At 50.9% G+C, this 57671-nt stretch carries 43 protein-coding genes, 1 other RNA gene and 3 pseudogenes (1 of these 47 running past the window's edge); 33 read left to right on the top strand and 14 right to left on the bottom strand.

All coding sequences use genetic code 11. From position 1 onward, the window contains the following. From G445_RS0106020 to G445_RS11220, 3 genes and pseudogenes are all read left to right on the top strand, one after another. A protein-coding gene (locus G445_RS0106020) for a type I polyketide synthase (protein WP_022866646.1) crosses the window boundary here: on the top strand, positions 1-4653 show its 3' portion. 4353 nt of this gene lie to the left of the window's left edge; 4653 of the gene's 9006 nt are visible here — the last part of the coding sequence; the start codon falls outside the window, past its left edge; the stop codon is at positions 4651-4653. A gap of 249 nt (positions 4654-4902) precedes the next feature. Next, on the top strand, positions 4903-5415 hold the full coding sequence (locus G445_RS10030; protein ID WP_022866645.1) for a holo-ACP synthase: 513 nt from the start codon (positions 4903-4905) through the stop codon (positions 5413-5415). An 81-nt stretch (positions 5416-5496) separates the two neighbouring features. Continuing rightward, positions 5497-5670: pseudogene (locus G445_RS11220) on the top strand (gamma-glutamyl-gamma-aminobutyrate hydrolase family protein); the annotation flags it as partial. Between the two features lie 189 nt (positions 5671-5859). Here the strand turns inward: G445_RS11220 and G445_RS10025 are convergent. Then, a complete protein-coding gene (locus G445_RS10025) occupies positions 5860-7344 on the bottom strand; it encodes an MFS transporter (RefSeq protein ID WP_022866643.1) in 1485 nt (494 codons plus the stop codon). 400 nt (positions 7345-7744) lie between these two features. On the opposite strand from G445_RS10025, the gene G445_RS0105995 reads away from it, so the two are divergent. The 4 genes from G445_RS0105995 (at position 7745) to G445_RS0105980 (ending at position 12790) form a co-directional block, all read left to right on the top strand. Next, positions 7745-9034 (top strand): serine hydroxymethyltransferase, encoded by a 1290-nt coding sequence (locus G445_RS0105995; RefSeq protein ID WP_026420992.1) that lies wholly within the window; start codon positions 7745-7747, stop codon positions 9032-9034. Next, the gene (locus G445_RS0105990; RefSeq protein ID WP_022866641.1) at positions 9035-9973 is read left to right on the top strand and encodes a bifunctional methylenetetrahydrofolate dehydrogenase/methenyltetrahydrofolate cyclohydrolase; all 939 of its coding nucleotides are present in this window, start codon (positions 9035-9037) and stop codon (positions 9971-9973) included. A gap of 402 nt (positions 9974-10375) precedes the next feature. Further along, the gene (locus G445_RS0105985; RefSeq protein ID WP_022866640.1) at positions 10376-11587 is read left to right on the top strand and encodes an amidohydrolase; all 1212 of its coding nucleotides are present in this window, start codon (positions 10376-10378) and stop codon (positions 11585-11587) included. Between the two features lie 330 nt (positions 11588-11917). After that, positions 11918-12790, top strand: coding sequence for an exodeoxyribonuclease III (locus tag G445_RS0105980; RefSeq protein ID WP_026420990.1), 873 nt, complete (start codon positions 11918-11920; stop codon positions 12788-12790). A gap of 47 nt (positions 12791-12837) precedes the next feature. Here the strand turns inward: G445_RS0105980 and G445_RS0105975 are convergent, their stop codons facing one another. Continuing rightward, positions 12838-13569 carry a FadR/GntR family transcriptional regulator gene (locus G445_RS0105975; RefSeq protein WP_022866638.1) on the bottom strand — a complete coding sequence of 244 codons (732 nt, stop codon included), beginning with the start codon at positions 13567-13569 and terminating at the stop codon, positions 12838-12840. Positions 13570-13910: 341 nt separating this feature from the next. On the opposite strand from G445_RS0105975, the gene G445_RS0105970 reads away from it, so the two are divergent. The 3 genes from G445_RS0105970 to G445_RS10020 all read left to right on the top strand — a co-directional run bounded on the left by G445_RS0105970 (position 13911) and on the right by G445_RS10020 (position 17148). Continuing rightward, the gene (locus G445_RS0105970) at positions 13911-14447 is read left to right on the top strand and encodes a gluconokinase (protein ID WP_022866637.1); all 537 of its coding nucleotides are present in this window, start codon (positions 13911-13913) and stop codon (positions 14445-14447) included. Between the two features lie 264 nt (positions 14448-14711). Beyond that, positions 14712-16040: a GntP family permease gene (locus tag G445_RS0105965; RefSeq protein WP_022866636.1), complete on the top strand. Its 1329-nt coding sequence runs from the start codon at positions 14712-14714 to the stop codon at positions 16038-16040. A gap of 124 nt (positions 16041-16164) precedes the next feature. Continuing rightward, positions 16165-17148 (top strand): L-lactate dehydrogenase, encoded by a 984-nt coding sequence (locus tag G445_RS10020; RefSeq protein WP_022866635.1) that lies wholly within the window; start codon positions 16165-16167, stop codon positions 17146-17148. A gap of 311 nt (positions 17149-17459) precedes the next feature. Here G445_RS10020 and G445_RS0105955 read toward each other — a convergent pair whose 3' ends face one another. Beyond that, positions 17460-18236 carry an IclR family transcriptional regulator gene (locus tag G445_RS0105955; protein ID WP_022866634.1) on the bottom strand — a complete coding sequence of 259 codons (777 nt, stop codon included), beginning with the start codon at positions 18234-18236 and terminating at the stop codon, positions 17460-17462. Positions 18237-18652: 416 nt separating this feature from the next. Here G445_RS0105955 and G445_RS0105950 point away from each other — a divergent pair, with 416 nt between their 5' ends. The 7 genes from G445_RS0105950 to G445_RS10005 all read left to right on the top strand — a co-directional run bounded on the left by G445_RS0105950 (position 18653) and on the right by G445_RS10005 (position 26128). Then, positions 18653-19936 carry an enolase C-terminal domain-like protein gene (locus tag G445_RS0105950; RefSeq protein WP_022866633.1) on the top strand — a complete coding sequence of 428 codons (1284 nt, stop codon included), beginning with the start codon at positions 18653-18655 and terminating at the stop codon, positions 19934-19936. A gap of 109 nt (positions 19937-20045) precedes the next feature. After that, positions 20046-21404, top strand: a complete 1359-nt coding sequence (gene fucP, locus G445_RS0105945) for an L-fucose:H+ symporter permease (RefSeq protein WP_022866632.1) — start codon at positions 20046-20048, stop codon at positions 21402-21404. A 14-nt stretch (positions 21405-21418) separates the two neighbouring features. Next, positions 21419-21838, top strand: a complete 420-nt coding sequence (locus G445_RS0105940; protein WP_022866631.1) for an RbsD/FucU family protein — start codon at positions 21419-21421, stop codon at positions 21836-21838. Between the two features lie 367 nt (positions 21839-22205). Beyond that, a complete protein-coding gene (locus G445_RS0105935) occupies positions 22206-22994 on the top strand; it encodes an SDR family oxidoreductase (protein ID WP_022866630.1) in 789 nt (262 codons plus the stop codon). Positions 22995-23056: 62 nt separating this feature from the next. Next, the gene (locus G445_RS0105930; protein ID WP_026420988.1) at positions 23057-23845 is read left to right on the top strand and encodes an amidohydrolase family protein; all 789 of its coding nucleotides are present in this window, start codon (positions 23057-23059) and stop codon (positions 23843-23845) included. A 41-nt stretch (positions 23846-23886) separates the two neighbouring features. Then, positions 23887-24798, top strand: coding sequence for a dihydrodipicolinate synthase family protein (locus G445_RS10015; RefSeq protein ID WP_022866629.1), 912 nt, complete (start codon positions 23887-23889; stop codon positions 24796-24798). Positions 24799-25111: 313 nt separating this feature from the next. Further along, the gene (locus G445_RS10005) at positions 25112-26128 is read left to right on the top strand and encodes a LacI family DNA-binding transcriptional regulator (protein WP_022866627.1); all 1017 of its coding nucleotides are present in this window, start codon (positions 25112-25114) and stop codon (positions 26126-26128) included. Here G445_RS10005 and G445_RS11510 read toward each other — a convergent pair. From G445_RS11510 to G445_RS12080, 4 genes are all read right to left on the bottom strand, one after another. Beyond that, entirely contained in the window at positions 26125-26262 is a 138-nt protein-coding gene (locus G445_RS11510; protein WP_156825562.1) for a hypothetical protein, read from the bottom strand. The genes G445_RS10005 and G445_RS11510 overlap by 4 nt on opposite strands. 73 nt (positions 26263-26335) lie before the next feature. After that, positions 26336-26551 carry a hypothetical protein gene (locus tag G445_RS0105910; RefSeq protein ID WP_022866626.1) on the bottom strand — a complete coding sequence of 72 codons (216 nt, stop codon included), beginning with the start codon at positions 26549-26551 and terminating at the stop codon, positions 26336-26338. A gap of 39 nt (positions 26552-26590) precedes the next feature. Continuing rightward, positions 26591-26803, bottom strand: coding sequence for a hypothetical protein (locus G445_RS0105905; protein ID WP_022866625.1), 213 nt, complete (start codon positions 26801-26803; stop codon positions 26591-26593). A 565-nt stretch (positions 26804-27368) separates the two neighbouring features. Next, on the bottom strand, positions 27369-27455 hold the full coding sequence (locus tag G445_RS12080; protein ID WP_371926725.1) for a zinc-ribbon domain-containing protein: 87 nt from the start codon (positions 27453-27455) through the stop codon (positions 27369-27371). Positions 27456-28050: 595 nt separating this feature from the next. On the opposite strand from G445_RS12080, the gene G445_RS0105900 reads away from it, so the two are divergent. From G445_RS0105900 to G445_RS11210, 5 genes are all read left to right on the top strand, one after another. After that, positions 28051-29109: an NAD(P)-dependent alcohol dehydrogenase gene (locus G445_RS0105900; protein ID WP_022866624.1), complete on the top strand. Its 1059-nt coding sequence runs from the start codon at positions 28051-28053 to the stop codon at positions 29107-29109. Positions 29110-29661: 552 nt separating this feature from the next. Beyond that, positions 29662-30804 carry a YihY/virulence factor BrkB family protein gene (locus tag G445_RS10000; protein ID WP_022866623.1) on the top strand — a complete coding sequence of 381 codons (1143 nt, stop codon included), beginning with the start codon at positions 29662-29664 and terminating at the stop codon, positions 30802-30804. Between the two features lie 70 nt (positions 30805-30874). Then, a complete protein-coding gene (locus tag G445_RS10895) occupies positions 30875-32521 on the top strand; it encodes a mannose-1-phosphate guanylyltransferase (protein ID WP_022866622.1) in 1647 nt (548 codons plus the stop codon). A 7-nt stretch (positions 32522-32528) separates the two neighbouring features. Next, positions 32529-33260, top strand: a complete 732-nt coding sequence (locus tag G445_RS0105885; RefSeq protein ID WP_022866621.1) for an LOG family protein — start codon at positions 32529-32531, stop codon at positions 33258-33260. Between the two features lie 105 nt (positions 33261-33365). Next, the gene (locus G445_RS11210; RefSeq protein WP_022866620.1) at positions 33366-33533 is read left to right on the top strand and encodes a DUF3117 domain-containing protein; all 168 of its coding nucleotides are present in this window, start codon (positions 33366-33368) and stop codon (positions 33531-33533) included. 404 nt (positions 33534-33937) lie between these two features. Here G445_RS11210 and G445_RS09985 read toward each other — a convergent pair whose 3' ends face one another. The 3 genes from G445_RS09985 to G445_RS0105865 all read right to left on the bottom strand — a co-directional run bounded on the left by G445_RS09985 (position 33938) and on the right by G445_RS0105865 (position 37446). Continuing rightward, positions 33938-34645 carry an O-methyltransferase gene (locus G445_RS09985; RefSeq protein WP_022866619.1) on the bottom strand — a complete coding sequence of 236 codons (708 nt, stop codon included), beginning with the start codon at positions 34643-34645 and terminating at the stop codon, positions 33938-33940. A 25-nt stretch (positions 34646-34670) separates the two neighbouring features. Beyond that, on the bottom strand, positions 34671-35759 hold the full coding sequence (locus tag G445_RS09980) for an Mrp/NBP35 family ATP-binding protein (RefSeq protein WP_022866618.1): 1089 nt from the start codon (positions 35757-35759) through the stop codon (positions 34671-34673). Positions 35760-35928: 169 nt separating this feature from the next. Next, positions 35929-37446: an aminopeptidase P family protein gene (locus G445_RS0105865; protein ID WP_022866617.1), complete on the bottom strand. Its 1518-nt coding sequence runs from the start codon at positions 37444-37446 to the stop codon at positions 35929-35931. Positions 37447-37621: 175 nt separating this feature from the next. Here G445_RS0105865 and G445_RS0105860 point away from each other — a divergent pair, with 175 nt between their 5' ends. Continuing rightward, complete coding sequence (locus G445_RS0105860) at positions 37622-38464, top strand: PHP domain-containing protein (RefSeq protein ID WP_022866616.1); 843 nt, start codon at positions 37622-37624, stop codon at positions 38462-38464. A 173-nt stretch (positions 38465-38637) separates the two neighbouring features. Here G445_RS0105860 and G445_RS0105855 read toward each other — a convergent pair whose 3' ends face one another. Next, positions 38638-40257, bottom strand: coding sequence for a DEAD/DEAH box helicase (locus G445_RS0105855; protein ID WP_022866615.1), 1620 nt, complete (start codon positions 40255-40257; stop codon positions 38638-38640). A gap of 265 nt (positions 40258-40522) precedes the next feature. Continuing rightward, on the bottom strand, positions 40523-40744 hold the full coding sequence (locus G445_RS0105850) for a DUF3107 domain-containing protein (protein ID WP_022866614.1): 222 nt from the start codon (positions 40742-40744) through the stop codon (positions 40523-40525). A 343-nt stretch (positions 40745-41087) separates the two neighbouring features. Between G445_RS0105850 and G445_RS0105845 the strand changes: the two genes are divergently transcribed. After that, positions 41088-44954 carry a UrvD/REP family ATP-dependent DNA helicase gene (locus G445_RS0105845; protein WP_156825560.1) on the top strand — a complete coding sequence of 1289 codons (3867 nt, stop codon included), beginning with the start codon at positions 41088-41090 and terminating at the stop codon, positions 44952-44954. Then, complete coding sequence (locus tag G445_RS0105840) at positions 44951-48679, top strand: ATP-dependent DNA helicase (protein WP_022866612.1); 3729 nt, start codon at positions 44951-44953, stop codon at positions 48677-48679. The genes G445_RS0105845 and G445_RS0105840 overlap by 4 nt, the downstream gene beginning before the upstream one ends. 149 nt (positions 48680-48828) lie before the next feature. Here the strand turns inward: G445_RS0105840 and G445_RS09975 are convergent, their stop codons facing one another. Then, a complete protein-coding gene (locus G445_RS09975; RefSeq protein WP_022866611.1) occupies positions 48829-50118 on the bottom strand; it encodes a phosphotransferase in 1290 nt (429 codons plus the stop codon). Positions 50119-50555: 437 nt separating this feature from the next. Between G445_RS09975 and prfB the strand changes: the two genes are divergently transcribed. From prfB to smpB, 5 genes are all read left to right on the top strand, one after another. Continuing rightward, entirely contained in the window at positions 50556-51626 is a 1071-nt protein-coding gene (gene prfB, locus G445_RS0105830) for a peptide chain release factor 2 (protein WP_407636592.1), read from the top strand. A 217-nt stretch (positions 51627-51843) separates the two neighbouring features. Beyond that, a complete protein-coding gene (gene ftsE / locus G445_RS0105825) occupies positions 51844-52536 on the top strand; it encodes a cell division ATP-binding protein FtsE (RefSeq protein ID WP_022866609.1) in 693 nt (230 codons plus the stop codon). Beyond that, positions 52536-53450, top strand: coding sequence for a permease-like cell division protein FtsX (ftsX, locus tag G445_RS0105820; RefSeq protein WP_022866608.1), 915 nt, complete (start codon positions 52536-52538; stop codon positions 53448-53450). The genes ftsE and ftsX overlap by 1 nt, the downstream gene beginning before the upstream one ends. 77 nt (positions 53451-53527) lie before the next feature. After that, positions 53528-54829, top strand: a complete 1302-nt coding sequence (locus tag G445_RS0105815) for a murein hydrolase activator EnvC family protein (RefSeq protein ID WP_022866607.1) — start codon at positions 53528-53530, stop codon at positions 54827-54829. 193 nt (positions 54830-55022) lie between these two features. Beyond that, positions 55023-55553 (top strand): SsrA-binding protein SmpB, encoded by a 531-nt coding sequence (gene smpB / locus G445_RS0105810; protein WP_022866606.1) that lies wholly within the window; start codon positions 55023-55025, stop codon positions 55551-55553. Positions 55554-55675: 122 nt separating this feature from the next. Here smpB and G445_RS11935 read toward each other — a convergent pair. Further along, positions 55676-55822, bottom strand: a pseudogene (locus tag G445_RS11935) (isocitrate/isopropylmalate family dehydrogenase); the annotation flags it as partial. Between the two features lie 236 nt (positions 55823-56058). Between G445_RS11935 and ssrA the strand changes: the two are divergent. The 3 genes and pseudogenes from ssrA to G445_RS09970 all read left to right on the top strand — a co-directional run. After that, positions 56059-56434, top strand: a transfer-messenger RNA (tmRNA) gene (ssrA, locus tag G445_RS11200). A gap of 534 nt (positions 56435-56968) precedes the next feature. After that, on the top strand, positions 56969-57121 hold the full coding sequence (locus G445_RS11505; protein WP_156825559.1) for a hypothetical protein: 153 nt from the start codon (positions 56969-56971) through the stop codon (positions 57119-57121). A 12-nt stretch (positions 57122-57133) separates the two neighbouring features. Beyond that, positions 57134-57671: pseudogene (locus G445_RS09970) on the top strand (hypothetical protein); the annotation flags it as partial.

The raw sequence follows: 57671 nt of genomic DNA, 5'->3' as shown, positions 1-57671 counted from the left end.
CAGGACAGTGGCGAATTCCTGGAAATTGTCAACTACAACCTTGCCGGCCAACAGTACGCTGTGGCAGGTACAGTTGCAGGTCTGAACGCCCTGGCCAAGGATGCGGAAGCCCGCGCCGAAGCCGCTGGCGGAAAGCGCCCCTTCATGCTGGTTCCCGGCATTGATGTTCCCTTCCACTCCAGCCGTTTGCGTGATGGTGTACCCGAATTCGCTGAAACCCTTCGGGCCATCATTCCCTCAGATATTAAGCTGTCCGTCCTCAAGGATCGCTACATTCCGAACCTTGTGGCACGCCCCTTCGAACTCACCGTCGAATTCTGCGACGCCATCTTGGACGTTGTTCCATCTGATGTTGTCCGTGACATTCGCGATAACTTCGATGCTGCTGTGACCAAGGATAAGGAAGGCACCGCCCGCAAGATCTTCATCGAACTTCTTGCCTGGCAGTTCGCCAGCCCGGTCCGCTGGATTGAAACACAAGATCTGCTGATCTCCACAGGTGTGGAAGAAGTAGTGGAAGTTGGCCTTGCAGCCAGCCCAACACTTGCCAATATGATGGCCCGCACCCTGGCCCTGCCACGCCACGCCAACCGCGAAGTAACCGTCCTCAACGTACAACGCGATTCCAAGCGTGTTCTTCGAGAAGATGTGGCCGCTTCCCCCGCCAAGGCAGTGGAAGAAACCGTTGAAACGACGGCACCCGCAGCCCCGGCCGCAGCACCAGCAGCACCGGCACCTGCCGCGGAAGCACCCGTCGCCGCTACACCAGCCGCAGCACCTGCAGCACCCGTAGCAACCGGCGGTGAACCAGTAGCCGATGTTCCCTTCCGTGCAGGCGATGCCCTCAAGGTACTGCTTGCCTACGAAACCAAGATCCGCATGGATCAAATGGGTGACGCTGACACAGTAGAAACACTGACAAACGGTGTGTCCTCCAAGCGCAACCAGATCCTCATGGACATGACCAGCGAATTCGATTTGGCCTCCATGGATGGCGCCGCCGAAGCGCCCTTGAAGACACTCGTTTCCCAGGTGGATCAGGCAGCACACTCCTACAAACCATTCGGCGCGGTTCTCTCCGAAGCCATCACCGAACGCCTCCGTTCACTCACCGGCGCAGCCGGTGCACGCCCAGCCCGCATCGCGGACCGCGTGAAGAACACCTGGCAGCTAGGCGACGGCTGGGTATCCCATGTCACCGCTGAACTGTTGCTCGGCACTCGCGATGGCAAGTCCATGCGCGGTGATGATTTGGCAACATTGGGCGCTGCCAACCCAACATCCGCAGCTGAACTTGATGCACTCATTGATGCAGCAGTACAGGCTGTTGGCGCAGCACAGGGCGTAGCGGTTGCTATGCCAAGCGCCGGCGGAGCAAGTGGCGGGGTAGTGGATAGCGCAGCCCTGGATGCCTTCGCTGAAGAAATGACAACCACGCTGGCTGAAACAGCCCGTGATCTCATCAAGCGCCTCGGCAAGGAAGAAACCCGCGAAATTGTAGCCGGTGAAGATACCACGGCACTGCGTGAAGCTATGAACGCTGAACTCGGCTCCGGCTGGGAGAAGTTCGTCGCCACCGCTTTCGCTGAAGAACAGGCTGTTCGCCTCTGTGATCGCTGGGCAACCGCCCGCGAAGACGTCGCCAAGATTGCTTTCGGTAAGGACGTTAAGGGTAAGTTCACCGGTACAGGTGAAGAAGTAGCACGCCAGGCCGAATGGCAGGCAGCCCGCAACCCGAAGCTTGCCGATACCTTCAAGGCAATCGCTAAGGCTGCACGCGATAACACACCTGGCCAGTACGCTGGGAAGGTCGCCGTCGTTACCGGTATGACACCAAATTCCATTGCCGGCGCCGTTGTGGCAGGCCTGCTGGAAGGCGGAGCAACCGTGATCACCACGGCCTCCAACATTTCCTCCGCACGCCTGAACTTCGTCAAGAAGCTGTACCGCGAACACGCTATCGATGGCGCTGAACTGTGGCTGGTACCGGCAAACCTCGGTTCCTTCCGCGATATTGATGCCCTCATTTCCTGGATTGGCACGGAACAGCGTGAAACTGTTGGTGCGACGACGAAGCTCGTTAAGCCTGCCCTGTTGCCTAATCTTCTTGTGCCGTTCGCAGCGCCTCGCGTGTCCGGCTATATGACGGATGCCGGCCCTGAAACGGAAAACCAGGCACGTGTGATGCTGTGGGGCGTTGAACGTTTCATGGGTGGCTTGTCCGCTATCGGCACCGACAGCGCGGTTGACCACAAGATGCACGTTATTCTACCGGGTTCCCCGAACCGTGGAACCTTCGGAGGAGACGGCCCCTACGGTGAAGTGAAGGCAGCTTTCGATGCTATTGCGAACAAGTGGCATGTTGAACCATGGGGTAAGCGCACCACGTTGGCTCACGCCCGCATTGGTTGGGTACGTGGAACCGGTTTGATGGGCGGTAATGATCCGCTCGTTGCGGCCGCTGAAGCTGCGGGTATCCACACCTGGTCCACCGAGGAAGCCGGAGCTGAACTGCTGACGCTCTTCACGCCAGAAGCCTGCGAAAAGGCTTCTGTTGAACCCATCAATCACGATATGACGGGCGGTTTGGGCAATGTTGACATGAAGGCATTGCGTGATAGTGCCGATTTGTCCATGCCGGAAGCGCCAGTTCAGGAAAAGGTGGCGACGGTGAAGGCTCTCCCGTCGAACCTTGCCCCGACACAGGCAAGCGTTGACCGCGGTCTTTTCGCGACGGGTACAGCAAAGCCTGAAGATATGATTGTTATCGTTGGCCTGGGTGAAGTTGGCCCGTGGGGTAGTTCCCGTACCCGTTTCGAAGCCGAACTTGGTGTTACGGACGACGGCGATTTCGATCTCACCCCAGCAGGCGTGCTTGAACTTGCCTGGATGATGGGCTTGCTCACCTGGCACGATACCCCGCAACCCGGTTGGTATGATCAGGACGGCACCCTGGTGGATGAAGCTGATATCTTCCAGAAGTACCGTGATGAAGTTGTTGGCCGAAGCGGTGTTCGCGCTTTCGTTGATGATGGCCCGCTGGTAGATATTGGCACGGTTGATGTTGCCCCCGTTTACCTGGAGAAGGATATTTCCTTCACCGCGAAGGATGCGACGGAAGCACAAGATCACGTGGATGCTGATCCTCAGTTCACGACGGCTGAAGAAGTGGATGGCGAATGGCGCGTTACGCGTAAGGCTGGTGCCCTAAGCTACATGCCACGTCGTACCACGTTGACGCGCCGCGTCGGCGGGCAGTTCCCAACCGATTTCGATCCGGCTAAGTGGGGTATTCCAGCTTCCCTGACTGAAGCAGCGGATCGCATGGCGATCTACAACCTCATGACAACCGTGGATGCCTTCATTTCCGCCGGTTTCAGCCCAGCTGAACTGCTTGAATACATCCACCCGGTTGATGTCACGTCCACACAGGGCACCGGCTTTGGTGGCATGACGTCCATGCGCCGCCTGTACGTGGATCGCTTTATTGGCAAGGATTACCCGCAAGATATTCTGCAGGAAACATTGCCGAACGTGATTGCCGCGCACACCATGCAGGCCTACGTCGGTGGGTACGGTTCCATGATTCACCCGATTGGTGCATGTGCAACCGCAGCTGTTTCCGTGGAAGAAGGCGTGGACAAGATCGCTACAGGTAAGGCACAGTTCGTGGTTTCCGGTGCTATCGATGATGTCCAGGTTGAATCCTTGATCGGCTTCGGTGACATGAACGCGACGGCTGATTCCCAAGCCATGGCAGATAAGGGTATTAACCCCCGCTTCTTCTCCCGCGCTGGTGATTTGCGCCGCGGTGGGTTCGTTGAAGGCCAGGGTGGCGGTACCGTACTGTTGGCTCGTGGTGATTTGGCTGAAAAGATGGGCTTGCCCGTTCTCGGCGTAGTTGGCTACGTCCGTTCCTTCGCTGATGGTATCCAAACATCTATTCCAGCTCCGGGCCTTGGCGCTTTGGCTGCTGGTATGGGTGGTAAGGATTCCCAGTTGGTGAAGAACCTTGCAACTGCCGGTGTTTCCGTTGATGATGTTGCTGTACTGTCCAAGCACGATACATCCACCAACGCGAATGATCCGAACGAAGCAGAACTTCACCATCGCCTGTTCAAGGCTATTGGCCGTAGCGCAGGTAACCCGCTGTTCGTCGTTTCCCAAAAGACGCTCACCGGGCATGCGAAGGGTGGTGCCGCTCTGTTCCAGATGTCTGGCATCGCGCAAATGTTCGCATCCGGTAAGGTTCCGGGCAACAAGGCCCTGGATTGTTCCGATCCGGCCTTCCGCCAGCGCGAATACCTGGTGTGGCCACGCGAAGTGACCGAACTTGGTGATATCAAGGCAGCGATCCTCACGTCTCTTGGTTTCGGACACGTCTCCGCGTTGATGGTGATGGTTCACCCGACGGCCTTCGAAGCAGCAATCGCCCGTACCAGCGGTGATGCTGCTGCTGATGAATGGCGTGAAGCAGCCAATGTTCGCCTTGCCGAAGGTGCCCGTCACCTGAGTGCCGGCATGATTGGCCACGCTGATCTGTACGTTGAAACCGCGACGGATGAGCGCTTCGTAGGTGATCACCATGAAGATGAAGCCGCTTTGCTCCTGAACCCGGATGTCCGTATGGTCAACGGTAAGTATGTAATCTAACTCTAGGTTCATCTATCGGCGGTGGTAGGTTGCTTTCGCAGCCTACCACCGCCCTATGCACGGAGGCATTTTCGGGACACGTAAGCCCTCCTTGTTCCGCAAGCGACCACCCTCGTACGTATAGAGGTTATTTCTCGCCTTTAATTTAAAAATTTTTCGACGATTTTAATTTTTTAAGGTAAATCGAATATAGCTCGGCCCAATGGCGTAAAATAGTGTCGTAAGACACATGGTGAAGGAGGGGTTAACATGATTGCCGGCGTAGGCATCGACGTTGTCGATATTAAAGCCTTTTCGCAACAGTTGGAAACCCCGGGGTCTGTTTTTGCGAAGAAAGTTTTTACAGCCCGAGAAATGAGGTACGCAAGGCGTCGCGCTGAACGCATTACACGCGTAGAGGCTTCACCAGAATTTGCGTCAACCGGGTCAGAATATGACGAAGATTTCGCCACAACTCTAGATTTGGCACAACATCTTGCGGCTCGCTGGGCCGCAAAAGAAGCATTTATTAAAGCATGGTCGGGGGCACTATATGGTTCGGAACCGCCCCTTTCAGAAGAATACTGGGGATCCATTGAGGTCACAAACGATCGTTGGGGGCGCCCCGCCATTATTCTTGGCGCCCCGGTTGCCACTTCCGTCCACAAGACGCTAGGTAACATCAACACCCATGTTTCCCTGAGTCACGACGGAAACGTCGCCACCGCCGTCGTCATTATTGAATATCAGAAAGGAAACGAGCCTCGCCCGCTACTGCAATAACCAATTCTCGCCCAACATTTTTGTTCCCTAACGGCACATTTATTGTGAAGTTATTACAATACTTTTCATGACAACGAACCAGCACCACTCCTTCGCGAGGTTATGCATGAACGTGATCGTTGTGATTTCGCGATTCTGGAACGCGCCCAAAGTAAGGGTATCCCTGTTCTCGGGATTTGCCGTGGGCTTCAGGTGATGAATGCGTTATTCCGCGCTTTTATTCGCGAAGCCAGCATCGGGGCGAGTGGTTTGTAGTTCGCGTTGGGGTGAGTGGTTTGTAGTTCGCCTTCGTAACACTTCGCCAATGCGAAGAATGCGAAGGGTGCGTGTTTCATACGGAATCCACGCCGTAGGCGCCGGGCAATCAATTACTCATAAGGAAAACCGTCAATGGGTTGGCTCCCCGCATAATATATGCGGGGAGCCAACCCATGCTAAATATTTTTATTTCTTCGTCATATTCGTCTGTGTTTCCAGGTTGCGTATAAATACCCAGATGCACACAATGGCAAAGATGCAGAAGATAGCCTCAACGCCGAAGGCAATAGCTGCCGCATCACGCACGGCAATATTATCCTGACGTCCAGAGTACTTAATCACTCGACCGATAATGAATGTTCCGGTAGTCTGCATTGTCGCGAAAATGGTGGCAGCCAAGGCGATACCAATCGCGGAACCCAACGAGGACGCCATCTTAAACACACCTGAACCGGCACCCACCATATTGGGGGAGAGCGAAGTAAGCGCGGCCGTCGTCGATGGTGTCGCAAACATGGCTAAACCGAAACCGTAGAGTGCAAACGCAATGGCCACAATCACCATGTACTGGGAGGCAAGAACACCCGTGAACATCATGGAGATAATGGAGACGAGAACGATGAGCGTCCCAAGAATCATGGGGAAACGGAAGCCCTTCTTCTTCATCACCTTTTCGCCCACACGGATAAATGCGAGCAGGCAGAACGCGTATCCGAGGGTCAAATAACCAGACGTGGCAGGCGAAATGTTGGCACCGTTTTGAAGAACCCACAGGGCGACGGAGATAATGCCGGCCGTCGTCGTCATAAAGAAATTAGCGGAAACTGCGCCGGTGAATGTACGCGACTTAAACACGGAGAAATTGACGAGAGGCTGGGCAACTCGCTTTTCCGTAATGATGAAAATAATTCCCGCTACAAGGAAGAGACCCGCGAAACCAAGAATAATAGGTGAAGTCCACCCAATCTTCCCGCCCTGGGAAATGAAGAGTTGCAAGCCAATCATGGACAGAGCAAGGGAGGTGATACCAATAATATCCGGCTTGAACGCCTCGGTGCGCTCCGCCTTGTTTTCGGGGACGTTGCGCAGAAGGAGAATGGAAAGGACGGAGAATAAGGTGGAAATAATGAAGATGGAGCGCCAACCGAGTGGTGAGCTAGCAATCAGGCCACCCACTGAGGAGGAGAGCGCCAGTCCGCCGAAGGTGCCCATGGAGATGAAGGAGATGGCGCGGGCACGTTTGTCGCCCTTCCAGAATGTGTTACCGATGGCGAGAATGTTCGGGGTGATGGCGCCACCTGCAAGTCCGTGGAAAACACGCCCGGTGAGAATCATTGCGGTTGCTGCGGTTTCTCCGCCCATGGCGCAGGCAATGAGCACGGAGCCAATAATATTGCATATATTTCCAATGAAGAGGATTTTCATTCTGCCGATGGAGTCCGCTAGCCCGCCCCACATAACGATGAGCATCCCGCATACGAGGGAACCCATAGAGACTGCGATAGTGGTAACGGAGTTCGGCATTCCTACCTGTTTGCCAATCATGGGGCCGACGTTGAGGAATGTTTGCCCGAAAAGCCAGAACGTGACGGCTGCGCAAATCAGCCCGATAATGTCACGATCCGTGCCGCTGTAGGGCGCGGTCTTTGGTGAAGAGGGGGTGACTGTCATGGTCTGTCCTTATATTTATGTGTGCCGTCGCTTCCCTGTGACGGTCGTATGATTGTAGTGTACTATTTTCTGACCCGTATAACTTTGAGCAACTCAGAATTGGGCGTTTTTTCGACGAGGCTACATTGTGTCCGTAATGTTGGTGTACGACGAAGGTCCGGAACTGGCGTTAATTATTCGATTGAGTGGGTTCCGGCGGGCGTGTTGGCGCTTGGCGCGTGCGCGGGGAGCGTGGCGGGGTCGGTGTGACTAATCAAAGCGTGTGATTTTGTGGGAAAATGATGAATTTTTCGTCGTAAAAGGCTACGCTTGTTCTAATTCTTTGCTTTTTGTCGTGCAAAGAAGCTTAATTTTTATGGCAGAATTCCTTGCCGTTCTACTCGATACCCAAAGGAGCACCATGACATCGCGTTTTGACCTCCCGATTGCACAGGTCGATCCGGAAATTGCAGCGGTACTTAATGGCGAACTTTCTCGCCAACAAGATGGACTAGAAATGATCGCTTCCGAGAATGTCGTGCCTCGATCCGTGTTGCAGGCACAGGGCTCCGTTCTCACCAATAAATATGCTGAAGGATACCCAGGGCGTCGCTATTATGGCGGTTGCGAATGGGTGGATAAGGCAGAACAGCTCGCTATTGAACGCGCAAAGGCCCTCTTCGGAGCAGATTATGCTAATGTGCAACCCCATTCAGGCGCCACAGCCAATGCGGCCGTGTATCACGCAATGGTGAAGCCGGGTGCCAAGGTTATGGGTATGGCTCTCGATCAGGGTGGACACCTCACCCACGGCATGCGCTTGAACTTCTCGGGGCGCATTTATGACATGGTTGCGTATCATGTTGATCCTGTCAGCTACCTTTTGGATATGGATCAGGTGCGTGACGTCGCCTTGAAGGAACGTCCTGAAATGATTATTGCCGGCTGGTCCGCATATCCTCGTCATATTGATTTTGAAGCTTTCCGTTCCATTGCCGATGAAGTTGGTGCCGTTTTGTGGACGGATATGGCTCACTTTGCAGGTCTCGTTGCCGCCGGCTCGCACCCCAACCCGGTTCCGTTCTCAGATGTTGTAACGACGACGATCCACAAGACTTTGGGTGGCCCGCGTTCAGGTATGATTCTTTCTCGCGACGGCGAAAAGTGGGGCAAGAAGCTCAATTCTGCAGTGTTCCCCGGTCAGCAGGGTGGCCCGCTCATGCATGTTATTGCAGCGAAAGCTGTGGCGTTGGGCTTGGCCGCCACCGATGAATTCAAGGATCGCCAGAAGCGCACATTGGAAGGTGCGCAGATTCTTGCGGATCGCCTCACCCAGGATGACGTGAAGAACGCTGGAATCAGCCTCATTTCCGGTGGTACCGATGTTCACCTCGTTCTCGTCGATTTGCGCGATGCTGCAATTAACGGAAAAGAAGGCGAAGATTTGCTCTCTGCCGTCGGTATTACCGTGAACCGTAACGGTGTCCCGAACGATCCTCGCCCGCCGATGGTCACCTCCGGGCTTCGCATCGGCACCCCGGCACTCGCCACACGTGGTTTGCAAGCTGAAGATTTCGCTGAAGTTGCGGATATTATCGCTCAAACCCTTATTGCAGGTAAGAATGCGGACGTGGAGAAACTCCATGCACGCACAACGGCGATTGCCCGCAAGTTCCCGCTGTACGACGGTTTGAACCAGACGGGTGCCTAGATGGCTGACGATACGATAAAGGACACAACAGTGGGCGAAACAGCTCATACCGCTCAGCTTCTCGACGGTAAAGCAACCGCAGCGGCCATTAAAGACGAACTGCGTGAACGTGTGGAAGCATTGGCAGCTATCGGCAAGCGCCCCGGATTGGGAACCATTCTTGTTGGTGAAGATCCGGGAAGCCAGGCATATGTGGGTGGAAAACACCGCGATTGTGCCGAGGTCGGCATTGAATCTATCCGAGTGGAACTGCCGGAAACGGCAAGCGTGGAAGATGTAGAAGAGGCTATTGACGGGCTCAACAATGACCTGGCATGTACCGGCTATATTCTGCAACTTCCACTTCCCAAAGGTATGCCAACCAACGCATTGCTGGAACGAATTGATCCAGATAAGGACGCTGATGGTCTGCATCCCACAAGCATGGGACGCCTTGTTGCAAACGTATCCGGCCCTATTGAATCGTCCTTGCCTTGCACGCCCGCAGGTATCCTCGAACTTCTTACCCGCCACAATATTTCCGTTGCAGGTAAACACGTGGTTGTTCTAGGGCGCGGTATTACGGTCGGTAGAACGATTGGTTTGTTGTTAACGCGACGCGAAAACAACGCAACCGTCACGCTTTGCCACACCGGCACCGAGAATGTTGAGGACATCTGCAAAACTGCAGACGTTATTATCGCAGCTGTTGGGATTGCCCACTTCGTGAAAAAAGAATGGGTGAAACCGGGTGCCGTCGTCGTCGATGTTGGGGTAACACGAGTTCCCAATCCCGAAACGGGACGTTTTAAGACGCTTGGTGATGTGGATCCGGCTGTGCGTGAGGTTGCATCCTGGGTTTCCCCGAATCCCGGGGGCGTCGGGCCGATGACGCGCGTCATGTTGCTCAAAAACGTTGTGGAAACGGCGGAGCGCAACGCGGGGATCGGCGCGAAATAGACGCGGGGATTGGCGCGAAATAGACGCAGGCTTGTTGCGAAATAGACGCGGGGCTTGCATGAAATAAACAGTCTAAAATTTTCAAAATGTCGCGGAAAGTGTGATTGCTTTCCGCGACATTTTTTGACGCATACGCCAGGCGCATAATAGGGGTTAACACGAGGCGTGCATGGACTAAATCGGTGGTTTGCAATAGGGCTTAACGTGAAGCTCACAATGGGGAAAATTAGCCATTTCATAGGCCTTTGCACACCTGAGATACGTCTAAAAAAATAGCGTAACAAATAACTTGTGAAATTGCGTCAAAAATAGGTGTTCATAAATCGTTATAGTACTGGCATAGAGGGGAGTTTCAGCGTAGATTTAGAAGTACCTAGGCATTTAGAGAAAGGACTCTGAATTATGGCAGTAAGTGCATACGATCTTAGCGGACAGCTCGACTGGCAGTACGAACTGTACAAGGAGCTTCACCGCACCCCCGAAATTTCCATGGAAGAATACAAAACTTCCGAACGCATTGCCGAAGAATTGACGAAGCTCGGTGTGGAGCCCGTTAAGGTTGGCAAAACTGGTTTAGTTGGTATCGTCAAGAACGGTGAAGGCAAGGTTTATCTTGCTCGTGCGGACTTCGACGGTTTGCCTGTGAAGGAAGGAACAGGCCTTCCCTACGCTTCCGAAAACGAAGGCATAATGCATGCCTGCGGTCACGATATGCACGTGACAGGTTTGCTCGGCGCCACTCGCTGGTTGCTGGACAACAAGGATGCATGGGCCGGTACATTCATCGCACTCTTCCAGCCCGGTGAAGAAACTGCTGCTGGTGCGCGTGATATGGTTGCCGGTGGGTTGAAGGACAAGATTCCTGCTCCTGATTTCTGCTACGCACAGCATATTATGCCCACCCCGGCTGGCAAGGTATACATCAGCGAAGGCGCAAAGCTTTCCGCTGGTGATTCTGTGAAGGTCACCATTCACGGGCAGGGTGCACACGGCTCCATGCCGAACCTCTCCATCGATCCGGTTGTTATTGCAGCCAGCATCGTGGTTCGCCTCCAGTCCGTTGTTGCTCGCGTAGTTGCCCCCACCGAATTCTCCGTCGTTACCGTCGGTGCTGTTCACACGGGTACCAAGTCCAACATTATTCCGGACAAGGCAGAAATTCTCCTCAATATGCGCCACTACAACGATGAGGTCCGCAAGGATGTTATCGAAGCAGTTACCCGCATTATTAAGGCAGAATGCGAAGCCGGTGGATGCAGGCAGGAACCGGACATCGAATTCTACGATCAGTTCCCGCTCACCAACAACAAGAAGGAAGCTGTTGACCAGCTCGTACCGAAGTTCCAGGAAGTCTTTGGTGATGATTTCTTGCCAGAACCGCCGGCACCGGCATCTGAAGATTTCTCCATTATTCCTGCCCAATTTGGTGCAGATTACGTGTACGCCTTCATTGGCTCCATGGATCCCGAGGTCGTGAAGAAGGCAGCGGAAACAGGAGATCGTTCTCTCGTCCCCGCCAACCACTCGCCGTTCTTCGCACCCGTGATTGAGCCGACGACGACAACCGCAACCTCAGCGCACATTACCGCCGCTCTCGCCATTCTCGGCAAGTAGGTAACGCAATCTGTAACGGTTAGTGTTATTTAACCGCTGGGCGTCCCGCATGGGGCGCCCAGTTTTTGTGTCACCGCGCCACAATGGCGTGCTTTTGTTAGTGGGCACGTTGGCGTTTTTGTTGGTGGGTTAGTTAGTAGTTTCGTTAAGCAACACTTCGCATTTAAGGGCGTAGGTTGCGGTGGGTTTTGCGGCAAGGGTTTGAGTTGTTAACCGCGGGGTTTGAGAAACACTGCGGGAGTAAATGCAGAGCATCTGTGCCGGGAAATTGTGTTTGGCGCGGTATAGTAGGGGGGATTGATTTTTTTGGGCGGAGGATGTGGCATGTCAATTTCCATCACAACGGTGAATGTTAACGGTATTCGTGCGGCGTTCCGAAAGGGCATGGGGGAGTGGCTTGCCACCTCAACCCCGGACGTGCTCCTCATGCAGGAAGTGCGTGCCCCTCAGTCCATTATTGCTGAACTTTTCTCAGGTTTTCCCTACCGCGTGCTGGACAGTGTTTGCGATATTAAGGGCAGAGCCGGGGTCAGCGTCGCGGTACGTGAAGGAATCACAATTGGCGAAGTGCGCACACTTCTTCCCGAAACGGCAACAGATGCGGACACTTTTATCTCGCGCGCTATCAACGGCGAGGTTATCCGCAACGAATCCGAACCCGCGGTAGATACGGGACGTTGGCTCGAAGTCGAACTGCCTGATGTTGACGTGCGCGTGGTGAGCGCCTATCTCCACTCGGGAGATGCAAAAAATGAGGAGAAAATGGCGTCCAAATACGCGCATCTCGACCGCGTCTCGCTGAGGTTACAGGAGCTACGTGGGGAGGGGAACGTCGTCGTCGGCGGCGATTTTAATATTGTGCACACGCAACGGGACATTACGAATTGGAAACCCAACCACAACAAAACCGCGGGCGTTTTGGACGCGGAAATTCGGTATCTCGACGAGTGGTTCGGCGCGGGGTGGGTCGATGTTCAGCGCGCGTTGCTCGATCGCCAAGGAGCCCAGGATAACGGGCCGTACACGTGGTGGAGTCAGCGCGGGAAGGCTTTTGATAATAACGTCGGCTGGCGTATTGACTACCACATGGCGACGACGGACTTTGCGCACACCGCGCAGTCTTTTGCCATCGACCGCGCGGCCAGCTACGATACCCGCTGGTCTGATCATGCGCCACTGAACATTGTGTATGGTGGCGTGTAGCCGGGTTTGGTTTTAGGGCGCGAACGCGGTGCGGGTTCTTCTGTCTGCTACGCGTTCCTTCTGTCCGAAAAACCAATGGCTTCGCTCACTTCATCAACAATAGCCTGGGTGGCTTGCTGAGTGGCGCCCCCATTTCCTTCCCAAATTGCCGTGGCAACGGCATCGTGCAAATCCAAGGCAATAGGACGCGGACACGTTGGGTATAGATCTAGTTCAACTCGTCCACGCAGAACGGCGGAAATAATGTCGGAAAACGCGGCGAAAAGATCGTTTCCGCTGTGTTGGAGAATGAGGGAATGGAATATTGCGTCGAGTTTGTGGAACAGTTCGAGATTGCCCGATTCTCCTGCTTGACGCATTTTTGTTGCCAGGGGTGGGAATAGTCCGCGTTGGTCGATGGAGGCGCGTGTTGCGGTGAGAAATGATGCCGCGGGTTCAATAGCTACACGAAGTTCAGTGAGGGAACGCAGTTGGTCAAGGCGCCGGGAAGATTTGAGCTTCCAGCTAATCACATCGGGATTGAGTGACGTCCACTCTTCGACCGGCCTGGGGAGTAGGCCAATCCGCCGTCGTACATCTACGGCTCCAACGCTTTCTAGCTTTCCGGCGACCTCTCGCGCAACAGTACGTGAAATGGAAAAACGCTCCTGAATATTTTCCAGGGTGAGAGGAGTGCCGAGAGGCAAGATGCCGTCGAGCATTTCGACCGCGAGGGTCTCGGTAATGGGATGGCGGAGTGGCTTGTGTGAAAAATCTACCGACTGGTTGCCTATGTCCATCGCACCACCTTTCTTCAATGTCGCTAAGTAACTATTTTCCCATGAAACCGGTGTGGAAATACATATGTGTGAATATTTACCTGATTATTCGCGAAATACGTGTAACGTATCTGGTTTATGGAGATAGATAGGGACAGGTTACCTAAATTTGTAACTAAAAAACAATAGTGTTTCGACGACGGGTGCGGTGCCGTTTCTAATCTGTGCACATAAAATGTTTCGGATGGCATTTATTATCGTGTTCCGGCACACGTGTTTTACGTAGTATTTATTGCTTGACAAGTAGCATGATTACATAATATCTTCATACTATCCCAACAACGATGTTCAAGGGAGAGTAGATGCATACACATGTCATCATTATGGGTGTTGCGGGTTGCGGCAAAACAACGGTGGCAGAAGCTATCCGTAATCGTTTACGCTTCATTCTCGCAGAAGGGGACGAATTCCACCCCCAAGCAAATATTAACAAAATGTCAGCGGGTCATCCGCTCAATGACGAGGACCGTTGGCCTTGGCTTCGCCTTATCAATACCTGGATGCAGGAAGAAGAAGCTGGTGGGCGCAATACTGTCGTCTCATGTTCGGCACTTAAGCGCGTTTATCGCGATGTGTTGAAAGAAAATTTGGACGTGCTGTTCCTTCATTTGAAAGGTTCGCAGGAATTGTTGACGGCTCGGATGAGCGCACGCAAGGATCACTTTATGCCCGCTTCGCTTATGGATAGCCAGTTTGCAACGCTAGAGCCACTACAGCCAGATGAAAACTTTGTGGAAATCTCGGTGGATGCGCCAGTTGAAACTGTTGTAGAACAAGCCGTTGCCGCCGTCGAAAAATATATGCGCAACAAGGATGAAAGGGCAAAAGTTGAGGCGTAGCTGAAAAGCTAAAAGCTGAGGCGGAAAGGTTACGGGCAGTTGGCGTGTTCGCACGGACGAGCTAAAGATGTGAAGCGGGGCAGTATATAGAACCGCAACCTCTTTTCAGGTCCGCACTCTACGTAACACTTCACTCTACGCAACAACTTACTTCACGTATTAATTCAATCCACGTAATAATTCAACGCAGAATAAAGTGCGCAAAGTCCAAGGTTGGGGCGCACGCAAAAAATTTTGCACACATAAACGCAAAGGAGCGTATTCATGACGCAACTAATCCTCGCCACCGTTATAGGTATCGCATCTATTGTGGTATTTATTTCGGTGTTTAAACTCCATCCTTTCCTATCCCTCACGTTAGGTTCCTTCGTTTTGGCAGTCGCCGCCGGAGTTCCTTACGACAAAGCAATGGTAGGCTTTGCCAAAGGCGTGGGTGCCACCACGTCCGGGGTGGGCTTGCTGATCGCACTAGGAGCAATCGTTGGAACGCTACTCTTTTCCTCGGGTGGCGCGGACGTTATCGTCGATACGATTATGTCCAAAACAAAAATCCAGCTTCTGCCGTGGGCAATGGCGCTTGTTGCTTTTATCGTCGGTATTCCGATGTTCTTTGAAGTGGGCGTTGTTATCCTGATTCCCGTGGTGTTGTTCGCGGCGCGCCGAGCAAAAATGCCCGTTATCCTCATTGGTATTCCGGCGCTCGCGGGTCTGTCCGTACTTCACGCATTCGTGCCTCCGCACCCCGGCCCGCTTATCGCCATTAATTCCGTGAATGCGAACCTTGGTTTGACCCTCGGGCTTGGCCTTCTTGTGTCCATTCCCGTCGTTATTATTTGCGGTCCTATAGCCGGTAAGTTCATGGCAAAATGGGTGCCGATTGAAGCGCCGATTCAGGCAGGTACGGAAGATAGCGATTTGAGCGGGAAGCGCCCGAGCTTCTTCACTGCTATTACCGTGATTCTGCTACCCGTGTTCCTCATGCTTGGTGGCTCGATTGTGGAGATGTTGGGCTATTCCAAGACTCCCGTTGGGCGATTCCTCCACTTCTTAGGAACGCCACTTGAAGCACTTTTCATTACCGCCGTTTACGCGATGATTGTGTTGGGTTACGCACAGGGGCGGAGCCGTGAGTTTGTTAACGACGAAGTAGGGAAGTCCTTTGCCTCGATTGCAAGTATTCTCCTTATCGTTGCTGCCGGTGGCGGTTTGAAGCAAATCCTTGTGGATTCGGGTATCGATAAGGTGATTGCAAACGCGATTTCGGGTTCGAATATGAATTTGATGCTCGCCGGCTGGCTTGTTGCGGTGTTGATTCGTCTCGCCACTGGTTCTGCCACAGTTGCCACGATTACGTCGGGTGGAATTATGGCGCCACTTGCCGCCAACATGTCACAAACGCATTTGGCTCTGCTTGTGCTCGCAATTGGTGCGGGTTCAGTGTTCCTTTCGCATCTGAACGACGCCGGTTTCTGGCTGGTTAAGGAATACTTCGGTATGACCATCTCGCAAACATTCAAGACGTGGTCATTAATGGAAACACTTGTTTCTGTTGTCGGTTTGGTTGTTGTCTGGTCGCTCTCCCTTGTTATATGACCTAATTTAGGCGATAACCACAGGTGTGTGTGGCTGCGTAAATTCGCATGCCACGCACACCTGTTTTTGCTTGTTTAATCACGGAATATTGTGTGTATTAGTTGAGCTAACTAATGTTGGATATATGAGGAATTTAAGCAAACTGACTGTTGTTGGCGCCGGTGCTGTGGGTACCGCTGTCGCCTATGCCTCCATTATTCGCGGTTCTGCCCAGCAGGTCTGCCTGTACGATATTAACGAATCAAAGGTAAATGCCGAGGTTGCGGATTTGCGCCACGGCACGCAGTACACCCCGGTTACGGATGTGACGGGCGGGGCGGATCCTGCGGTGACAGCTAACTCTGACGTTATTGTGATTACGGCGGGCGCGAAGCAGAAACCAGGCCAGTCGCGCCTGGAGTTGGCAGGGAAGAACGCGAAAATCCTTGCCTCCATGTTGCCACTCTTGAAGGAATATTCCCCGAACGCCGTATGGGTTATTGTGACGAATCCTGTCGATGTTCTTACATATCAGGCAACAAAGATTTTAGATTTACCCTACGGGCGTGTGCTCGGTTCGGGAACAATGCTTGATACGTCCCGTTTGCGCATGATGCTTGCTGAAGAAGCCGGGGTTGCGCCCACAACTGTTCATGCCACCATGATGGGGGAGCATGGCGATACTGAGTTCCCCGTGTGGTCTAGCGCGACGATTGGTGCGGTTCCTTTGCGCGAGTGGGAAAATCACGGCGAGCTGGTGTTTAATGACGAGAAGTTGGAAAAGTTATCCACGTCGGTGATGCGCGCTGCCTATGAGGTTATTCAAGGTAAAGGGGCGACGAATTACGCTGTTGGTGTGGCCAGTGCCCGTATTGTTGAAGCGATTTTGAACGACGAACGTGGCATGTTCCCGGTTTCGTCGGTATTGAATGATTATCGCGGAATTAGTGATGTTGCGCTTTCGGTGCCATCCGTTGTGGGGAAGCGTGGCGTGGATGCCGTTTACGAAGTCCCGATGACTGCGCCGGAGCGGAAATTGTTGTTGCAGAGCGCGGAGGAAATTAAGCGTTCGATTGAAACGATTAGAGTCGATATTGAGGCCGATATTCCTGCGGAAAAAGAAAGCTAAAGCACAAGGCGAGGATAGGCGTAAATAGCCCGTATATTAATAATCCAGATGCTTGTAACCTAAGCGCTAATAACGCAAATAACGCGCATCATGTGACTGGGGTTGAAAACTGTAGGCTTAGTACTTTGAGCGTGTGCATGCCCTAGTATCGGCAAGTAAGTGTGGGGAAATATTAAGAGTTTCCCCACACTTTACACTTACGTTTGAATTGTGTGATTTTTAACTTTTTGCCAGCTTGTTAACACCTTTAACGCTCTTTTAGCTTTACGTATCCGGGTTTGTGCCCTTCGTAGAATCTAAACTTTGCCACCCTAATCTTCGCGTTCAACACCGAACTGCGCCGAAATCTTTGATGCGCAGTCGATAACAAGTGGTGCATATTTTTTTAACTCTTCGAGCGTTTTATCCATGGCGAGCGCCGTGATGGACACTCCGTGTTCGGCGCGTCCAAGGTGGTTAATGATGGGCGCGGCCACACACACGATTCCGGGAACGTTTTCTTCATTGTCCACTGAGTAGCCATATTCGCGAATACGGTCGAGTTCTTCGCGTAATTGTGTGGCAGACGTGATGGTGTGTGGTGTTTTGGGGTTGAGTCCAGGATCGTTGATATATGATTCGACGACGTTATCTGCCGAGTATGCGAGCATTGCTTTGCCCATGGATGTGCAGTGTAGTGGCATAATATCGCCAACGCGTGAAGCGATGCGGTAGGGGAGATCTGTCTCGCGGACCGCTATGTAGATTACTTCTTTCCAATTGAGGGCGCCAAGGTGTACTTGGCAGTTGGTTGCTGTTGCCAGTTCTTCCATGAAAGGCTTGGAGAAGGAGGCGATGTCGACGCGTTCGAAGGCTTTGGAGGCTAGGGAGTATAGTGTTGCTCCCGGGTAGTACATGCCGACATTTGACACACTGAGGTATCCGTATTCAACAAGGCATTGAAGGATACGATGAACACTCGATTTTGGTAAACCGGTTGAATTGACAATGTCGGTAAATCGAGGGTTATCAACAGCTTCTTGGAGAACAACAAGAGTTTTATCAGTGGCGGTGAGTTTTTTCTTGCTCGATACACGTTTATCTTGCATGAGGAAATCCTTTCTTCTCTCATACGACGTGAATTAAAAAATATGCGCAAAGTATCATGTTAAAAAAGACAAGTAGCTTTAGCAATTTTTGAGGATGTCAAGCAGGACACGTTACTTATCACATCAGCTAACGAAGCTGTAACTACGGTGACGATATGAGAAGAAAATCATCCAAAACTTGTAGTGAAGTAAAGATACTTTACTTTGGGTCCTCAATCATGTTGCGATTAAGTATATATATTAATTATGCGGGTATGAAACTCGTTGGGGGAGCAAATTATTACCAGAATGGCACTAATTTCTCTTTCTGTTCCAATTTTAGCTGACAGAGGGGAGGAAATAAAGTACTATGGAACTAAGTTTCACTGAACGGAACATTACCGTTTAGGTTTGAGGTACTCGTCAAAGGAGATTCAATGAGTATAATCACCGCACTGCGTACGCATGATGTACGTTTTCCCACGTCAGAATTTTTGGATGGTTCTGATGCTATGAATCCGGATCCGGATTATTCAGCCGCTTATTGTGTTATTGAAACCGATGCGGACGACGGATTAACTGGCCACGGTTTTGTTTTTACAATTGGACGCGGAAACGACGTCGTTCTCGCGGCCATACAAGATTTAGAAGCCCACATTAAGGGTAAGAACGTTGAGGATCTTCTCGCACACATGGGCGCAACGTCAAAGTCCCTCATTTATGATTCCCAGTTGCGTTGGCTTGGCCCGGAAAAGGGTGTTGAGCATATGGCGATTGGTGCTGTTCTTACGGCTTTGTGGGATTTGAAAGCAAAGCGGGCTGGTAAGCCGTTGTGGCAGTTGCTTGCTACTATGAGTCCGGAAGAACTTGTTGAGTGTGTTGATTTCCGTTATTTGCGTGATGCTCTTACGGAAGAAGAGGCGTTAGAGATTCTTCGTAAGGCAGAACCTGGACGCGAAGAACGTATGGCGAAACTCCTTGAAGAAGGCTACCCCGGATACACCACAACCCCTGGTTGGCTTGGTTATAGTGATGAAAAAATGATGCGTTTGGCGCGCGAAGCTGTTGAGGTAGAAGGCTTTAAGCAGATTAAGCTCAAGGTCGGCGGAAGCGTCGAAGAAGATCGTCGCCGTTTGCGTAAGGCGCGTGAAACTGTTGGTCCGGATATTAAGATTGCGGTGGACGCTAACCAGGTGTGGGACGTGCCGGATGCTATCGAGTGGATTAAGCAGCTTGCAGAGTTTGATATTGCTTGGGTGGAAGAGCCTACTAGCCCGGATGATGTTCTCGGCCACGCAGCGATTGCTAAGGCAATCGCACCAACTCCGGTGGCAACGGGTGAACAAATGCAAAACCGTATTATGGCAAAGCAGTTCTTGCAAGCTAACGCATTGAGCGTTCTTCAGCTCGATTCGACGCGTGTTGCTGGGCCGAATGAAAATATTGCCATGCTTCTTCTTGCGGCAAAGTTTGGTGTTCGTGTCTGCCCACATGCCGGTGGGGTAGGGCTGTGCGAACTCATTTGCCATATGTCGATGTTTGACTATGTTGCGGTATCCGGCACAACGGAAGATCGCTACATTGAATACGTTCATCATCTTCATGAGCATTTCTTGACGCCTGTGGTTATCAAGAATGGCCATTATCAAACACCAACAACACCGGGAGCATCCTCAGAAATGTACCCGGAATCTATCGAACGCTACACCTTTAAAGGGTAGTAAAAAACCCGCACATTCAGGACATGAGCTGAGTTGCGGACAGCCCTCGTCGTAGGGGCGGGGGCTTTTTCTCTGCATCACAGTGACATGAAGAGAAAGAAATAATAACATGGATAAAGAAACAAATAAACGCGCAGGCACGCCGGCGCACGAAGGTGGCAAAGCACCCTTCGTTTGGCCAGGAATGAAGTTCGCCTTCATTCTGCTCGTTACCTGCTTCGCTGCATGGGGTATTTCAACAGATTTGACGGCACCTTTGGTGAACGTGTTCAAATCTGTTTTTGATATGAGCACGGTGCAGTCCTCGCTCGTACAATTTGCCTATTTCGGTGCCTATTTCTGCTTGGCCATCCCGGCCGCGTGGATTAACTCCCGTTTAGGCTACAAGGGTGGTGTAGTGATCGGGCTGAGCCTCGCGGCTATCGGCGCGCTCCTCTTCTTCCCGGCTTCCAAGGTCATGACCTTCGGAATGTTCCTCGCAGCTCTCTTCGTTCTAGCTGGTGGCCTTTCCATCGTGGAAACCTCCGCAAACCCCTTCATTATGGCAATGGGCCCAGAAAAAACAGCAACCCGCCGTTTGAACTTCGCCCAGGCATTCAACCCCATCGGCTCCAACATTGGTGTTCTTGCAGCTACCTTCTTCATTCTTCCCTATGTTCATGAAGTAAAACCCGAAGAAAAAGCGGCGATGAGCCCCGAACAGCTTCTCGATAAGCAGTCCGCAGAACTCGGCGCCGTGATGGCACCCTACATTGTTCTCGGTCTGTTCTACCTCTTCCTGGCAATCTGCATTGCCATGGTGAAGATCCAGAAGCGCCAGAACATTGTTGCGGATTCCAAGTCCGGTATTCAGCGCCAGCCCGGCGTTTTCGGTCGCCTCCTCAAGAACCCGCTCTACTCCTTCGGCGTCGTTGCGCAATTCTGCAACATTGCCGCACAGTCCTGTATCTGGACCTACATTATTTTCTACGCTGAAGATTACCTCCATGTTTCGAAAGCAACAGCCGGTTGGTGGCTCCAGTTCTCGCTGATCTGCTTCCTCGTGATGCGCTTCCTCATGGTGTGGATTATGGGTATCGTTGATCCGCGTTTCCTGCTCATTATTATGACGGGCCTTGGCGCAGTGTTCACCTTCGTCGGCATTGTCTCCCACAACGTTGTTGGAATGATTTGCATCGCTGCGCTGTCCGCCTGCATCTCCCTCCTCTTCCCAACGATTTACGGTATCGCACTTCACGGCGTTGGCCCGGACACCAAGTACGGTTCGGCCGGCCTGGTGATGTCGATTATTGGTGGCGCGATTATCCCCGTCGTACAAGGACATCTGCGTGACGTATCCGGTACCGCAATGAGCTTCTCCGTCGTGTTGATTTGCTTCATCGTTATCTGCCTCTACGGTATTTACGCATTGAAGCATGACCTTGAAGTTGATGAATCCAACTCCTTCGACGCAGTTATCGAAGATTAAGCACAGGTGCTCACATGTTAAAAAACATTCCGAAAATTCTTAGCCCTGATCTTGTGTACACGCTCATGAGCATGGGGCACGGCGACGAAATTGTTCTCGCGGACGCGAATTTCCCGTCGGTAGCGAATAATGACAATGTTATTCGCGCAGATGGACACAATATTCCAGAACTGCTCGACGCAATTTTGACACTCATGCCGCTTGACCGCTATAACGATTGGCAAGTCGCTTTAATGGAACCCGTTCCAGGCGACGTGGCACCCGATGTGTGGAATACGTATAAGGATGTGATTTCTTCTCACGAAGGAGAATACGAAACAAGCCTTATTGAACGATTCGAGTTCTATCGTCACACGACGAAAACCTTCGCCGTTGTTGCCACGGGTGAAACCGCTGCATACGGAAACATTATTTTGAAAAAAGGCGTTATTTAATATAGCATCTTGTGTTATTAAAATAGCTCCTTATGTGCGACGAATGTCGCGACGAGTAACACACGGTTAGCGTTAAAGTCGCGTTAACACGTGGTAGAAGAGATGATACGGCGCCATAATGGCGGTGAATCAACACTGGCGTGGTGGCGTCGTACATCAGAAAAAATATAGAACGGTAGGTCGGCGTAACGTAGATGTTTCATCGAAATACTTTGAAACACTACTGAAAATTAACGTGACACAACACGTTAGTGCGTCAAGGTTAGACACTACAAAAACGTGAGAAACCGCGTTGGCGAGCCAAGGTTGGACGCAAGAAACGCACTACTCACACATACACAACAATTTTAAAGAATCGAAGAAGAATATGGATTTACAGTTACAAAATAAAGTCATTATCATCACGGGAGGTAAGAACGGTATTGGAAAAGGCATCGTTCTTTCCATTGCCACTGAAGGCGCCATTCCTGTGATTATTAACCGTTCACCAGTGGACGACGAATTCGTTGCCGATATTACAGCTGTTACAGATACGTATGAGTATTATCAGCTTGATTTGAACGATACCGATGGTATTGCTCCAATTGTTGAAGAAGTTTACAAGAAGTACGGACATATTGACGGTATTGTCAATAATGCTGGCGCAAACGATAACTGCGATTTGGAAAATACAAGCTGGCGTGATTTTGAGAAGTCGCTGCACGGTAACCTCACCCACTATTACGAACTTGTCCATCAGGCCGTCGGATACCTGAAGGAATCTCAAGGGTCCATTGTGAATATTGGTTCCAAGACGGCACTCACCGGCCAGGGTAAAACAAGTGCTTACGCAGCGGCAAAGGGCGCTATCCTCGGGCTTACTCGTGAATGGGCTGCCGCATTGGCAGAAGATAATGTGCGTGTGAACGCCATTGTTGTTGCCGAAGCATGGACTCCGCTGTATGCAAGGTGGATTAAGAGCTTCGGTGATGAAGCGGCCCAGAAAGCACGACTTGCCCTTATTGAGGACAAGATTCCGCTCGGCAAGCGTATGACATCCACTGAAGAAATTGGAGATATGGCGGCGTTCCTTCTCTCCCCACGCTCCAGCCATACCACCGGCCAGTGGTTGCATCCCGATGGTGGCTATGTCCACCTCGATCGTGCGTTGAACTAAATACGAAAGGCGGGGCATGATACCTGGTATTGTGCCCCGCAAACTGGTAGAAAGAATGAAAAATGCCCCTGGATCTTATTGATTCACATTTCCATATTTGGGATCTTGATAAGCAAAACCTTCCTTGGTTAGCTGACTGCCCGAGTATTGCGAAAACGTGGATTTTCCCTGAACTTGTTGAACTATACGCACAGCACAAGGACGTGAACTTCCGCGGAGCTGTATATGTTGAAGTCGACGGTGACGATACAACAGTAGAAGAACAGCATATTGCGGAAGCTATGGCTACACACCCCGAAATTCTGGGGAAAGTTCTGCGCACAGAGGTCACACAACGTATCCGTGTTCCACAAGGCGCGAACGGTATTAGGCGTCCCCTCCACACGCCGGATGCGCCTCCAAAAACCTGCTTGCAGCCAGACTTCCTCACGGGGCTGGGAGATTTGGCAGATGCGGAAATACCCTTCGATGCGTGCGTCCGAACCCCGGAACTGCGCGATGTGTATGATGCATGTTTGTGCGTGCCGTCTTTGAGCGTCGTCGTCGACCATTGTGGAAATGTCCAGAAGATTGATGAAAAATACGTTGAGGATATTAAGGCGTTAGCGTCACTTCCACACGTTTACTGCAAGCTTTCAGGGATTGCGACGAAGGATCGCGGTTTTGTGCGCGACGTATATACGTTGCTCGAGGAAAGCTTTGGGGCTGAAAGGTTGATGTATGCTTCGAACTGGCCGGTCGTGGAGCTGTATGGGGATTTCCATGAGCACCTGGACCAGGTTCGTGAATTCTTCAACGACGACGCCAACGTTTTTGCGGACACCGCAAGGCGGGTTTATTCTTTACATTAGAACGATTTCTTTGAATATTTAAAACCAGAAAGGATGAGATTATGTTTCATGGGATTTATACGCCGAGTGTGACTCCGCTTCGGGATGACGAATCGATTGATTTCGAGGGGTGGGCTACGCATATTGATCGGTTGATTGGTGCGGGTATTAATGGAATTTTAATTTTTGGTTCCATTGGTGAGTTTTATTCCTTCACGGAGGAGGAGAAGCGTGAGGCTGTCGATTTTGCTGTGAAGCATGTTGATGGGCGTGTGCAGCTTCTTGTTGGTGTGGGGAACACGTCGCTGAAAGAGGCGTGTGAGTTGACGGCGTATAGCGCTAAGGCTGGGGCGGATGCGGTTGTTGCTGTGAGCCCGTATTATTTTGGTCCGTCGAGCGAGGTTGCGTATAGGTATTTCGCGGCGATTGCGGGTGCGTGCGATATTGATGTGTTGTTGTATAACTTCCCGGATCGTACGGGTTCGGATTTGAGCCCGGAGTTGGTTGCTCGTTTGGCGCGCGAGTTCCCGAATATTGTGGGGATTAAGGATACGGTTGATACGGCGAGCCATACGCGCAGGATTTTGAGGGCGGTAAGGCCGTTCCGTCGTGATTTCGCTGTTCTTTCTGGGTACGACGAATACTATCTGTCGAATCGTGCGTCCGGCGGTAATGGTATTTTGACGGGGATGACGAATGTTGAGCCGGAGACGTTTGTTGCCTTACATAAGGCTTATGAGGCTGGTGATTTTGCGACTGTTGCGGCTAAGGAGCGGCGTGTTGCGATTTTGATGGAGCTTTATGAGGTGACCGAGCTGTTTATTTCAGCGATTAAGGGCGGTGTGAAGGTTAAGGGCGTGGATATTAGCACGCGTATTAAGGAGCCGGCATGCCAGCTGACCGATGAGCAGGTCGGGCGGATCAAGGAAATTCTGGCGTTGCCTAACGAGACGCTTTCCTCAAAGGCTGAGTAGCTGAATCCCGGTGCTGGGCACAACCCTACCGGAAACTGAAGTGGAGTAGGACTGGTTTTACAGGCACGGTTGGTGCGGAACTTTATGGGAGTTCCGCACCAACCGTGTATTGCGTTTTGTATTGTTCGCCAAGGTTGTGTTGAATACATAAGTCCTTCTCAGAACACTTATCGTGTTGAATTTACGGCAAAAGCCTTGAAACAGCTGAAAAAGATGGATGCTTTCGACGCAAAAATCCTTGTAACATGAATCAAAACAAATCTTGATGGATGTTCCAACCCGCGAGTTTTCGGGAAGGGATTAGAGGAAGCTCTTGCAGTCATCCCTAACAGAAGTTGCCCGCGTCGCTGGGGTTTCCGCGTCAACGGTGTCGCGTTACGTTCGCGGGCATTTAAGGGTCACTCCTGAAACGGAAGACAAAATCATTACCGCAATGGATAAGGTCGGTTGGGAACGCCCACACGTAACTTTCCTTGACATTACATCCGTCGCCCTTATTATTCCCGAGCTAACGAACCCCTTTTTTGCGCTTCTTGCCGAACACGTTATACGCATCGGGCGCGAACGTGGCATTGACGTCTCCCTCCACGTCACAAACGGTGTGGTGTCCCAAGAAATAGAGCTCATTAAAAGCTTGAACGATAACGAACAAATTCAGGGAATCCTTTTTGTGGGTTCAAATTCGCTTGAAGGGCTCATGGATCCCAGGCTCATCACGAAACCTTTCGTCATGGTCGACGAAGAAGTGTTCGATTCTGCCCATAATAATCTGTGTCTCATCAGTAGCGATAACAGAAACGGCGCCTATCAGGCGGTAAATCATCTCGTGTCCTGCGGGCACACACGTATTGCTTTTGTTGGCGGGCGAACGGAATTGGCTACCGCCCGCGCGCGCGAAGCGGGTTTCCGTGAAGCCATGGCGTTCCACGGTTGCGCGGTTGACGAGGGTCTCGTTTTCCACGGGCCCTTCAGCGAGGTTTTTGGCGCCTCGATTTTGCCGAACATTGTTCAGGCAAACCCGCGCCCGACCGCCGTTTTCGTGTCCTCCGATATTGCGGCGATTGGGATTTTGAGCACCGCGGAACGGTATTCTTTGCGAATCCCCGAAGATTTATCGATTGTTAGTTGCGACGATATCAACCTGTGTGATTGGTTGCGTCCCAGGTTGTCCTCGGTTCATCAGCCCATGACGACTATGGCTAAAGGCGCTTTCGATGCGCTTTTTGCCATCGGCGTGGGTAAACCGGCAAAAAGCCAATGGTATCCGATGAAGCTCAATATCCGCTCCTCGGTTGTTTCCATTAATAAAACCTCCGACAAAAAAGGCTAAACGACGGCAAAGATCAAGGGTTCGCGCAATATTCCCGCAGTTGTTGTGGGGTCTGGTTGTTGTGAAGCATAGTTGCTGCGGTGCCTGGCTACTGTGAGGCTTGGCTGTTGCAAACCACCACTAGAAACCGCCATGAGCCGTCATTTTTCGACGGTTTATTATCTACCGAGGTGTGGCACTGCCACTGAAGTTCGCTAAGCGTCAGGGTTACCGGCGCTTGGCAGTGTTGGCGATTGCCCTGTAGTAGTTGTGCGTAGAATTCGTTATTTTCATTCTTTCCTTATCGCTTATTTTGATGCGTCCATCAGCAATAGAGAATATGTATTCGGGAGCTACTTCCGGAACTTGAAGAATCAGAAGAATTCCCAGGATTCCCTGCGCTTGCAGAACCAGGGGCGCCCTTTCCTGAATCCCCGCCTGCATCCGCGCCACTAGGGGCGTCGCTGACGGGATGAGTCTCCGTTACGGTAAACGTTTTTTCGACACCGTGCCCTTCACCTTCGCCCCGGAAACTTTATACATTTGCCCGTTCTCACCAATTGGGGAGGCGTACATGGTGAATTCATACGTCCCAGTCTCAGGAACTTCCACCCCTTTGCCCTCAAGGTCGGAATACACATTCGCCGTGTATGTTTTCCCGCTACCCGTCGTCCCTACAATGCGAACAGGAGTCAACGTTCCCTTCGTCGTACCAACCCTTCAGCGGAAATCTTCAACGGAACCTTGTAGCCACGTGACCCAAACGTGAACCACGCCGCCGACGTCACCACGCAAGAAAGGATTGCCACATTAGCAATCGTCATAATATATAAACCTTTTGGCGAAGAAGTCGACTTTTTCTTAGTTTTTTCGACGACGACTTGCCCGGCTTTTTCTTCTGTTGCCTGGGTGGGGGAGTCGCCTGAGGAGTGCTCTGAGGAGTAGCTTGAGGCGGGGCTTGCAGTAGGGGCTCGCGGAAGTCGTTGAGCGGTTCTTGTCCGGGGCTTGGCGCTACTAGAGGAGAGGGCTGTGTGGGTTCTGGCCTTGTTTTGAATGTATTGTGTTCGGAGAATGGTGGGTTGTTGGGTGTTTCTTGCACGGGGCTGGGCACTACGTGAGGGGAAGCCTGCGTGGATTCAGGTAAGTTGTTGTGCGGTTCTTGTCCAGGGTTGGGCAGGCTATTGTGCGGTTCTTGTCCAGGGTTGGGGGCTACCTGGGGAGTGAGTTGTTGGGGTTCTGGGTGTGCGTTGAACTTATTGTGTTAGGGATTATGTTCAAGTGGAGCACCGCACGTCATGCAGAATGCATAAGTCTCATCATTTTTGGAACCACATCGCGTGCAGAACATGGCCATATCCTCAGGTAATGCGTTACATGTATAAATAAATGTAACAGATAAGGGGAGGGCGCGGCATAAACGTTGATATTAAAGGACTTTCGACCCGGTTCTCCGTGCGGCATTTATGCATTTTCGTTATCGATAGAGTGTAATTTTTACTCAAACGAAAAACGTGTCGAACACCACTAGAATCGCTGTTATGCTGTGAATAGCTGGTGTGAAATCGCGTAAAGTTGTGCGTATTTCCAACTGCAACAGGGGGCAGAATGTCCTACCGGAATCGGCTACAGGGTTACATTAATCCTTTATAACCGACGAGGGTTTTTCAAACTTGCTCACAAGAATAAAGGAGCCACTTCGGCTCCTTAGCCGTACAAGAACGGGGTTGTTTCTGTTCCCGATAACTGCCAATCGAGCCATTACGGCTCCCGAGACTGATAGTGGAGTCGCTCCGGCTCCACGCACATAACAACGGAGATATACCAACTCTGTGAACATAAATCGAGCCACATCGGCTCTTAACTACATAGGGGCAATCCCAGCCCCGCACAAATCAAATACAGGGGCTCTTGCCTGCCCCGCCGAACATCGAAAGGCTTAAAACATGAAAGCATACGCAATGCTTAAAATTGGCGAATCTGGTTGGATTGAGAAAGAACGCCCGGTCTGTGGCCCAATGGATGCCATCGTCCGCCCGCTTGCCGTCGCAATTTGTACATCCGATGTTCACACGCTTTGGGAAGGCGCCATCGGGGACCGCCATAACATGATCCTCGGACACGAAGGATGCGGTGAGGTCGTCGAAGTTGGTGAACTCGTTCGCGACTTCAAGCCCGGAGATCGCGTTCTCGTTCCCGCCATCACCCCGGACTGGAATTCGCTGGAAGCCCAGGCCGGCTACTCCATGCACTCAGGCGGAATGCTCGCCGGATGGAAGTTCTCCAACTTCAAAGACGGCGTTTTTGGCGAATTCTTCCACGTGAACGACGCAGACGGCAACCTCGCTATCATGCCAGATAACGTCAGCCCCGTAGAGGCCTGCATGCTTTCCGACATGGTTCCCACAGGATTCCATGGCGTGGAACTTGCCGACGTTAAATTCGGTGACACTGTCCTCGTTATCGGCATCGGCCCGGTCGGCCTCATGAGCGTTGCGGGCGCAAATCTTCGCGGTGCCGCCAGAATCATGGCAGTCGGTACGCGCCCCAACTGTGTCGAAGTGGCGAAAGGCTACGGGGCAGCCGAATTCATCAGCTACAGAGATGGCGGAATTGCCGAGCAGGTTTTGAAGCTCACGGACGGTAAAGGCGTTGACCGCGTCATCGTCGCAGGTGGCGACGGAGACACGTTCATCGACGCTGTAGCAGCACTCAAGCCAGGCGGAGCAGTAGGTAATGTCAACTACCTTGGCACCGGCGATTATGTGCGTATTCCTCGCGTCGAATGGGGCGTTGGTATGGGCCACAAGCAGATTAACGGAGGTCTCATGCCCGGCGGGCGCCTGCGTATGGAAAAGCTTGGCGCATTGGTTAGCGCAGGCCGTCTGGACGTTAAGCCCTTGGCATCCCACGTATTCCACGGATGGGAAAAGCTCGAAGAAGCGCTCTTCCTCATGCGTGACAAGCCAGCGGACCTCATTAAGCCCGTTGTCGTTATTGACTAATATCTAGGAGTTGCTCCAATAAAACTTGTGGAGTCCCAGGATGTTATAACAAGATGTGTTGCCCCGTGGCGGTTTGTCCGTTACGGGGCAATACATACCCCTAACGAAAACATAACAGAGGAAAACAGAGGAAAAGGAGGCGCTTATCCCTTATGGCGTCACCCGGAAGCGGTGGTGCGACGGACGGGTTTTGGTGGAGGTTTTCTTAGAATCGTAGGGTTCTACTCTGAATTGGTGGCATAACGGAATCGGGTTTGGGTGGAAGTACTCATAAAAACGCAACGTTCCGCCCTGGCAAGATGCCACAACGTAAACATTCTTAGAAATATCCAGTAATTCTCAGACTGTTTCTAGATTTGAACAGTACAATACTTAACGAGTCGGACATAGGTGGAAAAGCTGAAATCTTAACAGATTAAGCGTTTGTTCATTTTATGGCTTATCATTTATCAAATCCTTTCAGAAAATACCCTGGAATCGTGAAATACGATTCCAGGGTATTTTCGTTGTCGGCCATAAGTTTCCACGCGCATTCTCACGTAGACTAAGCGTGTGAACATCAAAAAACGAGTGGCCCTTCTTATTGAACGGTTGCAAGATAGGCGCGTGATGCGCGCAGTGATGCGTTACAGCACGGCACGTGGAAGCCTTCTTGCTGGTGGCGTTGCCTATTCTGCACTTTTTGCCATGTCCGCCGCCCTGACGATATGCTGGAGTATTTTCATGGCGACGCTCGGGCGCAACTTCGATCTGCGCGAAACCGTCGTACATAATGTCAACGCGGCAATACCGGGAATTCTTAAAGACTCCACGGGCGAAGGAATTATCGACCCGGACACCCTCATCGTTGTGGGTGGTAGCTGGATTACCACGATTATCGCAATCGCCGTGCTCGTATGGTCCGCAATCAGCGTGATGGACGGGCTGGGAATCGCAATTTCTGCAATGTTTGGAATAAATACGCGAATGCGTAAAAGTATCACGAATATTCTCGCAAATTGTGCCGGTTTCACAGTTCTTGCCGTCAGCATCGCGGCATCGTCGTTTATTAGCGCCATGATTGGCAAAGCAGGGACTTTTATCTTGGAGTTTATTGGCGTGGGGGATAGCTCCACCCGGTTAGTTTTGAAACACCTGCTTTTCCTCGGCGCTATTGTGATTGACGCAGCCCTCATTATGTTCATTATCCGTTACGTTGGCAATGCGCATGTCCCGATAAAAGATTTTATTGCGGGAGCCTTAATAGGCGGTTTACTTCTCACGGTGGTTCGTTCGCTCGGAACGACGGTGGTGGCAAGTGTATCGAGAAACCCTTTCCTCGCCCCGTTCGCGGCCCTCGCAGCAATCCTCTTTTGGTTCAATCTCGCTTCGCGTATCCTCCTCTTCACCGCGGCGTTTATGGCGAATCCACCACGCCTCTATGTTCCCGAAGAGCACGAAGAGTTGCACATGAAGAGCACCCCCAATTACGTGACACGAAGCGTTCCCGAGTCCCTCGGATGGCCGCACGACCCACTTACCGGGGCGCTATTGCCGTATAAACCCCCAAAGGACGACGATGTAGGTGCTGATAGCCAAAAGCAAGGCGAAGCTACGCATACCTCCGCTACGCTCAACGGCTCGGGAGCAATCCTTTGGGGATGTGCGGGAGAATCCGGGCGCTGTATTGCTTCTGGCGGACAACCAAGCGTCTAGCACGCAACCAAACGTCTAGTGCACAACAAAGCATCTGGCACACAACAAACTTAGTAGAAAGTTACAGTGTATGAGTTTTTATGCGATTATTCCGGCCGGCGGGATTGGCAGTAGGCTCTGGCCGCTTTCCCGGGCGGGGCACCCGAAGTTTTTAACTGACCTCACCGGCTGTGGGCGTACCATGATTCAAGAAACTCTTATGCGAATTGCGCCGTTGAGCGAGGCGGCCTACGTGGTCACGGGGAAAACCCATGTTGATGAGGTTGCCAGGCAACTGGAGGTGATGAACCCGGAAAGCCGCGTGCGCGGTGATAGCGATGCCCAACGTGAAAGGGCGGGCGGGGAGTTCAGCGCATCTGGCGATAAAGGAACAATTCCCCTCCGGTACGTGGTGGAGCCGAGCGCTCGCGGAACAATGGCCGCGATTGGGCTCGCCGCCCATCTTGCCATGCGCGAGAATCCCAACGCCATTATCGGCTCCTTTGCCGCCGACCACGCAATAGCCGACGTCCCCGCATTTCAGGCAAGCCTGTGGGAAGCCATCGAGCAGGCAGAAGCCGGTTTCGTCGTCACTATCGGAATTTCACCAACTTATCCGGCAACAGGCTTCGGATACATTCACCAGGGTGACAAGTTGCCACACGTCGCCGGTGGGAACGCGGTTGGTGGCGATAAGTTTGGGGTTGCCCCGCTAAGTAGCGGCACGTTCGGTTGCGATAAGGTTGGCGACGATAAAGTTGCTGTTGCCCCGCTAGGTGTGGAGAAAGCTCTCGTCGACCCAGTACATGCGGATAACTTTGCTACCGACCCGCAAAACGTCAGTAATGAAGGTGCTGAAACGGTAAGCGCCTATATCGTCGAAAAATTTGTAGAAAAACCTGATGAGCAGCGGGCGCGCCGTTACGTGGAGTCGGGAACATATCTGTGGAATGCGGGAATGTTTATTGCCCGCGCGAGTGTGCTTGTGGAGGCGCTTGAGCGGTTTCGGCCAGATATTGCTCTGCCCCTGGCTCGGGTGGCGCAGGCGTGGGATGTGGAGGTGCGCGAGCAAAATGAGCAAGTGCGCGCATTGTGGGAAGCGATTCCCAAGGCTGTGATTGACCGCGCGATCGCTGAGCCACTCGCGGCCTGCGGGGGAGTCGCGGTTGTTCCGGCGGATATTGGGTGGTCCGATGTGGGGGACTACAAGTCTTTGGCGGAAAATCGGGGTGTGTATGACGCGCTAGGACGTAGCGCTCACGGCATGGAGACGGATTCTGTTTCATGTACGACGGACGCTGGCGCTCAAGAACCAGGTGCGCAAGGATTGGGTACGCAGGAACCGGGCGCGGAAAAATCTAATACTCACGAATCGAGTGAGAGTTTTATAAAGTTTAGCGCACAAGGACTCGGCGTCCACAAGGCAGGCGCGCAAGGGCTAAGTGTTAGCAAGGTGGGCGCGGAGGAGCCAGGCGCGCAAAAACGGGGTGTACAAGGAGTAAGCGCGCAGGAACCGGGCCGAACAATACCCGTAACTCCGGACACCACCGTCGTCGCAATTGATAGCCCGGGTACACTTGCAGTGGCGGGGAGTAAACCCGTTGTTGTTCTTGGGATACCTGGGGCGGTTGTAGTTGATATGGATGATGTTATTTTTGTGACACGCCAGGAATCCGCACAGGGTGTCAAGGATATTGTGGAAAATCTCGACGCCTACGGGCTTGGCCATTTACGTTAGGAGACGTATGAAAGATCGAGAATATCGTAGGGGCGGACAGCTACGTCGCGGAAGCCAAATTCCTACGACGACGGCTGACGCGAAACTGTTAAACCGACCTGCAAATGTGGACGATTGGACGAGGTCTGAGGCGTGGCGTGTGCTACGTATTCAGGCGGAGTTTGTGGACGGTTTTGGGGCTATGGCCGATGTTCCGCAATGCGTGAGCATATTCGGTTCTTCCCGCATTAAGCCAGGCGACCACTACTACGAACTTGCCACACAGATTGCGCAGGGGATTGTGAAAAAAGGTGTCGGTGTGATTACCGGTGGCGGGCCGGGAATTATGGAGGCGGCTAATCGCGGAGCCTATTTAGAAGATGGCGTATCCATCGGCTTGGGAATTGAGATTCCACATGAACAGAGGCTCAATGACTATCTCAACCGCGGTATGCAGTTCAGGTATTTCTTTGTCCGTAAAACAATGTTTGTGAAGTATTCGCAAGGTTTTGTTGTAATGCCCGGCGGTTTTGGAACATTAGATGAGCTTTTTGAAGCGCTCACTCTTGTTCAAACGCACAAGGTCGCAGAATTTCCTGTTGTGCTGGTGGGGACGGAATTCTGGTCAGGACTTGTTGAATGGATTCACGATCGCCTCGTAGCGAGGAGACTTGTGTCCCTGGATGACCCGAATCTTTTTGTCCTTGTTGACACCGCTGAGGAGGCTCTCGACGTCCTTTTTAATGCGACACAAAAGTAAAGTTTGACCCTAAAAATAAGCGATATTTCGCCCTTTACAGGCTTTCTTGAGGTAAAATAAAGCTATAAGAAATCAGGTAGTCGCCCCTGATGGGAAGGATGAAATATGGCAGCAATGAAGCCCCGTACAGGGGATGGTCCATTAGAGGTTGAACGTGAAGGGCGTGGAATTGTTCTTCGAATTCCTGTTGAAGGCGGTGGGCGTCTGGTGCTTGAACTTAATGATGATGAATGCGTCGGTTTGCGAAAGGCATTAGAAGCCGTCGAACGTTAATCTTCAGATGTCGTGTCTGTAATGCTCGACAATCTTTTGAGATCTCACACAAGATGAGATACGTATGCAAGGCTGGGAAAGTTTCGAAAGATTTTTCCCAGCCTTCCTGTTTGCCCGCAGGAAGGCTACTAACCCCAGCAACACAGTTTGGCCAATAAATTCAATCCCAAACCGGCTCAATATGCCACACATTTTGACACTTATCCCCATATTTCCCACGTAAGCAGGGTTGATGACATCACAAACGTTATAAATCCCGGTTGTGGTTAGTAAATACAATCCCAAACCGACCCAACATTCCGCACATTTTGACGCTTATCCCAGTAAAGTTTAGGCGTTCGGCAGGGCGTGTGTGGCGGGAGCGTATAGTTGGACGTTAGGCAGGGAGTGCGTGGCGTGGTAGTTTAGGGAAGCCTTGGGGTTTTCCGAGTGCCGAAGCTTGAGCGCCGTTTGGAGGGGACGGGCGCTGGTTTTCCGGCCGGGGTGGTGTTCGTTAGTCGCGCTACAAGCACGCCGTCTCCAATGGGAACCAGGGTTGTATCAATGTTTTCGGAGTCATTCATGTCTTTAATCAGACCTCGAATTGCCACAACCTTTTCTTCACGTCTGGCAGGGTCCGCAATTTTTCCACCTTGAAGTGCATGCAAAATAACAATGAGACCGCCCGGGCGTAGGAGGCGCATGGCTTCATCAACATCACCTGGTGCCTCAAGCGGATCACCGTCGATAACAACGCAGTCGTAGCTGGCGGAGGCCAGGCGCGGAAGCAAATCAGCACTACGTCCGTTAATGAGCCTCACACGCCCTGGGCGCGCCCCGGCTTTCGTGAAGAAATCGCGTGCAGCGTGTTGCGCTTCAGATTCAGTGTCTAACGTCGTCAAATGAATATTTCCACTACGTAACATGTACATTCCGGAAATGCCTGTTCCGGTTCCAACCTCAACAACGTTCTTTACTCGGGCTGTTTTCATTAGCATGGTGAGAAAATTACCTGTTGCTGCACTGATGGAACGAATACCGAAATCGGTGGCGACATCGCGTGCGGTTGCAATAATTTCTGGCTCAATAACGACTTCCTCGGCGTACTGCCAGCATTGTATTTGATCCGACATGTTCCTCCTTTAATCCCTTCCTATTTTAAGATGTTTGCCGGGTTTTCATGAAATAATCAGCGAGTTGCTCAAATTCTTTACGCGCCCTGGACGTGCGAATATCTAAAGTAAAGGGTTCACCTACATCTCCTCCCTCACGAATATCTGTTTCGAACGGAATTTGTGCGAGGAGCGGGATATCGTATCCAAGATTTTTTGTTAGTTTTCGGGCAATGTTTTTTCCACCATCTTTTCCGAAAATATAGTTGCGTGTTCCGTCCGGCATCTCCATATAACTCATATTTTCGACGACGCCAACCGTTTTTTGTTCTGTTTGTTTCGAGACGGAACCGGCTCGAAGCGCAACATCTGCTGCCGCTGTTTGAGGTGTGGTGACGACGAGAATATGCGCGTAGGGCAGGAGTTGAGATATGGAAATGGTGACGTCCCCTGTTCCTGGCGGAAGGTCAAGAATAATGAAATCAAGATCTCCCCAATACACGTCGGCAAAAAATTGTTCGAGTGCCTTATGAAGCATGGGGCCACGCCACACAACGGGGGAGCCGTCAGGAACAAACATGCCGATGCTCATGATTTTAATTCCGTGCGCGACGGGTGGAATAATCATGCCGTTCAATTGTTGGGCTGGAGTATCCACCCCGAGCATTGAGGGGATGGAAAATCCGTAGATGTCTGCGTCAATGAGGCCAACACTTGCGCCTTTTTTTGCGAGCGTGACGGCAAGGTTTGCCGCGACTGTTGATTTACCAACCCCGCCTTTCCCGGAGGCAATGGCAATAACATATGTTGGCGAATTTTCTTTCGCAAAGGGAATATTGCGTGTCGCCCGGCCTGCTTTAAGTTTTTCCTGGAGCTTTTGGATTTGCAGACCAGTCATTACACCCATCGTGACGTGAACATCTGTTACCCCAAGGGATTCGATTTTTTCGCGCACTTCGCGTTCAATCTCTTCCGAACGTGGGCACCGGGCGGTTGTGAGAAGAATCGTAACCTCAACTTTGCCCGTGTCTGTGATGGTGACGCGATGAACCATATCGAGTTCAGTAATGGGGTGGCGAAGCTCTGGGTCGATAATAGAGCTGAGCGCCTTGAGGATATGTTCGCGAGTCACCATGTTGTTCAGATTACCAAGATTAAGAGGGCTTGCATTGTTGTGTGAACCACATTATAAGGGTGGTCTTATGTGGGTGGCGTTGCTGGTTCGGATTGTGTGCATGCGCGTTCCGGTTTGGATTGCTTGTGCGCTGAGTATCCGAGTTGCGCGTGGTGGCGCTACTGGTTCGCTAGGATTCTTGTGCGCTGGCGATCCAGGCTTCAACTTCTTCCACTGTTCGGGGGATGTTTTCTGATAGGCGTTCTACTCCTTTTTGTGTAACGAGTATGTCATCTTCAATACGTATGCCGATTCCTCGGAAACGTTCGGGTACTTTCAAATCGTCTTCGCGGAAATATAGCCCGGGTTCGATGGTGAAAACCATGCCGGGTTGTAGTTCTGCGTCAATATACATCTCCCGGCGCGCGGCAGCACAATCATGAACATCAATTCCCAAGTGATGTGAGGTTCCATGTGGCATCCAACGACGATGATATTGCACTTCTTGCCGGAGAGATTCTTCAGTTGTGCAGGGGAGTATTCCCCATTTTTCCAAGTACCGGGCAATTACACCCATTGCGGCGCTGTGAACGTCGCGGAATTTTGCACCCGGTGTACGCGCAGCCTCTAAAGCGGTATTCGCCGCCTCAAGAACAGCGTTGTAGACCTCCTTTTGAGTTTCCGTAAAATGCCCGTTTGCCGGAATAGTTCGCGTAATATCCGCCGTGTAGAGGGAATCAACTTCTACACCGGCATCTATCAAAATAAGATCACCATCGCGCACTTCTCCGTCGTTCTTTATCCAATGGAGGGTGTTGGCGTGGTTTCCTGAAGCAGTAATTGTCTCGTATCCCAGTCCATTCCCATCTTCGCGAGCGCGAGCAAAAAACGCTCCTTCAAGGACGCGTTCTCCACGGTGATGTGCCAGGGCACGTGGCAAGGAAGCCAGCATCTGTGTGAACCCTTGGTGTGTTGCCGTAATTGCCTTGCGCATTTCCTCAATTTCATATTCGTCTTTAATGAGCCGAAGTTCGGATAACGCCTGGGCAAGTTCGTTATCCAGGAAGGTTGTTTGGGATTGGGCAAGGTGGGCATTTTCGCGCAATTCATTCACAAGGCTTGCGGTTTTTCCGCAAGCGTTTGGAACAATACGCAAGGTTACCTGTCCAAGATCTTTGGACAGTGCATCCTTGAGTTCGTTAATATGTGCGGTTCGCAGACCTGTAGCAACTGATACTTCATGCAGAGACGGGCGGGCGCCCACCCAGAATTCTCCATGTGCACTGTCAGCATAGAATTCTTCGCTACTGCGCGATGAGCGTGGCCACATATAAAGCGTGACATCGTGTCCGCCTTCCTCCTTTGGGTTGAAAACAATCACCGCACCCGGTTCTTGCTCTCCACCCAATCCGCTCATATGCGAAAAAGCGGAATGTGCACGAAAACGGTAACTGCAATCATTGGAACGTATTTTTTCTACACCCGCGGGAATGACTAGACGTTCTCCCTCAAACAGTTGAGAAATGGCGCGATGCCGCGCGGGAAGAAAATCCGCGACCTTGCTTCGCGGGGCAGGTTCCGGGCGTGGCCCCCAATCTTCGCCCATGAATTCACGAAAAGCCACGTTTTTTGGTTGTTGGCTACGATTATTCCCGCGCGCTGAAAGGCTTTGTGTGCCGTTATGTTCGTTGTTCCGTTGTTCAGTCATATATACATTATGGCACTAGGCTCCCGCATTATTTTTCGCACGAACTTTTTTACCGGCGGTGTTATTGTAAGTTTCCCCAAAACATGAGGGTTGAGATTTTGGACCGTCACGTTTTGTGTGCAACCCGTGTTTCGTCGTCGCTATAACAGGTGAAAGGGTAGCGTAAAATAACCGTATGCGTATTGATACCCATGTTCATTCCACAGCTTCAGACTCGACACTCACTCCTTCTCAGTTGATGTGGCATGCGCGCGAATCAGGATTGGGCGCCATAGCCATCACAGACCATGATACGATGAATGGCTGGGAAGAGGCAGTATCTCTCGTCGAAAAAACTGGTGTTGGACTGATACGAGGCATTGAAATGTCCTCAAAATATCTCGGAATTACCACGCATATCTTAGGGTATCTTTACGATCCGGAAAACGCTCAAATCGTCGAACATTGCAACAGCGTCAGAAAGTCCCGATTCACGCGAACCCATGCTATGGTAGAACTTCTTTCGAAAGATTACCCGATTGGCTGGGAGGATGTGAAAGAGGTTGCCGAAGATGGCGCCACACTTGGTCGCCCACATATCGCCGACGCTCTCGTCGCGAAGGGAATCACTTCCAACCGCAGTGAAGCTTTTCAACATATCCTTCACCCGCGATCGCCATATTATGTGGAACACTATGCCCCCAACACTCTCGATGTTGTTCGCTGGATAACCGAGGCCGGTGGACGCGCCGTATTTGCTCACCCGGTCGCCCCGCATCGTAACAAAGTTGTGCCCTGGGAGTTATTTGGCATGTTGCGTGACGCAGGTTTGTGGGGCGTTGAAATTTATCATCGAGATAATGCCCTAGATCTTGCGGAAAAACTCAAGGTGGAAGCCCGCGAACTCGGCCTGGAAATTTTCGGTTCCAGTGACTATCACGGGAGTGGAAAGCCCAATCTTTTGGGCGAAAACACGACGGAATTTGAGGTGGTTCAGCGCATGGAAGAAGGCGCGTTTTTGCCGATTTTGTGGCCGTAGTTGGCGTAATGGCCTAATGTTGTAGGGGTGTGGGGGCGTAGTGTCCTAATGCCACAGTGGCGCAATGTCGTAGGGGCGTAGTGGCCGTGTGCGTGTTTTCGTTGGGTTTGGTGCGCCCCGCAGATTTTGTGGGTAATTGATTGATGTTTGGTTACGGGTGTCCGATGTGTGCCTTAGTCGTTGAGTCCCGAGACGAGTCGACGACGACGTCGCGTTGATGAAGACGCGGTTTTCTTGCCGGCTTGCGTGCCCTGCTCTTGACGAGGCTCGCCAAGTTTTCGGCGGATACGTCCGGCCGTACCTGTGGTTTTCGTGGTTTCCTGGTGCTTTTGTGTATTTTTACGTGCGCGCCCTGATTTTCTTGATTCTCCAGTGCGTGCCGAACGCTTCGAACGGCTCCCACGAGCTCGACTTTTCCGCCCAGTTTCGCCAAGATTTTCCATTTCTTCGGCATCTATTCCGGCGAGTGTGCGTTGCGAAGAGGGAAGTTCTCCGGTTACCCCTTCAGGAATCCCTAAATCTGTGTAGAGATGTTCTGAAGTGTGGTAGGTTTCCACAGGCTCGGATATTCCCAAATTTAGCTGATTATTGATCATGCTCCAGCGGGTCATATCTTCCCAGTCAACAAAAGTAACAGCTGTTCCTTTGTTCCCTGCACGCCCCGTGCGCCCAATCCTGTGAACATAGATTTTTTCATCGTCGGGACACTGATAATTAATAACATGAGTCACGTCATCAACATCAATACCACGCGCGGCAACATCGGTTGCCACAAGAACATCAATTTTTCCCTTACGGAAAGCACGCAACGCCTGTTCGCGCGCACTTTGCCCCAAATCTCCGTGAAGGGAACCCGTGGCAAACCCGCGCCGTTCCAAACCGTCCGCAAGATTCTGGGCACTGCGTTTTGTTCGCGTGAAAATAATGGTGCGCCCACGCCCATCAGCCTGAAGAATACGAGCCAGAACTTCTTCTCTATTCATATTGTGCGTGCGGTACACAACCTGCCGGATGTTCCGGCTCGTAACTGTATCGTCGTCGGGATCTTGGGCACGAATATGGGTGGGCGTTATCATGTAACGGCGAGCCATGGCGATAACGGGCCCCGGCATCGTCGCCGAAAACAACATGGTGTGGCGCCGAGCGGGAACTTTAGAAAGAATGGCCTCCACATCCTCAAGGAAACCGAGGTCAAGCATTTCGTCCGCCTCATCAAGCACAACAGTGCTCACGTAACTCACATTCAGGATGTGGCGTTTCATGAGATCCAAAATGCGCCCCGGAGTTCCAACCACAATTTCCGCACCGCGCGCCAACGCCTTTTGCTGAGGTTCGTAAGCAATTCCGCCATAAATATCAACAATTCTTAAGGCTCGATGAGCCGCTGCGTTACGCAACTCGACGGCCACCTGCAGTGCAAGTTCGCGCGTTGGAAGAACCACAAGCCCCTGAGGTTTCCCCGCAACTTTTTCGGGAAGATCGTCCCAGCCCTCTTCACCAGGCCCCACACAGTTTTCAATCATCGGGATTCCAAAACCGAGAGTTTTACCCGTACCTGTTTTCGCCTGTCCAATAATGTCCTTACGTTTTAAGGCGACGGGCAAGGTGAGTGCCTGAATTGGGAAAGGGTGGGTTATTCCGTGCTCTTTGAGCGCTTCGACGATACTTGCGCAAACACCAAGATCTTCAAAAGTCATGTCCTGTGTATCTTCAGCGCTTCCCGTGATGTTTGCGCGTGGTGACGTATCTCGCGGAGTGTGAGCGTTGGAAGAATTAATGACTCCAGAAACCATGGTGAACCTATTTTCTTACAGTTTGTTTTTGTTGTGGGTTGTGTGCGGGGTTTTGTTGTGGGTTGTGCGCTACTTGTTGAGTTTTAGGTGAGAGGACGCTTCACCGGTTTGATTTTAGCGGGCTTGGTGACGTGTGATTTCCTCATGTTCGCGGGTTTGCGATTTCAGCGACCCTATCACCATTGGCGTAATGCGTGATTTCCTCATGTTCGCGGGTTTGCGGCTCACGCTGCGCACAGCTTGGCGGGAGGCGTCGTTAAAAATTTTACAACCCGAAACCTACGCGCCTTGTATCGGCTTCACGAATTTCGACGAACGCTATCGCTTTGGCGGCAATAGAAAATTCACGGTTCTTCTTCGCTTCCAGGTGAAGAATGCCCTCGGATTCAATCGCGAGATTCACGCGTTCGCGAATAACTTCTGCAGTTAAATCCGTTTCGAAAGTGACATCGCGTGCTGAATCTTTAAAACCAATAACAACTTCCATATTTCCTCAAACTTTCTGATACACGTTTCTTGGGTTCTGTATTACCGTATTGATATGTGCCATGCAGGCGTGCAACGCGTATGTTGCGTACGTATCATCAACTGGGTTGGGATAATATACGACGACGGCATCGCGTACTTTTTCACGCGGGGACGTGTTGTCCAGATGTGTGGACAAACTACAGGGCTACGTTGATGAATTTGACACATACAACTAATAGTCTAGTCGGAAACAACTCGGAACTGTTACATCTGGATAATTCTTTCTTCAAAAGCGATATTTTGAGGAAATTTATCAGCAAAAATTGGCGAATTCTTGCGGTTTTCGTCGTCGAAAAAAGTTCGTGCAATTTTTAATGCTGGAGCTACCCCTTATCCTGGATATACGCAGGGCAACGGTAGAAAAGAAAGGATTCGCTATGTTTATCGGAGCGCAACACCTCGATTCATCACAGGTGAAAGCACGCGATATTGCGGTAGGTAGCGAAACAGGGGTGAGCATTGTGGGGGTGCCCGGAAGCGGGAAAACCACGGTTCTTGCGAATATTGTTCAGGAATATATACGTAGGAGAGGGGAGGAAAATGGCAGGATTGCTGTTATTACTCAAGATCGGCGTGCAGCGTCGATTTTGCGTAATAATTTGACACGCGCTATTGGTTATCGCCCACAATGGTTAACGGTCAATACGTTGTCATCTTTTGCTTTCACCATTGTGCAAGCCTACGCGCAAGCCAGAGGCAGAGATAATCCAGAACTTATTACTGGCCCGGAAGAAGATCAAATTATTGCCCAAATTCTTACCAGCGAAGAAACTGGCATAAAGTATCCGGATTTCATCACTGGTGATATACGCAAACTTCCAGGTTTTAGGCAAGAATTACGCAACCTCATCACACGTAGTCGAGAGTTGGGGTTAACTTCTGCGGACATGGAACGCCTTTCCTCCCAAGGGATCGTTCCCTATCTTCAGGGTGAGATGTGGAAACTTGCTGCACAGGTCATGGATATTTATGAAAATGCACTCGATATGCAGGATGCATTAGCAGGATCTTTAGCAAGTCCGGATCGATTAGATCATGCACAGTTAGTGGCAACGGCTGCTCACATGCTAGATGAATGGGATGCCTCGGGTAGTAAACGTCCCGTATGGGATGCTGTACTCGTTGATGATATTCAAAATGCTCCACGCTCGATTCTTATTCTTTTACGTCAGCTTCAACGTGATGGGGCACGAATTATTGTCGCCGGAGATCCAGATTCAGCTGTGCAAGGCTTTAGAGGCGGAGTTGCGTCCTTACCGGGAGATGTGTGTTTAGCGTGGCCAGCAGGATTAGGTTTAACCAGGGCTATTCTCAATGTTAGGCATCGGGCCCACCCTGGCATCCATCAAGCATCACAAGATATTACACAACATATACGAATTGCGGGCGGGCAGGCACAACACCGTATTGATGCATATGTTGAAGCAAGTTCAAATAGAGAAAACCGGCTTTCTCAACGCGATGACGCAGAAGGCGGGTTATCTCAACGTGAAGATACGGAATGCGAGCTTTTTGAATGCGAAGATGCAGAAAGTGGGCTTTTTGAACGCGAAGATACGGAGTGCCGGCTTTTTGAATGCGAAGATAATGAAGATACGCGTTGCGTGAAGAGTGATTCTACAGCTCCAGCTTGTGAACAAGTAGATGCAGAATCTACGGTTTGCGGGCAGGCTGATGTTAAGAACATAATTTCTGGGCAAACATGCATTGCGGATTTTCAGGGATTACGTGCAGCCAGTTTCATTCATTCTTCAGAAGAACAAGCCTATGTTGCCGCATACATTGAAGAACTTCACCAATCCTACGGGTATAACTATTCAGATATTGCCGTGTGTACGCGCTCGCGAGCTACGCATTATCCTTTGCGTCAGACGCTAACTCAGGCAGGAATAACGGTGGAAACCATAGGAAGCGAAGATCCGTTGAAAATCCACCCCGTTGTTCGCGCTCTGTTAGATCTTGTCTATCTGGCAACAGGGTGCGAAAAAATCACTCCTTCAGGCGAAGGCGAACAGGTAAAGGAACCTCTCGTTAGCGATATTTTGCGTTCGCCACTTATTGATCTTAATGCTGTGCAATTACAGCGAACATTACGTGGATTACGTGCGCAAGCCATGGCTGAGGGAAAGCAGGGATATGAGCTCGATAGTCAACAATTATTGAACGAAGCTGTGCGTAACGGTGCCACGTCAACAAAAAACCGCACGGTTGTGGCGCTCGCCCGAACTATTCAAGAAATTCAAAAGGAATACGAAAAATCTTCAGGGCAGGCTGAGCGAGTCATGTGGGTTGCGTGGGATAGTTGCAAAGTTGCCGAAAAATGGCAAAAACAAGCGCTTTCAGGAGAAGCAGAAGCAGAAAATGCTGGTGACAATCTTGATGCGGTCATACAAATGTTCCGAATCGTTCAACGTATGGCAGATCGCCAACCCAATGTCCACATTCAAGATTTCCTTGAAACCATGGAGCGTCAAGAGTTACCAGAAGATACGATTGCCAAATCTGCAACGCCAACAGAAGCGGTAGCGCTCATTACGCCATCCTCATCGCAAGGGCGAGAATGGAAACACGTCATTATTATGGGGCTCCAAGATGGAGTATGGCCGAATATGCGAAGGCGAGATGCACTCACAGCAACAGGACTGTTGGAAGATATTGTCGTCGGGGCAATAGATACAGAAAGTCTTGGAAAATACAACACCGAGCAACTCACTGCCCGAATCGCTGAAAACTCCCTCGACAGTGTGTTCGACGATGAACTGCGCCAGCTACACTATGCGCTTACTCGAGCAAGCCACAGTGTTTTATTGACAACCACATCAAACTCTTCCCAACAACCCTCACGATTATTGAAAATTATGGGATTTGTGCCCGATCCCGAAGTGGAGGAGGGGCGTTTCCCACGAACAATGCAAGAGGTTGAGGAGCCTTACGGTGTACGGCGTCGTCCAGTTACCAGGCTCGATGATTCAGCGTGGACAATCAACGTGAACACTCCAGTAAATGCTGAGGATAACGAGGCAAGAAACACAAAGAAAAAAACTGGAAAAAACTCGGGCGCAAGCGCCAGTAGTTTGTCGGATAATGCGGGTGGTAGCTTGTCCGATAACGCGGGTGGTAGCTTGTCCGATAATGCCGATAATAACACCCTAGGGAACAAGGGAAATCATCTGAAAAATCCAAGATATCAACAAAAAATTGTTCACCAACCCGTTGCGCCACGATTCATGGATATGGCAGAAGTTGTTGGACGTTTACGAAACTCGGGTGAAGAAGGGCAGCGCGTTCTCAAAGAACTCATGATGCAGGGTTGCGCAGAAGCTCATAGCACCCTCTTTTTCGACGAATATCAGCCCACAACAGAACAAGAAACCGAGGTAGAACAGCTGAGTATTAGCCCCTCCAGCGTCGAAAGCTGGTTGAAAAGTCCCCTGGATGCGTTCCTCTCCGCAAACGGTTTAACTTCTCAGGAAAACAGGGAAGCAAGTGAATTAGGAACTCTCATTCACGGAATTGGGGAAACGATATCGAAAGAATATGGAGACAAACCTGATCTTGACGTTATGAAACAGATGTTGAGGCAACGATGGCCGGGTAACTATGAAGAAGAACAAGCCCACATGTACACCTCTGCCGAATACCTCAAAGCCGAACATATGGTTGAGGCGCTCTATGAATTCCTCGCCTATTCGAATCTGGGAGGATATAGTAGCACTCATACCTTATGTGAAGCTGAAAAACGTGTTGCACACACGTTTAATGGTTCGCGAGTAAGCGGAACGATGGATCGTCTCATGGAGACATCCAGCGGATATGTTGTTGTGGACTACAAAACTGGGGCAACTAAGCCGTCGAAAAAAGAAGCTGAGACACATCCACAAATGCAGGTATATCAATGGTTATTAGCCCAAGAAGAAAAGCCAAGCCAAGGTGCCTACCTCATTTATCTTCACCCCAATCACGAAACAAAGAAACAAAAATGGGCAGAAAGACAACAGGAGGCGTGCGAACCGTGGACGCTCCGCGCCATTGAAGAACAACTCACAGAAGTTCAACACCTCATGAGTTCCGGAAAAATACCGGTGAATAAAGTATACGAAGATACAACTAGCGTGGGCAGAGTTAGAAAAGTGCACCCACTCGAAGCAGAAGGGCGGATGTTCTCATGATAAACAGCGAAGCATATGCAAAAATAAACGACGGGAAATTCCCGCCAACGCCCGAACAAGAACAGGTTATTGTGTGCGAAGAGCCAGGCATCCTCGTTATTGCGGGGGCAGGGTCGGGAAAAACCAAGACCATGACGGACCGTATTGCCTACCATGTGGCGGCTGGAAACGTAAAACCCGGGCAGGTACTTGGACTAACCTTTACAAACAAAGCGGCCGGGGAACTGAAAGAACGCGTTACCAAACGTCTTCACGCGCTCAACCTCATGGGGAATTTTGAGAGTCCAGAAGGTGATGTTCATGTCGTATTCAAACAACCCACTATTAGCACCTATAATTCTTTCGCCTCAGATATTGCCTCCACGTATGGAGTTCTTGTAGGAGCCGATCCATCCAACAGACTCATGACGGAAGCTGATAGATACTCGCTTATGCGGCGCGTCATTCAACAGCTACCTCAATCTCCAGCATTGGCTCCACTCCAAGACATCTCATTATCCTCGGCCATCACACAAGCGCTAACCATATCGGACGGCTTAATTAATAACGGTGTTAGCCTGCAGGAAGCCAGGATATTCTGCAAACAAGAATCCGCAAAACTCAAGGATTTTATTGAAGATTCAAGCACAATCAGAAAACCACGCCACCCTAAGGCATCGCTAGCTTTCAGTGCATTAAAAAAGAAAAACACACCCGAGGTTATTCTTGCCCTTCTCCAGGCAGTAGAAAATTACCATCAGATAAAAAAAGACGAGCATCTCTCCGAATTCGCTGATCAAGTATCCACAGCGGCACACATTGTTGAAAAGTTCCCCTTCGTCGCACAAGAAATATCGTCACGATACCGTCTCGTTCTTCTCGACGAATACCAAGATACCGACGTCAACCAGGCACGATTCCTCATTCGCGCACTGACCGCACACAAGGGAGAAAACCTTTCCATCACGGCGGTAGGGGATCCCAACCAAGCCATTTACGGTTGGCGTGGAGCTAGCGCATCGGCACTCGAAAACTTTGCTGAAAGTATGAAAGAAGTATTTGGAGGCGTTCAAAGACTTCACCTATCAACAGCATTTAGGAATGATAAAGCCGTTCTTGTTGCTGGAAATGCGGTCACCACAGAAATACCTCTGCCAGAAACCGTTGAAGATACACCGATTGTGCACAAAATGAAGAAAAGTTCGTCAACAGTGCTCGCCCTTGAACCACGTAAAGGCGCAGGAGAAGGAATTGTTCGTGACGTGAGAACACTCATGCGTGAAGAATCCTATCAGGCAATCGCTAGGCGAATACTTGACGTTTATGAGAACGTCAGAAAAGAAAACGACATACGCAAAGCCCAAGGCAAAGAAGCACGAGGTGCAGAAATAGCTGTACTTTGCCGGAAACGTTCCCAATTTGATGACGTCGTTAACGCATTACACGAAGCCGACCCTCAACACAAAATCATTCGCTACGAAATTATTGGTGGAGAAAGTCTAGTTAAACGCCCAGAAATTATCACCCTACGCGCACTTCTTAGCGCCGCAAACAACCCCGCTAGAGGCGACGCCCTCGCACGTCTCATTACCTACTGGAATATTGGTGTCCGTGATATTCGCGAACTAGCACGATGGGCAAGAGAATACACGTCTATACAGGTTCGCCGCCTTGAAGAAAAAGAAAAAACCGAAAACACTCTCAATATTCGCGACGAAACAAATATGTTAGAAGCTCTCGACGCCATTGTGGAGAACCGCATATTTACCCAATGGTTGGAAAAAGCACGTAAAGAAAACCGGGGAATAACAGAAGAAGGAGTAAGCCGTTTAGAACATATCGCCAAAGCGTTACAATCCATGCGACGTGTTGCATCCCAACCACTAGCAGATCAAGTAAAAACAGCAATAACACTGCTAGGCCTAGATATTGCGGTATCAAGCCGATCACAAGGTAAACAACGCGTCCAAACATCCATTGAACAATTTGTTGCAGTAGCGCGAGAATACGGAAAAATCCATGCGACAACCAACCCCGTCGACTTTATCAACTGGCTAGATATTGTTGAAGAACAAGAACACGGTGGGGAAGAAGAAGCCGGTGAAGATATAGCCATCCTCGACGAAGAAAAAGAAGTCAACCCAGGAGTCGTACAAATCATGACAATCCATGCCTCCAAAGGCTTGGAATGGAAAGACCTCGTTGTTATTCCCGATATGGTGACATCAGGGTTATCAACCATAACGGAACGGGTAAAAGCCTGGCCACAAAATTCTGGAGTTTTTCCCTACCCCTTACGTAGCGACTACGAATATTTAGGGCAATTCCGGCTCGCCGACATGACAGACAAAAAAGAAACAGCAAGCCAATACGCGGAATTCAAAGACTACCTATGTTGGAAGGAAAGCGAAGAAGCACGACGTTTAGCGTATGTTGCCTTCACTCGCGCAAGTAAAGAACTCATGCTCGTCGGATACGCATTTAAAGACCTAGACGATGTTGGTAAAAAAGTAGCCAAGTACGAAAAAGACTTAGAAAAATTGGAGAAAGCCAGCACTTCAAACAAAAAAAGCTCATCAAAAACAACGCAAACCGCAAAGGATCCAAGCGACATAGATGAAGAACGCCGACTACTCGAAATAGCGGGGATTACAGCAGAAGAACCATCCGTATTTTTGATGAACGTCCGAGATGAATGCGCACGCCTTAGCGTTCCCCTCCATCATGGAGAAGAACACTGGGAAGACGCATTAAAATATCAGGCGCCCAACTCCTTTAGCGTGGAACAACTCCGGGAAATTTTCGAAGAATCTGTTCTCCATCCTTCCGATGAAACAAAAGTTGTGGATTATCTGGATGCACCAGAAACCCTTTATTGGCCACACGATAACGCCCGAAGCCTTCCCCGAGAAACACAGCAACTCAGCGAGGAAGAAAAAGAACACATCTATACGGCATTACGTCGCTTCACCGAAAAAACTTACGGTAAACAGCATGACGAAAATAAACCCCCTGTAAAACCACGCTTAGGGACAACTCATGAAGGAGACATGAAATTCAATGAAGAAATAGGCGAAAACGCAAAGAAAACCCCAGGTAAAACAAGCACACCTGAGGCTACGCCACTATCCGGCATAAAGTTAGAGCGTGAATACTATACGGCGAGTGACATCGTCGGATTATCAGAATATGCAGACACGTACGAAAAACAACTCCTTCGCCCCATACCCCTTCAACCATCAAGAGCTGCGCGATTAGGCACACTGCTTCATGCAAAAATTGCGGAGTCGTACGACAAAGTTGCAACATTGGACATCGATTTTGCTGACGAATGGGAAAACGAAGGAATTGCCACCGAAAAAGACATAGAAAAACTTTGGGATAACTATATGAACTCCGAATTCTCCACATATCCACCCCTCGGAATTGAAGAAGCCATGGAAATAGTTATCGACGGGAAAATTATTCGATGCACCATTGATGCAATTCTCGACACAAGCTCTGCGCCAAACCGTAAAAACATCACCATCGTCGATTGGAAAACAGGCAGACGCCCAGATGAAAAACAACTAGCATCACGCGAACTTCAGTTAGCGCTCTATCGGCTCGCGTGGGCACGCACACATAACATACCCATCGAAGAAATCGACGCCAGCTTTATCTACCTGAAAGAAAAACCCGAAAAAATGGAGGTGAAAGTAGGCAAACTCAGTGAAAAAGATATTCTTTCCCGCATGCCGAAGTAAACGCAGAGGTAAACACTTACTTAGCGAAAAGATATTCTTTCCCGCATGCCGAAATAAACGCAGAGGTAAACACTTACTTAGCGAAAAGATATTCTTTCCCGCATGCCGAAATAAACGCCGAAGTAAACACCCACAAAATTACCGCTATTTTAGGGATTTTTAGGATGAGCCGAGGAATGCGGTTCATCTTGAGAATTGTCAGCCAAACCAGAGTCAGCTAAACCAGAGCCGGCCACATTAGAGTCAGCGGTACCTGGGGCGGTTGCTGCGGTTAGAGCGGTTTCAATAAAATCAGGTGCGGTGACTGCTGTTTCAACAGTGTCCGCCCCATTTCGGTTCGTCGCATTTTCGCCGTAAGATGCCGGCTGGAAAGCGCTGTTATTAAAAGTAGCTCGTTCACCATCGTGGTTAAGGAAGGTCGATTCTGTCACTCCATCATAAGCAGGCTGTTGATTCTCGGCATTTGCCGTCGCGAATTCCGGTTCTGCCCAGTTATCACTAGTGGCAACGGTAGAAGACGAGGCTTCGTACTCGTACTGTGCACGCAAATCCTCGGTCAAATCACCCAACATTTGCACTGCATCATTGCGAATTTCCCGATTTCCGTTGCGCACACCGTACAACAACCAACGAATAATCGCGAACTCGGACGTGAAAGTAATACGATCGAAATCCTTTTGCGTCAACTCAACATTACGAGTATTCTCATATGCTCCAATGAAAGCACTCCACTGCTGGTCGCTTAAATTCAACAAAGGAACAATATCGCGAGCCGGATCGCCAACATGAGCCTCGCCAAGTCCCAAAACCGTTGAAATAGAGCCATTAGACCACAAGAAATTATCGGCGGCAACATCTCCATGAACAACCGTAGGAACGAAATCCCACATGGAATCGTCGTCCAAAACCTCACCCCAACGAGTGCGAAGCAATGTTGGAATCGTTGTTTCTTTCTGCGCAGTCTCCAACTCAACACGCACACGCTCACGCCACTGTTGAGACGTATAAATCGGCAAGCCACTACGTCCAATCAAATCTTCGTTAAGAGAATGAATCGAGGCAATTGTACGCCCCAATGCGCGAGCCTCGTCCGCCGTCAAACTCTCAAATTCAAGCATTTTCCCGAAAGGCTCAGGGTAAACCACCGCGCGCCCACCGGTTTCAACGGACGCAAAACCCGCAGGGCGCATCACATCAAAAGGCAGATTTCCAGCACGTAGCTCCTCAAGTAACTGAGGGGCAAACGCAATTTCCGCTTCCAATGTTGTCGCAGCCGTTTGATTCCGTGGAACCTTCACAACCCAATTTCGACCCTGAGCATCCAACACACACCCAGAAGTAAAATCTTCTGTCTCAATAAAAGGCTGGCGCGTGGACACAATATCGACGTCCAAAGCACCTACGGCTAACGCGGCAAGATAAAGCGGGGAAATATTCACATCACTAATTTAGCCGAAAAATACTCCAAGAGCCTACACATCTCTCCGCGCGCCACGAATCAGACGCTTCAAGCTGGGCATAAAGAGCTATGCGCCACGAATCTGTGCGATATGGTGAATAAAATAGAGTGTTGCGAAACTAGCGTCGCAAACCACATGGCGCGTGTGGCGTGTAGGGAAGCGCGTGCTACAAACTACGTTACAGTGTGGTATGTAAGCAGGCGTGTGCTACGAAACCAAGTGATTCGAGCCGGTACAAATCAGGTGCTCCGGATTGCGCGCCACGAATCAAGTTTTCGCAGATAGAATCACAAGAGTGCTATGCCTGCCATGTTTTCGCGCTTGTACGCTACGCATGCTGTACCCTATATTGCGTGAGCGAATATTCAGAAACACTTAGCAACTTACGCAATATTTATGCGCAGGTCGAAATCGTCATGAACCCCGAAAAACTCCGCGAGCAAGTGGAGAAACTCACCGAAGCATCACTCGCCCCGGATTTATGGGAAGATCTCGAACGCGCGCAGGCCGTGAACTCCAAACTCAGCCACGCACAAAGCGAACTGAAAAAACTCACTGAATTCTCCTCGCGCCTGGAAGACGCCGAAACCCTACTCCTCATGGCGCAAGAGGAGCTTCTTAATGATCAAGACATGGCACACGAACTCATGTCCGACCTCAAAAAAGACCTCGCCACACTCGCCCGCGACCTCGAAGAACTCCACATTCGCACACTCCTTTCAGGCAAGTACGACGAACGAGATGCAGTTGTCACCATTAGAAGTGGCGCCGGGGGAGTAGACGCGGCGGACTGGGCACAAATGCTCCAACGCATGTACCTACGCTGGGCAGAACGCCACGGTTATGCAACAAAAGTATTGGATACATCCTACGCCGAAGAAGCCGGACTGAAATCTACAACTTTTGAAGTGAGCGCACCATACGCATATGGAACACTCTCGGTAGAAGCCGGAACGCATCGCCTTGTGCGCATTTCGCCTTTTGATAACCAGGGGAGGCGTCAGACATCCTTCGCTGCCGTCGAAGTTATTCCCGTCATTGAAAAAACAGATCATATTGACGTGCCCGACAGCGATATTCGCATCGACGTTTTCCGTTCTTCCGGCCCCGGAGGTCAGTCCGTGAACACCACGGACTCCGCCGTTCGTATCACCCACTTACCAACCGGAATAGTGGTGAGTATGCAAGACGAAAAATCTCAAATCCAAAACCGTGCGGCGGCGATGCGCGTGCTCCAATCGCGCCTGCTTTTGCTCAAACAGGAGGAAGAAGCCCGTGAAAAGAAAGAACTTGCGGGCGATATTAAAGCATCCTGGGGCGACCAAATGCGATCCTATGTTTTACAGCCCTACCAAATGGTCAAAGATTTGCGCACAGGTTACGAATCCGGAAACGTTGATGCAATTTTCGACGGAGAAATCGACGACTTCATTGACGCCGGAATTCGGTGGCGCGCAACCGGTGAAACAGTAAAAGACGAAAATTAGCGTGCTAATCCACAGTCAAATCCAGCCACTGATGTGTCATGTTGAGATGTTGCTGTGGTACACCTTCCACAATATAGTCGGACCACTGGTGAGTCCTGTTGAGAAGTGGCTGTGGCGCACCTTGCACATTCCATTCTAAAATGTGCGGCGCGTCATGTTACACGTGTGTAATTTTCGCGTATCCTAAAGTGCGAAACGTTTCACATAAAGGCAGGCTATGATCACATTTGATAAAGTCACGAAACTCTATGAAAAAGGTGCAAAACCAGCTCTAGACGGCGTGACAGTAGATATTGATCGAGGAGAATTCGTATTCCTCGTTGGCCCATCCGGTTCAGGAAAATCAACAATGATTGGTCTTATTATGGCCGAAATTCGCCCAACGGCAGGGCGTGTTGATGTTCTCGGACGTGACCTTTCTACAGTATCCGCACGGCGTGTGCCACTTCTTCGTCGTCGTATTGGTACGGTTTTCCAAGATTTTCGTCTCCTTAAAGACAAAAACGTCTACGATAACGTTGCCCTCGCGCTTCAAGTGATTGGCGCACCACGCCACCGCATCAAAACAGAAGTTCCTGAAGTTCTTCAGCTAGTAGGGCTAGATGGAAAAGAAAATCGTCGTATTAACGAACTATCTGGTGGTGAACAGCAGCGCGTCACTATTGCACGCGCAATGGTTAACCGCCCCGAAATTCTTCTTGCCGACGAACCCACCGGAAACCTTGATCAAAATACCGGCCTTTCCATCATGCGCATCCTGGACCGCATTAATCGCGCCGGAACAACCGTTGTTATGGCAACCCACGATGCCACAGTCGTGAATCAGATGCGTAAACGCGTTATCGAGCTAAGCAACGGTGTTATTGTCCGCGACCAAGCACGCGGACAATACGGAGGAGGACAAAAATAATGCGTTTTCGTTTTGTTTTATCTCAAACATTTAAAGGTCTTATCCACAATAAAGCGATGGCAGTCTCGGTTGCCCTGGTTACTTTCGTCTCCCTCCTTTTCGTCGGTGCAGCAGCCCTGTTTCAAACCCAAATCGGGCATTTGAAAAGCGAATGGTATAACAAGGTTGAAGTTTCAGTCTTTATGTGTGCCACCAACGATTCGGCTGAGCCATGCGCCGGCGTGGAGGCAACCGAACAACAAATTAAAGACGTTCGTAAAGCGCTGTCAACCCAGCCACTTGCTGGCCAAATTGAAAGTTTCGAGTTTGAAACAAAGCAGCAGGCCTACGAAAACTACAAGCGTCAAATCGGGGATAGCGTGTGGCGCGATACCGTCACAGCAGACCAAATGCAGGTATCCTACCGAATTAAATTAAAAGACCCGGAAAAATATCAGGTCATCGTTGAGGATCTTTCCGGCCGCCCCGGCGTCCAAACCGTTCACGACCAACGCGAACAAGTTGAACCCATTTTCGCCACTCTCAACCGCTTCACAGCTATTGCGGGTGGGCTCGCTGCGGTCATGATTCTTACGGCACTAATGCTCATCCCCACAACGATTCGCCTCTCCGCAATGTCCCGTGAAACAGAAACGGGAATTATGCGTTACGTGGGAGCCTCGAATTTCTTCATTGAACTTCCCTTCATTCTTGAGGGCATTATCGCCTCCCTTACCGGAGCGATTCTTGCCTCGGGGGGCCTGTGGCTCGGTGTCCATTTCCTGCTCGAAAAATGGATTGGAAAATCGCTACCGTGGATTCATGTGGTGAGTACAGGAGATTTGTGGTCCGTCGTCCCGTGGATGATTATTGGATCCATTGTTGTTTCAGGTGGTGCGTCGTGGATTGCTTTGCGCCGTTATGCTCGCGTCTAGTGAGGGTAAGGGATTGAGTTTTTCGACGACGAAAGTCGCCATTCGTCAATAATTGTTTTCGTGAAAGGAATGAGCATATGCGTTTCGCACGCAGTTCACGCATAGTGGCATTAAGTGCTACTGTGGCGTTGATTGCCGGTGGTTTGTCCACGTCTCAAGCCGATGAACGAGATGATTTGATTCGTAAACAGCGGCAACAGGAGCAGCAGATTCAGAATCTCCAGTCCTCCCTTGAGGGCGTGAATGTGGATCTGCAAAAAACATATGTGAAACTTGAGGAAACAAAGGCTCAAATTCCGGGCGTTCAAGCGGAGTTGCTGGTAGCGCAAGGCGAGCTCGCGGCAGCTCAACGCGAACAGGAGCAGGTTGCGGCGCGTTTGGATGCGGCCAAGGGCGAGTTGGGGACGATCACAACACAGATTGCTGACGGTGAAGCTCAGCTGAATGAGACGAAGGATTCACTGGCTAGCATTGCTCGTGCCGAATATCGTGGGGATAACAAAATTTCGACGATTGACCTTCTTGTTGGCGCCAAATCCTCAGATGATTTCTTCAATTCCTTGACGGCAAGTCAGGCCGTACATCGCATTCAGTCGCAAACCTTAACAACTGTTTCTCAGACGACGGCGGGTAATAAAACACGTCAGCGTCGCCAAAAGGCCGTGGAGCAAACGATTGGGGAATTAAAGGCCGAGGCCGATAAGGTCGTACAGACAAAGGCCGCGAAGGAAGCGGAAACATCTGCGAAGAAAGCAGCTTTGGAACAGCTCGAAAGTAGCGTCACCGCGCAGACTGTCGCGCTTGAATCACTCAAGGGTGAATTCCAGAGTTCGATTAGCTCCATGAATGCCGCGAAAAATGACACGGCTGCTGAAATTGCGCGTATTGATGCGGAGGCGGCACGTCAGCGCGCCGCAGCGAATAGTGGTGGTGGCGGGCAATCAGGTGGGGGTGCCCCAGCCCCTTCCGGCGCGTTGATTCCGCCGATTCCTCAGCCACTTGTTGTAACATCTCCGTACGGTATGCGTTGGTATCCTTTCGGCGGGTATTTCTTCCACCAGGGCGTGGATTTGCGTTCTGCCTGCGGTAATCCTCAGGTCGCTGCCGCGTCCGGTACAGTGGCGTCGGTTCGTGGCGCATACGGTAACGATACACACGGAAACCAGATATTCATTAACCACGGCGTGATAGGTGGCTCAAGTTATATTACTGTGTACAACCACTTATCCGGTTTTGCGGTACGTGTTGGCCAGAGAGTCTCACAAGGTCAGGTTATTGGCTACACGGGAGCGACGGGTATGGTGACGGGTTGCCACGTCCACTTCGAAGTATGGAAAAACGGGGACACGATTAATCCGATGGGGTTGCCTGGATTCTAAGTGGTGTTTAATGTAGAGGTGTTGTGGTCAGCACGACACCTCTACGTATCACTCGTTACCCGACAAACAAGATAGGGATTTTGCCCTCAGAATATGTGTTTGTGTGCAACGCGTCGATCTTTTGCTACTGGGTTTTCGACGTAGTGACCTGTTAAAATACATAGTTCGGCTTGAGGAAAGAAGGGGGAGAGAAATGGCGAAAAAATGGAAAGAGCCTAAGCTCACCGCCGCTCAGAAAGCCAAGCAGGCATCTGACGAGAAAAAGATTGTTGCCCGGAATAAGAAGGCACGCCACGATTACTTTATTGAAGATACTTACGAGGCGGGTTTATCCTTGGCGGGTTCCGAGGTGAAGGCTTTGCGTGCAGGACGCGCCTCCCTTGTTGATGCGTGGGTTGAGGTTGATCGGTATAACCAGGCGTGGGTTCACGGGGTGAATATTCCCGTCTACGCCGCTGCATCATGGACGAATCACGCGCCTGTCCGCAAACGTCGCCTGCTTCTCCATAAGGCAGAAATCACTAAACTTGCTCGCGCTGTGGACTCGAAGGGTTACACGATTGTGCCCCTCGAACTGTATTTTGTCCGGGGTTATGCGAAACTTCAAATTGCTTTAGCTCGCGGTAAGCAGGAGTGGGATAAGCGTGAAACATTACGACGGCGTGAAGCCGATCGTGAGGCAGAGCGTGCAATGAGTGCCGCACGCCGCCGTGCCCGCGGGTAGTAAAGTTTACCCGCGGGCACGGATTGTTAATTCTTCGTCTGCGTTAACTGCATCTACAGTTAATTCTTCGCCTTGGTCACGGCATTAACCAGTAGCGTGGTGAATTCTGTTGCCCCCACAGTCCCGCCAATCAACCCCGCCATCAAATCAGACAAAATATCGCCGTACAGGTTTTCCGTGACAATCACATCGAATTGACGCGGATTTATGACGAAGTTGATGTGTACCGAAGCTGATGTGCGATGAAGCGGATGTTCGACGAAGCGGATGTTCGATGAAGGTTTGCGAATTTCGACGTTACGTAAGGCGCGGGATGCCGGTTTTTGGCGTGTAAAACGATCCGGACTTTGGTTTGAGACGTGTAATTTTTAGGTGCCGGTTTTCGTCGTAAGAAGTCGTAAAAAGAGGCGAGGGAAGTCTGGACATACGGGCGTATTCGTTATAAAATTATATATTCGCGTGGGCGCTTTACGTGTTTGCGTGCGGTTAGTTGATAACTGAATAAGGGGATGATCGGTTTCGACGGCGATAGTTAGTCGGAGGGAAGCGGGTCGAGGATTAGAGTCCACTCGTTAACGATTCTCTAAAAACTATAGGTGCCAAGAACAAGAGCACCGATTTCGCCCTCGCTGCTTAATCTATAGCGACTTGCGAAATCTGCTGAACTATATGTGCTTTCCGTATAGACCTCAGCATCGTTAAGAAAGCCACTGGGTTACGCGTTTGCTACGGGCGCGTGGCCGACACCTAACATAGATAGGTTCGTCAAAGCCTCGTTCGCGTGGAACTTTGGAGCCGAAAACAACTACCAGCGAACTGCACCCGGAGAAGACTCTGGTGCCTATCGTCGGACGGGGGTTCAATTCCCCCCATCTCCACCATCTGCACTCAACTTTGGATACAAAAGTGTGAGTGTGGCACGAACCCCTCGGGTTCCGGGTTTTACCTAGTAGAACAAGGAATTCGAGGGGTTTGTTGCGCCTCTGGCGTGACATGAGGCGGGCATGGAAGCGGGTGCTTGGTCTGGTGACGCGTGAACTATAGTGGCTGGTCACCCGCACGGATCCACAAGGACACAAGTCTTTCGGCGTTCGCATGTCGCGCAAGATCATGTGCGGGGACTGCACACGAATGTTCGGGCGAAAGACGTGGCATTCAAGCACCTCGAATCGTGTGGTTGTGTAGGAGTGCCCGACGAACTACGTCAAGCGTGGTACCTGTCAAACTGGCCACCTCTACCAAGAGGTTCTGCTGGCCAAGATAGTCGAGGCCATGCAAGCGCTCGCCGTACGCAACGACCGCGTAGCCGACCTCGTCGTCGACGCTCTGCGCGCCATCGGTGTGCAGCGACGCCAATCGACGCTCTACACGGCTATCTCGGCGAGCCAATCTGCTAGCTGCGGGGGTGTAAAACAATGTACGGGTTTGTTCTCGACCATAAGGTTAGCTCTAAAGGCCTGGGTATCCGTTTTTGCGCACCTGTAGAGATCCCAGCTACCGCCATGGGCGTAGACGATATTGAGGTGTCAGGACGCTCCGGCACTCTTACCCGCCTTAAAGGGTTGTAAGACAATGTTTTAATGGCTAAAATGCTTAATAGTCCGAAACATCAATATTTGCCCTCAAAAATAAATTATGGCATAGGAAGCGGAAAGTCCCCCCCCATGAAAATTTCGTTCAAGCGAACCCTGTCTCTACTACTGGCACTGGCATTGATACTTCCGGCGGCAGTGATACTTTCCCGGCCGCTGACAGCTGACGCCGCGGAAACCAGCAAATACCAAAATTCCATGGAACTGGAACCAGCGAAGCTTCCTGCTGGCACAACGACGGAAAAGTTCGTCGAGAATCCGAAGCAGCCAGATATCTACACCCTCCGTAGCGATTATCGGGTTGAGAGAGATGGAGACTATGCCATCAATTACCAGCCCTATGTGGCGACAGTAGGGGCAGATGCTACTCAAGAAGAAAAAGACAAGGTAAATAAGACTATTAACCTCCCGGATTTCCTGGGTTACGTCAAGCCTCAAGATAATTTCCATATCAACTACGACACGGTGGTTAACGAAGCTAAAACTGGCGAACAGAGTGGCGATGATGTATGCGGAAAGACCTATC

Source organism: Actinotignum urinale DSM 15805 (assembly GCF_000420445.1).
Taxonomy (GTDB): Bacteria; Actinomycetota; Actinomycetes; order Actinomycetales; family Actinomycetaceae; genus Actinotignum; species Actinotignum urinale.
This window is presented reverse-complemented; position numbering and strand designations above follow the sequence as displayed.

What these genes read in the sequence shown, in the direction of transcription:
- G445_RS10030 (WP_022866645.1), top strand. Translation starts at nt 4,903, where the DNA reads ATGATTGCCGGCGTAGGCATCGACGTTGTCGATATTAAAGCCTTTTCG.
- G445_RS10025 (WP_022866643.1), bottom strand. Translation starts at nt 7,344, where the DNA reads ATGACAGTCACCCCCTCTTCACCAAAGACCGCGCCCTACAGCGGCACG.
- G445_RS0105995 (WP_026420992.1), top strand. Translation starts at nt 7,745, where the DNA reads ATGACATCGCGTTTTGACCTCCCGATTGCACAGGTCGATCCGGAAATT.
- G445_RS0105990 (WP_022866641.1), top strand. Translation starts at nt 9,035, where the DNA reads ATGGCTGACGATACGATAAAGGACACAACAGTGGGCGAAACAGCTCAT.
- G445_RS0105985 (WP_022866640.1), top strand. Translation starts at nt 10,376, where the DNA reads ATGGCAGTAAGTGCATACGATCTTAGCGGACAGCTCGACTGGCAGTAC.
- G445_RS0105975 (WP_022866638.1), bottom strand. Translation starts at nt 13,569, where the DNA reads ATGGACATAGGCAACCAGTCGGTAGATTTTTCACACAAGCCACTCCGC.
- G445_RS0105970 (WP_022866637.1), top strand. Translation starts at nt 13,911, where the DNA reads ATGCATACACATGTCATCATTATGGGTGTTGCGGGTTGCGGCAAAACA.
- G445_RS0105965 (WP_022866636.1), top strand. Translation starts at nt 14,712, where the DNA reads ATGACGCAACTAATCCTCGCCACCGTTATAGGTATCGCATCTATTGTG.
- G445_RS10020 (WP_022866635.1), top strand. Translation starts at nt 16,165, where the DNA reads ATGAGGAATTTAAGCAAACTGACTGTTGTTGGCGCCGGTGCTGTGGGT.
- G445_RS0105955 (WP_022866634.1), bottom strand. Translation starts at nt 18,236, where the DNA reads ATGCAAGATAAACGTGTATCGAGCAAGAAAAAACTCACCGCCACTGAT.
- G445_RS0105950 (WP_022866633.1), top strand. Translation starts at nt 18,653, where the DNA reads ATGAGTATAATCACCGCACTGCGTACGCATGATGTACGTTTTCCCACG.
- fucP (WP_022866632.1), top strand. Translation starts at nt 20,046, where the DNA reads ATGGATAAAGAAACAAATAAACGCGCAGGCACGCCGGCGCACGAAGGT.
- G445_RS0105940 (WP_022866631.1), top strand. Translation starts at nt 21,419, where the DNA reads ATGTTAAAAAACATTCCGAAAATTCTTAGCCCTGATCTTGTGTACACG.
- G445_RS0105935 (WP_022866630.1), top strand. Translation starts at nt 22,206, where the DNA reads ATGGATTTACAGTTACAAAATAAAGTCATTATCATCACGGGAGGTAAG.
- G445_RS0105930 (WP_026420988.1), top strand. Translation starts at nt 23,057, where the DNA reads ATGCCCCTGGATCTTATTGATTCACATTTCCATATTTGGGATCTTGAT.
- G445_RS10015 (WP_022866629.1), top strand. Translation starts at nt 23,887, where the DNA reads ATGTTTCATGGGATTTATACGCCGAGTGTGACTCCGCTTCGGGATGAC.
- G445_RS11510 (WP_156825562.1), bottom strand. Translation starts at nt 26,262, where the DNA reads ATGGCGGTTTCTAGTGGTGGTTTGCAACAGCCAAGCCTCACAGTAGCC.
- G445_RS0105910 (WP_022866626.1), bottom strand. Translation starts at nt 26,551, where the DNA reads ATGCAGGCGGGGATTCAGGAAAGGGCGCCCCTGGTTCTGCAAGCGCAG.
- G445_RS12080 (WP_371926725.1), bottom strand. Translation starts at nt 27,455, where the DNA reads ATGTTCTGCACGCGATGTGGTTCCAAAAATGATGAGACTTATGCATTC.
- G445_RS0105900 (WP_022866624.1), top strand. Translation starts at nt 28,051, where the DNA reads ATGAAAGCATACGCAATGCTTAAAATTGGCGAATCTGGTTGGATTGAG.
- G445_RS10895 (WP_022866622.1), top strand. Translation starts at nt 30,875, where the DNA reads ATGAGTTTTTATGCGATTATTCCGGCCGGCGGGATTGGCAGTAGGCTC.
- G445_RS0105885 (WP_022866621.1), top strand. Translation starts at nt 32,529, where the DNA reads ATGAAAGATCGAGAATATCGTAGGGGCGGACAGCTACGTCGCGGAAGC.
- G445_RS11210 (WP_022866620.1), top strand. Translation starts at nt 33,366, where the DNA reads ATGGCAGCAATGAAGCCCCGTACAGGGGATGGTCCATTAGAGGTTGAA.
- G445_RS09985 (WP_022866619.1), bottom strand. Translation starts at nt 34,645, where the DNA reads ATGTCGGATCAAATACAATGCTGGCAGTACGCCGAGGAAGTCGTTATT.
- G445_RS09980 (WP_022866618.1), bottom strand. Translation starts at nt 35,759, where the DNA reads ATGGTGACTCGCGAACATATCCTCAAGGCGCTCAGCTCTATTATCGAC.
- G445_RS0105865 (WP_022866617.1), bottom strand. Translation starts at nt 37,446, where the DNA reads ATGACTGAACAACGGAACAACGAACATAACGGCACACAAAGCCTTTCA.
- G445_RS0105860 (WP_022866616.1), top strand. Translation starts at nt 37,622, where the DNA reads ATGCGTATTGATACCCATGTTCATTCCACAGCTTCAGACTCGACACTC.
- G445_RS0105855 (WP_022866615.1), bottom strand. Translation starts at nt 40,257, where the DNA reads ATGGTTTCTGGAGTCATTAATTCTTCCAACGCTCACACTCCGCGAGAT.
- G445_RS0105850 (WP_022866614.1), bottom strand. Translation starts at nt 40,744, where the DNA reads ATGGAAGTTGTTATTGGTTTTAAAGATTCAGCACGCGATGTCACTTTC.
- G445_RS0105840 (WP_022866612.1), top strand. Translation starts at nt 44,951, where the DNA reads ATGATAAACAGCGAAGCATATGCAAAAATAAACGACGGGAAATTCCCG.
- prfB (WP_407636592.1), top strand. Translation starts at nt 50,556, where the DNA reads ATGAACCCCGAAAAACTCCGCGAGCAAGTGGAGAAACTCACCGAAGCA.
- ftsE (WP_022866609.1), top strand. Translation starts at nt 51,844, where the DNA reads ATGATCACATTTGATAAAGTCACGAAACTCTATGAAAAAGGTGCAAAA.
- ftsX (WP_022866608.1), top strand. Translation starts at nt 52,536, where the DNA reads ATGCGTTTTCGTTTTGTTTTATCTCAAACATTTAAAGGTCTTATCCAC.
- G445_RS0105815 (WP_022866607.1), top strand. Translation starts at nt 53,528, where the DNA reads ATGCGTTTCGCACGCAGTTCACGCATAGTGGCATTAAGTGCTACTGTG.
- smpB (WP_022866606.1), top strand. Translation starts at nt 55,023, where the DNA reads ATGGCGAAAAAATGGAAAGAGCCTAAGCTCACCGCCGCTCAGAAAGCC.
- G445_RS11505 (WP_156825559.1), top strand. Translation starts at nt 56,969, where the DNA reads ATGTACGGGTTTGTTCTCGACCATAAGGTTAGCTCTAAAGGCCTGGGT.